Here is a 57671-nt window from a genome sequence, read left to right on the forward strand (position 1 = left end):
GCCGGCGAACTGTTCACTTCGCTCACCGGCGTCAAGATGCTCCACGTGCCCTACAAGGGCAGCGGCCCGGCCATGACGGACCTGCTGGGCGGCCAGGTTGACTATATGTTCGACAGCATCACCTCGGCCAAGCCGCATATCGACTCCGGCAAGCTCACGCCCATCGCGGTGACCACCGCCAAGCGCTTGTCGACGCTGCCGAACGTGCCGACCCTGGCCGAAGCCGGCGTCAAGGGCTATGACCTGTCGCCATGGTTCGCCGCCTTCGTCCCGGCCAAGACGCCGCCCGCCGTGGTCGCACGCCTGAACCAGGCCATGGTGGACGCGCTGGCCAAGCCGTCGGTGCGTACCCGCCTGGCCGCCATCGGCGCCGAGCCGATCGGCAGCACGCCCGCGCAATTGGGCAAGCACCTCGCTGCCGAAACCGATAAATGGGGCAAGCTGATCCGCGAACGCGGCATCCGCGCGGACTGAGAACGCCATGACCACTGCATTGCACCAAGGCATCGCGCTGCATTACGAGATCGAGGGGGCGCCCAACGCGCCCGTGCTGGTCATGTCCAACTCGCTGGGCACGGACATGCAGATGTGGGCGCCGCAGATGGATAGCCTGCTGCCGCGCTTTCGCGTGCTGCGCTACGACACCCGTGGCCACGGGGGCTCCGGCCTGCCGTCCCCGGCCGCGGCGCCGTTCGGGTTTGCCGAACTCGGCCAGGACGTGCTGGCCATCATGGATCACGCCGGCATCCAGCGCGCGCATTTTTGCGGGCTGTCGATGGGCGGCATGACCGGCATGTGGCTGGCGGCCAATCACCCCGAGCGTTTCGACCGCTTCGTGCTGGCCAATACCGCCGCCCTCATCGGCCCGGCCAGCGGCTGGGACACGCGCATCCAGACGGTACGCAGCCAGGGCATGGCCGCCATCGTCGATGCGGTGCTGGCGCGCTGGTTCAGCGCTGCCTGGCTGGCCGGCAACGCCGCGCGCATCGCGCCGGTGCGCCAGATGCTGCTGGACGCATCGCCCGAAGGCTACACCGCCAACTGCGCCGCGGTGCGCGACGCCGACCTGCGCGCGCAACTGCAGCGTATCGCCAGCCCGGTGCTGGTGATTGCCGGCACGCATGACCTGGCCACCACGCCGGCGCAAGGCCGCGAAGTGGCGCAAGGAATCGCCGGGGCGCGCTACGTGGAGCTGGACGGCGCCCACTTGTCGAACTGGGAGCAGCCGGAGGGGTTTGCGCAGGCGGTTTGCGGGTTCCTGGCAGGTTGAGGCGGATGGCTCACTCGTACTGCAGAGGTGTCATTGCGATGCGATCCATGATTGCATCGTAACGACATCAATGCTATCAATGCTATCGTTTTTGGATGGCATCGTAGGAGGGCGATCATGGCAAATCTGCTGGTTCGAGGGATTGATGAAGCGCTGGTACAGCGGCTGCGTGAGCAGGCTGCCACACACGGTCGCAGCGCTGAGGCCGAGCACCGTGAAATTCTTGCGCGGGCGTTGCACACGACCAGGCGCAAGCGCTTTGCCGAGGTGTTGGCAAGCATGCCGGATGTCGGCGAGGACAGCGATTTCGAGCGCGTCGATCAGCCGGGCGGGGCCGCGCATGTATTTGATCGGACAATGACACCAATGTCATCAGTGAGATGAGGAAGCGCGGAGCATGCCTTGGACAAACTGATCGCGGCGACGGCGCTGATTCACGACCTCACCGTGGTGACGCGCAACGTTAGCGATTTTGCCGATACCGGGGTGCGTGTTCTGAACCCCTTTGAATGACTGGCAGGCGACGCTACTTCGCCGCCCCGAACCGTATATCCCCATACCAGGCACGCGCGTTCCCGCCCGTGTTGTCGGTATCGGTGAGCAGGCCGTAGGCGGTCAGCTTGCCGGGCTTCTCCTTGAAGGCATGCTCGAAATCCTGCTCCACGTTGCGGCTCAGCGTGAGCCACTTGCCGGCGGCGTCGGCTCCGCCTGACACCACGATCATCTTGACCCGCGAGGTGTGGGGGTTGTCGATGACCGTGCCGACCGGCGCGGTGTTGGACCAGATGTACATCAGCGTGGCATAGGGCAGTTCCTCGCCCGCCAGCGCCTTGGCCAGCTTGATGGCCGTGCGCTCGCCCAGCGATAGCTTGTCCGTATCTCCATCGAACATGAACACCAGGCGCGCCGGCGCGTCTTCCATGGCGGCGACGCTGTTGTCGGCCGCATCGATCGCGTGTTCCACCTTCCAGCGCCAGCTGACCTGCGGGGTGGCCTCCAGGTCCAGGTTGTTGCCCTTGTGCATCAGCGCGGAGGCGGAGGCGGCCGCGTCGGCTTCGAGCACCGTGGCGTGGTCCTGCGCCACCAGGCTGTAGTGGGTCGACGCCTTGCCGTGCGCCACCGGCAGGTTCTTCCACCCGGCCGGCAACGGGCCGCCGGGCGTGCCGGCGGAGAAGGCGGCGCCGGGGGCGGCCGCCGGCGCCGATGCTGCCGATGCCTGCGCTTGGGCCGGCGCAGCGTGCGCGAGCAGCAGGCCGCAGGCTAGCAGGGTGGCCAGCACGTGCGCGCGAGGCGCCAGCGAGCGGGGGGAATGCGTCAAAGCCGGATGGGGGATCATGATCGATTGCCCGATGGTCGCGATGGTCGCCGTCATTGTTCTTATTGTCTCCATTGTAGGAAGCGGCCCGGGCCTTTGAGCGCGCGACATGTTGCCGTTCGCGGCAGCGGCCGCCCCTGCCGGCCAGGGCGCTGCCCGCCGGCTTCAGCCAGCGCTCAGGCCATGCCACCGTTGGCGCGCAGGATCTGGCCGTTGACCCAGCCGGCATCGGCGCCGGCGAGCAAGGCGACGACGCAGGCGATGTCTTCCGGCTGGCCCAGGCGTTGCAGCGGGGGCATCTTGGCGAAGGCCTGGATCTGCGCTTCGGTCTTGCCGTCGAGGAACAGCGAGGTAGCGATCGGGCCGGGAGCCACGGCATTGACCGTGATGTTGCGGCCGCGCAGTTCCTTGGCGAACACGTGCGTGAACGCCTCCACCGCTGCCTTGGTGGCGTTGTAGACGGCATAGCCGGGCATGTTCAGCGCCAGCGTGGTGCTGGAGACATTGACGATGCGCCCGCCGTCGGCAAGCCGCGCGGCGGCTTCGCGCAGGGTGTTGAAGGCGCCGCGCACGTTGATGTCGAAGGCCTGGTCATAGAGCGCGTCGCTGGTGTCGGCCAGCGGCACCGTCTTGAGCACGCCAGCGTTGTTGACCAGCACGTTCACCTTGCCCAGTTGCTGCTCGGTGATCTCGAACAGGCGGCGCACATCGTCGGCCTTGGACACATCGGCCTGCACTGCGATGGCCGACCCGCCAGCGGCCTTCAGCTCGGCCACGAGAGCATCGGCCTGGGCCGCGCCGGCCGCGTAGTTGATGGCGACGGCGAAACCATCCTGCGCCAGGCGCCTGGCAACGGCGGCACCGATGCCGCGGGATGCGCCCGTGACGATGGCGACTTGGGTGGGGTTGGCGTTGTTCATGATCCGTTTCTTTTCAGGTAATGGGTTGGTAGGTTGGTGAAACGGATCATGGATCATTCCCATGCAAAGATAATTAGTGGTATTTTGATAACATTGCTCCGTTTGCATTAACAATAGGGCGCCCCAGGGTCTTTCATTGCCCACTGCGGCCCCGTTCAGCGACGCATGGACCGATTCCAGGAAATGCAGGCCTTCGTGCGCATCGCCGAGCGCCAGAGCTTCACCCAGGCCGCCGAGGATCTCCAGATCCCGCGCGCCACCATCACCAACCTGATCAAGCGCATGGAACAGCGGCTCGGCGCCAGGCTGCTGGAGCGCACCACGCGCACGGTGCGTCTCACGCACGACGGCGAAGCGCACTACCGGCGCTGCGTGCGCCTGATAGCCGACCTGGAAGAAGCGGAGGGGTCATTCCGGGATACCGCGCCCAAGGGCCTGCTGCGCGTGAACCTGCAGGGGACACTGGCCCGGCATTTCGTGGTGCCGGCGCTGCCGGATTTTCTGGCGCGCTATCCCGAGCTGGAAATCCATATTGGCGAGGACGACCGGCTGGTCGACCTGGTGCGCGAGGGAATCGATTGCGTGCTGCGCGCGGGCAACCTGCAGGATTCGTCGATGGTGGGTCGCCGGGTTGCGCTGCTGGAGCAGGTGACCGTGGCCAGCCCCGCGTACCTGGCCCGCCATGGCGAACCGGCGGATCTTGATGCACTGTCGGCGCACCGCGCGGTCAACTACATCTCCAGCAGCACCGGCAAGCCGGTGCCGCTGGAGTTCACGGTTGCTGGCCGCGTGACGGCCGTGCAACTGGCGGCTGCCATTTCGGTCACCGGCGCCGATCTCTACACCGGCGCCGCGGTGGCCGGGCTGGGGCTGGTCCAGGTGCCGCGCTATCGGGTGGCGGGAGCGTTGCGCCAGGGCCGCTTGCAGGTCGTGCTGGCGGACCTGCCGCCGCCGCCGATGCCGGTGTCGGTGCTGTATTCGCAGAACCGCCAGCTATCGTCGCGGGTGCGTGTGTTCGTGCAGTGGTTGCGCGATGTGTTCGAGGCAGGCGCCGATGGGAACCAAGGCTTGATTCCTATCGGCGCCTGAGGCGTGCCGGCCGGTTATTTCCGCACGTTGGACGGCAGCACCGAGTTCCGGCTGGACTGCTTGGCGGATTGCCCTGACTGCGCCGACTGCCCCGACTGCCGCTTGCTGCTGGCCGACGACTTCGGCGCCGCGGCGCCGGCAACCCCGACGCCGGCGCAAAGCAGGATGGCGAGCAGTGCCGCCGGTGCATTCTTTCGCATGTTCATGATGGACTCCCGTTGCGTGGCCGGTCCGCCTGGGGCGTGCCGGCCACTGGTTGGTTCAGGTTCAATTTCCGGCTCAGATGCCTTCGGGCGGCGTCAGCGAGGCCGCGTCCGGGCCGCCCTTGCGCCCGCGATGGCGGTTGACCCAGGAGAACACCACCGGCAGCACCAGCAGCGTCAGCAGCGTGGTGGTCACCATGCCGCCCACGATCACCAGCGCCAGCGGCCGTTGCGCCTCCGAGCCGATGCCGTGCGACAGCGCCGCCGGCAACAGCCCCAGGCCAGCCAGCATGGCCGTCATCACCACCGGGCGCAGGCGCAGCGCCGCGCCCTCGACCACGGCTGCATGCAGATCGTCGGACTGCGCCAGCCGGTTGACGTAGGAGATCAGGATCACCCCGTCCTGGATCGCGATGCCGAACAGCGACAGGAAGCCGATGCCCGCCGAGATCGACAGGGTCTCTCCCGCGATATGCAGCGCCAGCAAGCCGCCGATGGCCGCGAACGGCACGTTCAGCACCACCATCAGCGCATCCTTGAAGTTGCCGAAGGTGCTGTACAGCAGCAGGAAGATCACCAGGATGGTCAGCGGCACGATCACCGCCAGCTTCTTCTGCGCGATCTTCATCTGGTTGAACTGGCCATCCCAGAAGATGCTGTAGCCTGCCGGCAGCGTCACCGCCTTGCCCACCTTGTCCTGCGCCTCGGCCACCGCGCTGCCAAGATCTCGTCCGCGCACGCCGAACTTGATGGCGATATAGCGCTTTCCGGTCTCGCGGTAGACAAAGAACGGCCCGTCGGTGGCTTCCACCTTGGCCACCATCGACAGCGGAATGCGTTGGCCGTCCGGTGTATCCACCAGCAAGCGGTTGATGACATCCGGGTTGTTGCGCGCCTGGTCGTTGAGCCGCACCGACAGGCCGAAGGTCTTCTCGCCTTCCAGGATGTTGGTGACCGCATCGCCGCCGATTGCAAACTGCACGGCGGACTGGATGTCGCTCACATTCATGCCGAAGCGCGCGCTCTTCTCGCGGTCCACCGTGATGTTCAGCGTGGGCTGGCCGAGTTCCTTGAAGATGCCGACGTCAGCCAGGCCCGGCACCTTCTTCAGGATGGACTCGACCTCCTTGGCCTTGTCCTGCAGCGTCACCAGGTCGGAGCCGTAGATCTTCACCGAGTTCTCGCCCTTGACCCCGGACAGCGCCTCGTTCACGTTGTCCTGGATGTACTGCGAGAAGTTGTACTCGATGCCCGGGATACGATCCAGGTGCCTGGACAGGCGTTCCACCACCTGCTGCTTGGTCGCGCCTTTGGGCCAGTCGGCCGGGGGCTTGAAGTACAGCGCGTATTCCTGGTTGAACACGCCGGTGGAGTCGGTGCCGTCGTCCGGTCGGCCAATCTGCACCGACACGGTTTTCACCTCGGGCTGCTGGCGGAAGAAGCCGCGCAGGTCGCGTGCGACGGAGGCCGAGTAGTCGAGATCCACGGTGTTGGGCAGCGTGATGCGCAGCCACAGGTTGTTCTCTTCCAGCGTGGGCAGGAACTCGGTGCCGAGGTAGCGCGAGCTGTACAGCGTGCCGGCCAGGCCGATGAATGCGGCCAGGAACACCAGGCCGGGCTTTTTCAGCAGCTTGCGCAGCAGCGGCTTGTAGGCGCTCAGGATGATGGCAATGAATTTCGGCGAGTGCGGCCGCAGCGAGCCGCGGAACACAAAGGATGTCACCGCCGGCACGAAGGTCAGCGCCAGCACGATCGAGGCCAGCAGCGCGAAGCCCATGGTGAAGGCCATCGGCTTGAAGATGATGCCTTCCACCCCGCCCATGAAGAACAGCGGCGAGTAGGCCACGATGATGATGCCGGTGGAGAAGATCATGGCGCGCTGGACCTCGCTGGTGGCCCTGACGATGCCATCCTCCACGTTGGTCTCGCCCTCCTCCAGGTGGCGCATGATGTTCTCCATCACGATCACCGCCGCATCCACGATCAGCCCGAAGTCGATCGCCCCTAGCGAGATCAGGTTGGCCGGCACCTTGAAGTGGGCCATGTTGATGAACGACACGCACAGCGCCAGCGGGATCACCGCCGCCACCACCGCCGCGGCGCGGAAGCTGCCGAGGAAGATGAACAGCACGATCAGCACCAGCGAGATGCCGACGAACAGCGCATGCTCGACGGTACCCATGGTGATGTCGAGCAGGTTCTGCCGGTCATAGAAGGTCTTGACCTCGATGCCTTTCGGCAGCACGTTCTGGTTGATGTCGGCGATCTTGTCGCGCACCCGCGCCAGGACCTCGGTGGCGTTCTCGTCGCGCTTCATCAGCACGATGCCTTCGACGATATCGTCGTGCTGGTCGAACTGCACCATGCCCAGGCGCGGCGTGTTGCCCACCCGCACCTCGGCGATATCGCGCACCCGCACCGGCACGCCGTTGGACACCGACACGGTGACGTTGCGGATGTCGTCGAGCGTTTGCAGCAGGCCCACGCCGCGCACCACGAACTGCTGCTCGCCGGCCTTCATCAGGCCGCCGCCAGTGTTGGCGTTGGCATTCGACACCGCATCCACCACCTGCTTGAGCGAGAGCCCATAGGCCTGCAGCTTCTCCGGCGTCGGTACGATCTGGTATTGCTTGACCTTGCCGCCAAAGGCGGTGATGTCGGCCACGCCCGGGACGTGCTTGATCTCCTTGTAGACGTTGTAGTCCTGGTAGGTCTTCAGCGTGGTCACGTCGATGCCGTCGGCCTCGATCCGGTAGCGCAGGATTTCGCCGGTGGCGTCGCCGTCCGGCGACAGGTTGGGCTGCACGCCCGGCGGCAGGTTGGCTTGTGACAGGTAGGTGACGAAGTTCTGGCGGGCCTTGAAGTTATCCACGCCCTCCTTGAACTTGACGGTCACAACAGACAGCCCGAACAGCGAGACCGAGCGGAAGGACTGCACGTCGGGCACGCTGGCCAGCGCGTTCTCCACCGGAATCGTGATCTGCTGCTCGACCTCCACCGTGCTGCGGCCAGGCCACTGCGTAATGGCCTGCACCGTGACCGGCGCCACGCCCGGGTACGCCTGCAGCGGCAGCTGCAGGAAGCTCAGCACGCCGGCCGCCAGCAGGCCAACGGCCAGGAAGACGATCACCAGGCGCCGCTTGAGGATGCTCTTGATTGGCGAGAAGACCATCTCAGGCCTCCTGCTTGAGCAGCATTTCGTTGAGCAGCATGCCGCCTTGCGTCACCACCCGCACCGACGCGCCGGCCGGCACGCCTTCGGTCACCTGGAAGGTGCCGTCGCTGCGCGGCGTGCCCTGCACAGCCACGCGCTCGATGTGCTTGTCGTCCGGCTGCGTCATCAGGTAGAGCTTGCCCTGGTCCTTGACGATGGCCGATTGCGGCACCACCAGCGCCTGCGCGCTGCCGGTGACGATGCGCGCGGTGGCGTACATCTCCGGCTTGAGCGTGCCGTCCGGGTTGGGCACATCGCAGCGTACCTGCAGCGTGTGCGTATCGGCGTCGACATTGGGCGCGATAAAGCTGACCCGCCCGCGGTAGTGCCGGCCCGGGTAGGCCGGGGTCTCGATCTCGATCACCTGGCCCAGGCGCACGTTCTTGATGTCGTTCTCGTACAGGTTGCCGGTGAACCAGATCGAGCGGGTGTCGATGATGCTCATCAGCGAGTCGCCGACATTGAGGTAAGAGCCGGGGTCCATGTCGCGCTTGACGATGGTGCCGCCGATCGGCGCGCGGATGGTCAGCGTGTCGGAGGCCACGCCGCGCTCGCGGATGCGGGCGATGTCCTCGGTGGTCGCGCCCAGCACGCGCAGCTTGTTCTCGGACGATTGCATGGTCAGGCGGGCATCGTCCACCAGTTCCTTCAGGTCGCTGTTGCTGAGCGTCTTGAAAGCATTGTGCGAGAGCAGGAATTCGTTCTGCGCGGAGATGTACTCGGGCGAGTACAGCTCGGCCAGCGGCTGGCCGGCATGCACCACGGCCCCCTCGAACACCAGGATGCGCTCGACGCGGCCGGCCACGCGGGCCGAGGCCAGCTTGGCCTGCTGCACGTTGTAGGCCAGCTTGCCGGGCGTGGGCGTATCGACCGTCACCGCTTGCGTGCTGAACACCGCGGACTTGACCGCGTTCGGGTCGAAGCCGCCTTCAGGCAGCGTCAGCAGCGACGGCACGCGGCGCGGCTTCGCCGCCTCGGGCTTGGCGTAGGGCGCGGCCATGCCGGCCTTGCCGGCTTGTTCCGCCTGTTGTGCCTGTTGTGCGTGTTCAGCCTGTTGGGACTGGGCCCAGTACTTCCCGCCCCAGATACCGCCGGCCAGGACCACCACAAAGCCAGCGCCGATCATCAGATTCTTGTTCATAGGTTCAAGGCCTTGCGGCCATCAGAATTTGTCCCGGCCCACCGCGGCGGCGAGCGTGTAGTAAGCCTGGCGCGCCTCGGACTCGGCCTGCGTCACCGCCAGTTCCGCGTTCTTGAGCGCGGAGCTGGCGGTCAGCAGGTCGGTGAAGGCGGCATTGTTGTTGGCATAGTTGGTGAAGGCCATCTTGTAAGCGGTCATGGCCTCCGGCAGTTGCCGCTGGCGCAGGAACTCGGCCTGGTTCACCGACTGGCGCAGGTTGTTGTGCGCGGTATCCACCGCCAGCAGCGTCTGCTGGCGCACCGACTGGTCATTGGCGTCGGACGCCACCTTGTTGGCCACGGCTTCATCCACGCCGTACTTCTCCTTGGTGAAGAAGAACAGCGGGATGATCACGTCGAACTCGATGCCGTAGCTGGCCGGCTTGAAGCCCAGCGGCGGGTTGTTGCCATTGAATGTGCCGATGATCTGGAAGTCAGGCAGGTAGGCCTTGCGGGCCAGGCGCACGCCCTTCTCGGCCGCTTCCACCAGGAAGCGCGAGGCCCGCACATTGGGATGCTCGCGCAGGGCCATGTCTTCCAGCTCGGGCAGCGGTGTGGGCGGCAGGCGCACCGCGCTGGCATCGGGGCGCAGCTCCAGCGGGAACTCGGGATTCTTGCCGATCAGCGTGTTGATGGTCTTGAGCGCGTTGTCATACTGGCGCTCCAGGCCAAACGTGTCGTTCTGCGCGCTGCTCTGCGCCACCTGGGCATTGAGGTAGTCCACATAGCCCGCCGCGTTGTTGGCGTAGCGGATGCGCGCCACCTGCTTGACCTGCTCCAGCCGCTTGAGATTGAGGCGCAGCACATCGAGCTGCGCCTTCTGCGCCAGCGCCTGGAAGTAGGTCGTGCTCAACTGCGCGTAGAGCTGCAAGTACAGCGCGTCGCGTTGCGCGTCGATCGATTCGGCTTGCGTGTTGGCGATATCGGCGGCCAGCGCCTTCTTGCCGGGGAACGGGATCGACTGCGTGAGCGTGTAGCTGAAGCTCTCGGCGCGCGCCAGCGCCAGCGGGCTGTTCTTGGGCAGGTTGCCCCAGATAAAGCCCACCTGCGGGTTGTTCGGCGCGGCGATCTGCGGCACGGTGGCCTTGGCCGCCATATAGAGCGAGCGGGCCTGGATCAGTTGCGGGTTGCTGGCGCGCAACTCCTCCGACAGCTCCCACAATGAGAACCCGGGGCCAACGAGGCCCTTTGTCTTCTCTTCGGCACTCAGCGTGGCCGCTGGCGTGGCGCTCACCCCAGCGCCGCGCGGCGCTGCCTGATCCCACCCGCTGGCCGGCGCTTTGCCCGCAGCAGGCGCTTTCTGCACAGGCGGAACAAGCGGGACCGGATCGGTATCTCCGCTCAGTTGAACACCCCATGCGACCCGAGCCGAAAAGACCAGGATGACGGCTGCTCCAACTTTTCTGTTAGTTGGTTTTTTAATCATAAACACTCCCATCGCTACTTGTAGCAGTTATGACAGGACAAACTTTCAATTGCCCTTCCAGAACATTGCAAATGGCTTTCGGAAATTTAGGGGATTACCCGCGTGGGGAATTGGAGATTGGAGCCCAGCGTCGACAATTCCACAGGGCGATAGCAGAATCGCTATCTTAACCATCAGGATCGCCATGTCACGCCGCAAGCCGGTCGGCGCGCGCTGCCCCATAAAATGGGCGAAATGCAGGAAGTGGCCGGGACTATCTATTCCATGGGACGCTTTGTGTTCGGCGTGAGAAATAAATAGATGGCCGTATTTAAATGAAATAGGATAACCACATCGAAATCAATATGGATTGATCGATGTTATTGCTGGTTAAATCAGGTCCAGGGCCGTGAAAAAAAGATCCTGCCTTTCCCTTGTCTGGTCTATTCCGCGCTAGTGCGCCGTCTGTTCGCATAGCGGGCACACCCGGATCAACAAGGGTGCGTTTTCCATTTCGGCGAGCGCATCGCTATCGTCGGAGGCGACGGTGCACTTGCATTTGCGCGCCGCGCTTGCGGGCTCGCCGCGGGCGTTCGCCGGCAGTACGGCGTAACGAACGCCGAGCTGCACGCGCCGCTCCCAGTCGCCTTGCGGATCCAGCGTCAGCAGCCACAAGCGGGTCTGGATCGACCAATGCCTGACGGTTTCACTTTTGATCCCCAGGCGCCGCGCCGCTTCGGCGACCGACATCTGCTGGGAGGCCAGGTTGAAGAAGGCTTCCGCCTTGTCCTCCAGCCTGAGCCGCGCCATGGGCGTGCCGGTGAGCCGGCTGAAGCGCTGGCGGCAACCGGCGCAATGAAAGAGCGGCAGGCTGCTGCCATCGGTACCGTCATAGGTCGACTTGCCGGCCCGGCAGCGCGGGCATTGCGGCGGCCGCTGGCTGGCGCTGTGCAGCCTGCGCCATGCGGACAGCAGGAACGCTGTCAGGTCGGCATCGCAGACGCCCGCCGCGCCGCTCGCCCGCACATGGATCAGCGTCGTGGCACGGCGCAGGTCGTCCGCATGGGGATACACGTTCGCGCGGCTGGCGGTGGGGTCTACCTCGGCTCGAGTGGGTCGTGGCTGCTGAAATCTGCTCATATCGTCGGCGCGGGTAGATCCGGCCGTGACGCCGTGGACCCCGGGGCTTGCGCCCTGGTCGTAAAATCCCGCTAACCCGTGCTCCGGGAGCGATGAAATTGCGCCGATTCTATGTGGATTGGCCGCCGCCGAGTACTGTGATTGATCACAGTAGGACTCTAGGGCTTGATGATGCCGGCGGACGCGGCCTTGACGACCGCTTCGATGCGGGTGGCGACGCCAAGTTTCTGGCGGGCGTTGTCAATGTGGAAGTCGACCGTGCGCTTGGACAGGCCCAGGATGGTCGCGATCTCGCCCGAGGTCTTGCCGCGCGCCGACCAAGCCAGCGCTTCCACCTCGCGCTCGCTGAGCTGCACGGCCGGCAGGCCCGGGCGTGTGCGCGCAACCCGCGCGAGGCGAGCCTCGACAATGCTGGACAGTATGTCGAAATCGACCGGTTTGGTCACATAGTCGTCGGCCCCGAGCCTGCGCCCCCTGAGTTCGGCCTCGCGCTGCGCCAGCGCCGTGAGGAACACGAAGGGCATGTCGGCAAAGCGTGGCGCCAGCGAGGTGATCTTCTCCAGCAGTTCGAAGCCGGTCATCACTGGCATACTCACGTCGCAAAGGACGAGGTCCGGTGTGTCGCGCAGAATGGCGGCAAAACCTTGCTGGCCGTCGTGTGCGATGCTCACGGCAAAGCCCCGCTCGATCAACTCTTCGGCGATCAGCGCGGCCGTTTCGGCATCGTCCTCGATGCAGAGGATCTTCCGGCGGGCATCGGTCATGGTGGTCCTTGGTGGCGGCGGCGAGCCGCGTCTTGCGGCCCGCCGAGGTACAGCGTAGCGAAATTCAGGATAAAAGTCTTATGAATCACTCGATTCGTCCGGCGCCCGCCAGCCGGCGAGTGCGTCGCGGCCTGGGGCGGCGCCTGGTCGGGCTGCCGGATTCAGTGCCCATGCTCAGGCCGATTCGCGTCCGGCTGTCGCTTGTGTTCGTGCTGTTCCTGCTGCTGGTGGTGGGGGTGGGCCTGTTCGGCATCAACCGGCTCAGCAACTTTCACAGCGTGTCGGCGCAGATCAGCGGCCGCTGGCTGCTGAGCAACCGCATCCTGGGCGACCTCAACAATTATATTTCGGACTACCGCGCGTTCGAGGGCGACGCGCTGATCGCGACGACGCGCGCCGACCTGCGCGCGGCCGAGGGGCAGATCAGCAGGCTGGACGATGTGATCAAGGAGGTCGAGGCCCGCTATGGCAAGATCGAGCACGATCCGGCCGAGCTGGCGCTCTACGAACAGTTCATGGCGCAGTGGTCGGCTTACCGGCAACTGGTCGATCGCGTGGTCTCGCTGGCCCACCAGAAGGACACGACGCAGGCCGTGGCGCTTTATCGCGGCGAGTCGCGCCGCGCCTTCGAGCAGGCCAACGGCACGCTGGGCGTGCTGACCGAGCGCAACGTCGTCGGCGCCGCGCAGGCAACCGAGCGCGAGGCGGATGCCTATCACGAGGCCCGGCAACTGATTGCCGGCGCCATCCTGGTGTCGGGCTTCCTCGTGATCGCGGCGGTGATCTATCTGGTCAGGGCCGTGTCGAATCCCATCGCGGGGCTGGTCGAGCGCATGCACCGCATCATGGACAACGATCCTCACGTGGAGATCCCCGGCGCCGGGCGCAAGGATGAGATCGGTGAAATCGCCCGCGCCGTGGTGCGCTTTCGCGACAACACGATCGAACTGGAGCGCAGCAAGGCGGCGCTGGCCGCCCAGACCACGATGCTGCTGGACACGCTGGAAAACGAGCGGCGACTGGCGGTGCTCCAGCGCAATTTCGTCTCGATGGCCTCGCACGAGTTTCGCACGCCGCTCAATGTGATCGACGGCCATGCGCAGCGGCTCATGCGCATGAAGGAGGCGCCCACCGCCGAAGTCCTCGGTGAGCGCTGCGGGCGGATCCGCGTTGCCGTGCGGCGCATGACCAACCTGATCGACCACCTGCTCGATACCTCGCAACTGCTGGACGGCGGGCGCCTTGCCACGCTGCAAGGCGTCGACTTTTCACTGACCCTGCTGATGCACGAAGTCTGCGAGATGCACCGCGAGAGTTCCCCCACGGCCGTCATCGAGGAGATCGTCGAGCCTGGCGTGAATGAGATCTTCCATGGCGACGCCAAGCTGCTGTTCCAGGCCTTCAGCAACCTGGTTGGCAACGCGATCAAGTATTCGCCCGCAGGCACCCCGGTCACCGTGCATGTTTCCGGCGGCGCCGACATGATCCGCGTGTCCGTGTCCGATCGTGGCCTGGGCATCCCGGACAAGGACCGCGAGCACATCTTCGAGCGCTTTGTGCGCGGCGGCAATGTCGCCGGCACGGCAGGCGCGGGCGTTGGCCTGTACCTGGTCAAGCTGGCAGTCGATCTGCACCAGGGCGAGGTCCTGGTTACCAGCAAGGAAGGGCAGGGGTCGAGCTTCGTGGTCCGGCTGCCGCGCGTGGCGGCAGCGGGCTGAAGGCTTGGGCTGGCGTGGAGTGAGTCGCTTAGCCTGTTTCGCCGGCACAGGCGCTATCGCTGCGCGCAGGCGCCGGGCGGCGCATTCAATCGCAACTCGCGCCGGGTGCCGCATCAAGGGCAGGTATTCCAGGCCTGGAATAAAAAAAGGCTTGCTGCTATTTCGATAGCAGCAAGCCCTTACATATACTGACTGGCGGAGTGGACGGGACTCGAACCCGCGACCCCCGGCGTGACAGGCCGGTATTCTAACCAACTGAACTACCACTCCGCAGTGGCTGTGGAACCCGCTTGTCGCGGTTTCCGACGCTCGTGTTGAGGCTGCGCTTGGTGGCGTTGCTCTCGAAACTGGCGTCCCCAAGGGGATTCGAACCCCTGTACTCACCGTGAAAGGGTGATGTCCTAGGCCTCTAGACGATGGGGACTTAGACTTGCTCGCTACGTCATTTGCATTTCGTGTCGCGAGGGGCGCGATTATAGCGCCCTTTTTTTGCGATGGGAAGCCCCTGTTTATTCTCCCTCGCAAATCGTCAAACGGCGCGCATCGCCTAGCCATATTTGCCAGGACAGGGACAGGGGCAGGGCCGCGATGCTGTCCATGCGGGATCGCCTGCGTTTCGCGTTGACTCTCACGTCATTGGCGCCGCCGCTCGCGCATGGGGCCGTCGGCGTCGATGCTGCCGCCCGCGCTAAGCGGCCCATCGACGTTGACCGGCCCGTTGACCAGCATGTTGCCTTCCACCACCAAGGGTCCGTGCACGGTGAGCGGGCCGTGAAACACCTTTTGCCGCCCTGCGCCAGGCGGCTGTCCATAAACCGGTGGGCGATTGGCAAACCAGGCTGCGGTCAGCGGGCCGTGCGCAAGGACACTGCCGTCCACGGTCAGCGTGCCATGAACGGTGAGGGGGCCTTCCACCACCAGCGAGCCGCCGATGGTGAGCGGCCCGGATTCCACCGGCTGGCCATGTGCCGCCGCGGCTAGCCACAGGGATGCCGCCAGGATTGCGCGGGCCTGCCGGGCAGTTTGCGATCTCATGACCCGCTCCCAAGGTGCGCGGCGCGTTTGCCGCAAGCAGCTTCCAACTTAGTGCGCGCGGTGGATACGTGCAAGCCGAACCCGGGCTCCGAGCGCTGTTCTTTTGCGGTGCGATCTGCCACCATTGCGCCCCTTCATTTCATGGCCCCGGATGGGCGCATCAACGTAATGGCTTCCAGCAAAGCACACCATGCCACCGGATGGGCGGCAGGCCTCGCCGCCGCCGCGGTAGTCGCCAAGTCCGGTGCCGGCGGCCCGTATCACATGGCCGCGGTGCTTGCCTTTTTTGCGGGCGTGGCCGGCGGCGGCGCGCCTGACTGGCTGGAGGTCGCCTGGTGGTCCGGATCCCGCCGGCTGTGGATCACACACCGTACCTGGACGCACTGGGGCATCGCCTGGCTGGCGCTGCTGGTGTTCGCGCACCGCGCCCTGGGCGCGCATGCGCTGGCCGCGCCGGCGTTCGGGTTTGCCTGTGGCGGGCTGATGCACTTGCTGGCCGATTGGCCCAACCCACTCGGCGTGCCCTGGATTCTCGGGCGGCATTCGCTGAACTGGTGGAAGAGCGGACGCTGCGACCTGCTGGTGGTCGCGGCTTCGTGGATGGGTGCACTGGCGTTGTCGCGGCACGTGTGGTTCCACGGCACGCATGGGCTGGACTTGTTGCAGTACCTGCGGGCCTGGCACCTGCGGGTCTGAGCGCCTGAGCGAGCGCACAAAAAAAGAGGCGGCCACAAGGGGCCGCCGATCGGGAATGTCGAGGGAGGCAATTCCCTCGCAGATGGCTAACGGCGCGCCAAAGTGCAACATGAACCCCACCGACGTGGGGTGATGACTTCGGCATATCGAGAGGTGGCTGGCGGCCGGCTTCAAGCCTCCAGGCAGGTCGCCGCCGTGCCCGGCTGGCTCGCGCCCGCGTCATGCCGGCTTTGCCGGCGCACTGCCGCCACCAGTTCGTCATGCGCGGCGTCGAGCCATGCGGTGCGATGGCGCACGGGGTCACGCGGGGAGAGTGCATCGACGCTGACCTCGCGCAGGAAGTACTTCACCATGCTGCCCGCGCGCGCGGGCACTGGCATCATGCCCAGCAGTTGCCGGCGCTGCAGCAGGCCACGGTCAGCGGCATGGCCCAGCGCGGACCACGCGGTACGCCCCAGCGCCAGGTAGAGCGCCTGGTCATCCATCTGCCCGAGCGCGCCGAGGAACAGGTTCTCGAACACCCTGCGCAGCATCGGCACCGCCATCAGTTCTTTCAGGTCGCCATCGAAGGCCAGGCCGCGCCGCGTGGTGGCATAGGGCAGCAAGGCCAGCGGCTGCAGCCGCTCGAAGCCTTCGTCCCACAGCGCCGCGGCGCCGGGCAGGCCGACCAGTTGCGCGATGCCGAAGTGATCCAGCATGCGAATCAGGTTGGGCCGCACGAGTGGGCCGCCGAGTTCCACGCGCCGTTTGTTCTCGCGCTGGATGGTGCGCCCGGGCGCATGCCGCTGCAGCAGGCTCTCGGTCAGCTCCGCCGCCAGCTGCACGTGGATGTGCCCGGGCGTCGTACTCACCAATACCAGCCGCGCGCGCTCATGGCTGTGCTCGAACGGCACGTAGCACATCGCGTAGATGCCATCGCGATCCACCAGCACCGGTTTGTCGATCACGGCTGTCGCCGCTGCGCGCCGGATGCGCGCGCAGTACTCTTCCAGGTAATTCGCCAAAATGTCCCCGCCTCACCACGATTTCTCTCTGGTACATCCGCCCTGTAGCCGGGCTTACCTTTGCTAGCATGGTAGACGCAGGCCGCACGGCAGGCAAAGCGGGCGGTGCCGCTTCCTGCCTGTAGCAACACAGGGTGTGTGGGCCAGCGAACCAATCGCGCCGGTACACCATCCCAATGAAGGATGGACGCAACCGGGTTACCCAGGCACTCATGGCGACGCTGGATCAATGGTTTGAGGGGTGGCGCGGCGATCAGTGCGCGGCATCGTGCTGGCCAACGGCAGGCCGCACAGCGGCGCGTGGCCGTGCCGAGGCGATCAGCAGCGCGGCAGTCGCAACAAAGGCGGGCAGCGAGAGCAGGCCGAATATCTTGCCAAAGCTCCATCCCAATCCCAGGATCTGCGCGCCCAGCAGCGCGCCGGCGATGCCGCCAAAGCGTCCAATGCCCAGCATCCAGGCCACGCCCGTGGCCCGGCATTGCGTGGGATAGAAGCCGGCGGCCAGCGTAGGCATGGAGGATTGCGCGCCGTTCATGCAGGTGCCGGCGGCAAACACCAGCACGCCGAGCAGGAACACATCCCCGGCGCCGTGGCCCACCGCATAGACCAGCGCGCCAGTCAGCGCGTAGGTGCCGGCCACGATGCGCCACGGATGGCCGCGGTCCATCAGCCAGCCCACGGTCAGCGTACCGATGCCACCGCCCAGCGGGAACAGGGCGGTGATGAGCGCGGCCTTCTCGATCGGGTAGCCCGCGTCGGCGAACAGCGTCGGCAGCCAGCTTGTCAGCAGGTAGAAGATCAGCAGTCCCATGAAGTACGTGGTCCACAGCAACACGGTGCCGCTGCGGAACTGCGGCATCAGGATGGTGCGCAGCGAGGAAGCGCCGGTGGGCGCGGCCTCTTGCACATGAAAGCGCTCGTCTGCGCGCAGTACGCCCGGGTGGACCTTGGACAACGCGGCGGCGATGCGCGCGTCCGGGGCCTTGCGCGCCACCAGGAAACGCACGGACTCCGGCAGGAAAAGGATCAGCAGCACGGCCAGCAGCAGCGGCGCCACGCCGCCCACCAGCAGCACCGAATGCCAGCCATAGTGCGGAATCAGCCAGGCTGCGGCAAAGCCGCCGGCCGAGGAGCCCAGCGTAAAGCCGCAGAACATGGCGTTGACCGCCAGCGAGCGGCGCCGCGTGGGCGCGTACTCCGACATCAGCGTGACCGCGTTCGGCATGGCTGCGCCCAGGCCGAGGCCAGTCAGGAAACGCAGCACCGTGAGCGCTTCGAGCGAGCTCGCGAAGGCCGAGGCCACGCTCCAGCCGCCGAAGCACAGCACCGAGCCGACCAGCACGCCCTTGCGGCCAAAGCGGTCGGCCAGCGGCCCTGCCACCAGCGCGCCGGCAGCCAGGCCGAACAAGGCCGCGCTCATCACCGGCCCGAGATGGGCGCGGCTGACGCCCCATTCCTTGGCCAGCATTGGCGCGATAAAGCCGATCGCCGCGGTGTCGAAGCCATCGGCCGCGACAATCAGGAAGCAAAGGATCAGGATGATCCACTGGAAGCGCGAGAACGGCTGGCTGTCGATGAACTGCTGGACGTCGATGCTGGTGCCGGGACGGCGCGCACGGTCAGGGGATGCGGCCGGCTGGCCGCTGTTTGGGGGCGTCATGGTGCGGGTCTCCTGCTATGCCGCTCGTTGGCGGCGAATGCTCTGGTTTTCCTGGTGTTTCAAGGCTTGCCGCGTGGCCGCGCGCGTATTCAGCGCATTCAATACGGCAGGCCGACGTAGTTCTCCGCCAGCGACATCTGGGCGGCGCGCGAGCCAGCGAGGTAATCCAGTTCGGCCTGCTGGATGCGCAGCGCGAAGTCATCGGCATCGGGGAAGCGATGCAGGAGCGATGTCATCCACCACGAGAAGCGCTCCGCCTTCCAGACCCGGCGCAGGCATTTCTGCGAGTACGCGTCCAGCTCGCTGGCATCGTCGCGCAGGTAGCGCGCGATCAGGCCGTCGGCCAGGTAGAGGACATCGCTGGCGGCCAGGTTCAGGCCCTTGGCGCCGGTTGGCGGCACGATATGCGCGGCGTCGCCCGCCAGGAACAGGTTGCCGAAGCGCATCGGCTCGCACACAAAGCTGCGCAGCGGCGCGATGCTTTTTTCGATGCTCGCGCCCGTCACCAGCGCCTCGGCGGCGCTAGTATCGAGCCGGCTGCGCAGTTCGTCCCAGAAGCGTTGATCGGACCAGTCCTCGACCCGTTCGTCGGCGCTCACCTGCACGTAATAGCGGCTGCGCGTGAGCGAGCGCATGCTGCACAGCGCGAAGCCGCGCTCGTGGCTGGCGTAAATGAGTTCATTGGCCACCGGCGGTGTGTCGGCGAGCACGCCGAGCCAGCCAAAGGGATAGACCCGCTCGAAGATGCGCCTGGACGGCTCGGGCACGCTGCGCCGCGTGACGCCATGAAAGCCGTCGCAGCCAGCGATGAAATCGCAGCGCAGTTCGTACTGCTGGCCGCCCTTGCGATACCGCACCATGGGCGTGGCCGTATCGAAGTCGTGCACGCTGACGTCTTGCGCGTCGTAGATGGTGACGGCATTGCCGGCTTGCCGGGCGGCCATCAGGTCGCGCGTGACCTCAGTCTGGCCGTAGACCGTGACCGAGCGGCCGATCAGCGCGTGGAAGTCGATGCGGTGGCGCTCGCCGCCATAGGACAGTTCGATGCCATGGTGAACCAGGCCGTCGTGCTGCAGGCGCTGCGCCACGCCAGCGCGCTCCAGCGCATCGGCGGTCACGCTTTCAAGGATGCCGGCGCGGATACGGCCGAGGATGTAGTCGGGGCTGCGTTGCTCGACGATAACCGCATCGATGCCCGCCTTGGCGAGCAGTTGCCCTAGCAGCAAGCCGGCGGGGCCGGCGCCGATGATGGCGACTTGTGTGCGCATCGTGTGTCTCCTGGTGCGGGGTGGGGGCTGTTATTGAACGTAACCATTGAACGTAACAATAGCGGCGCCAGGGACGGGAGGGAATAGACGGAACGAACCATCAACAGGACAAAACGAACATCCATATCCGGTGCGGAATGTGCAGGAATATCCCGGTGATGTTGGGGGAAACCCTAGGTTTTTGACTGGATTTTTGCTGGATTTGCGATATTTTCCAGCGTGCGCGGCGACGCGTCCGAGCGCGCCGTCCGCGCGCGACAGCCTTCACATTCCATACATGCCGAAGCGCTTCAACGGCCCGCGCGCTGTTCCTTGCGGCACGCCTTGCAGATGTGTTCAAGCCCGTCCTGGCGGCGCGTGTCCCGCGCGAAGAACTCGCCGTCGGCCGGCCAGTGCTCTGCGCAATGGCGGCACAGCTTGAGCGGGCCGATATCCGACATCAGTACGTCGCCAGCGGTGACGTTGGCCTGCGCGGCGCGAGCGTGGCGCGCGGGGCTTGTGCGCGGTGATGGCGTGTCTTGCATGGCGCTTGCGGTGAAGGTGCCGTGGTTCTCGCGCGGCTGGGCGGCGTGATCGTACATGGTCTCTCCTTGCCTGGAAAATGGCGGAAATGGGCCAGTGATGGTCGGGGCGCGCGGCCGTATCCGGCTGCGCCGATGAAATACCCCGTTACGAAATGGCGCGTGGTTGATGCTCCGATGGCTTGGGCAATCGATGGCCGAGCGGTGCGATGCCCGCCCGTGCGCCAGCGTGGCTTACTGGGACAACATGCCCGAGCAGGCCATCAGCAGCCAACCGATGGCGGCACAGCCGCCCAGCCAGCCGAGCAGCACCAGCACGATGGTGGACCACTTCATCGGGGCCGCCGCGCGTGCGCGGCAGGAAGTCGGGTTGCGTGAGAAAGGGAGCGGCTCATGCGTACTTTCCTTGGAGTGGCAAGACAAGGCTTGCTCAAGGGGGGCAGCTTAGCGATCCTGTGACGTCAATGTATGTCCGGGTTGTAAGAAAATGTGCACGAGCAAATGTGCTGCGGCCCGGCATCGCCTGCGAACGCCTTTGCCGTCTGGCGCCACGACTGGAGCGCGCGAGGCAAGCGCCCGGGAAGGTGCCTTCCCGGGCAGCCGGGGGCGTTCGCGCGGGCAATCGGGAGCCTGCCTATAATGCCGGATCCGACACCCATCGCGCCGCGCGCGGCGCCAAGGCCAGCCATGACGATCCTGCTCGATACCTCCATCCCGCACACACTGGATACCCTGGTTGAGCGCGTTGCGGCGATGCCCGGCGTACAGGTGCAAGCCTGGGTCTTCGACGACGTCGCCACGCGCCGCGCGGCCGAACAGCGGCTTGCCGCCGCCGGCGTGCAGGCGGCGATCCACAGCGCTTACAAGCCACTGCTGCATTTCTTCCTCGACGCGTTGGCGCTGGAACACGATGGCGGCCGCCTCGCCGCCGCGGGCGAGATTTCCGTGCGCCTGCCCGCGGCCACAACGGCGGGACAGTCGCAGCGCTTCCGGCTTGAAGCCTATCCGCTTGCCGGCATGCTGCCGCAAGGCAGCCTTCGCCTGAGCGAAGGCGACGACGAACGCCACTACGTCGTCGGGCTGGATGGCATTGCCCACCGCGTGTTCGTGCCGCTCGCGGCCTCCGGCGCGCCGTGCGGGTGGCTGCGTCTGTCGCGCGATGGCGCCGTGCTGGAGGACGGCCCGCTCGCCACCGAGTACGAACTGGCATTCGCCGCCGCCATGGATGCGATCCGCGGCCATGCCTGGGGCCGGCAGGGACCCTGTTTCGATGTGCTTCGCATCGCCATCGACACGGGTGGCATCGAGCGCCGGCTGTCCTATCAGGACGAATGCATCAGCACGCGCGAGGCCCTGCACGAGGACCTGTATTTCTCCATTCTGGAGTTCTTCCAGGATCGCGCCGGCTTGCCGCGTGGCGATCGCACCTTGCAGCCCGGCCAGATCGTGCCCGAGGTCCGCCACGCGCAGGGGGCCACGCGGGTGCGGGTGGCATTGCTGCCGCACCCGCATGTCGCGGCAGTGACGCCGGCTGACGCGGCTGCGGCCCCGCTGTCCCCGAGTGCGCTTGCCGGGCTCTCGCAGCCCCTGACGCCAGAGGCGGTAGCCATCGAGATGCAGGCGTTGGGCGGCAAGCGCTTCAGCGTGCTTTCCACGCAGGGGCGCATGGTCCACGGCACCCACATCGAAGGTTCGCTGCCCGGGCTGGTGATTTCCGGTGGCCAGCATGCCAACGAAACGTCCGGCGTGGTGGGGGCGCTGCGCGCGGCGCATGCGCTCAAGCAGCGGCCGCATGCGCACTTTGCCCTGATCGCCTTGGAGAACCCGGACGGCGCGGCCTTGCATGTGCAGTTGCGCGAGGACAATCCGCGCCATATGTCGCATGCCGCGCGTTACACCGCGCTGGGCGATGACCTGGAGGCACGTACGGCGCCGCCCTTCGTGGAAAAAGCGGCCCGGCTGGAAGCCATCGAGCGCACTGGCGCCGGGTTGCACATGAGCCTGCACGGCTACCCCGCCCACGAATGGACGCGGCCACTCACCGGCTACGTGCCGCCGGGCTTCGAGACCTGGACCATTCCCAAGGGCTTTTTCCTGATCCTGCGCCACCACGCCGGGCGCAATGGCATGGCGTTCATGCAGGCGCTGACTGCGCAACTGGCGGCTTCGCCGGATCTGGCTGCGTTCAACGCCCGCCAGCTGGCGACCTGGGGCAACCACGCCGGTGAGGTGCCGTTCCCGGTGCTAAACGGCATTCCCTGCATGATCTTCGAGGATTCCCGGTCAACGGTGCCGTTCACGCTGGTCACCGAATTTCCGGACCAGACGGTTTATGGCGATGCGTTTCGCCTGGCGCACACCACCCAGATGCGGGCAGTGCTGGCGGCGGCGGAGCTGTATTGGGCGGGTTTGCTGGGTTGAGGGAGCGCGCCGCGCGCCTTTAGTGGATCGTGCGTGTCACCTTGGCGTGCGGCACCTCTGCCGCCGCCGTGTTTTCGGGCGTTGCGCCTTCATCCTGCTCGATCATGGTGGCCGCGAGGCTGAGCGCAGCCTGCATCTCTTCGTGCGACAGACCGGAAGATAGCGCAAGCCGCACCGCCAGGGACGCCAGTCGGGCGACTTCATAACTCGGGATGCTCATCTCAGCTCCTTGTCCTCGTGTCAATGCCTGTGTCAACGTCATGGCAAGCCCTGCCGCGCCGGGCGGCGGGGCCGCTGGCGCGCCATCCAGGCGGATTCGGCCGCCGACGCATGCTTGCGCCGGCGCCTGTCAATCTCCAGTATGGTCCACGGCGAGCTTCGCCGCCCGAAGAGAATCCAGCAATGCTGCGTGGCCTCAGGCGGGCAGGAAGCCTTCCACGGTGAGATAGCGCTCGCCGGTGTCGTAGTTGAAGCCCAGCACGGTGGCGCCGGCCGGCAGATCCGGCAGTTTTTGTGCGATCGCGGCCAGGGTGGCACCCGACGAAATGCCGACCAGCATGCCCTCCTCGCGCGCGGCGCGGCGCGCCATTTCGCGTGCCGGCTCGGCGTCGACCTGGATCACGCCATCGAGCAGGGCGGTATCCAGGTTGCGAGGGATGAAGCCGGCGCCTATGCCCTGGATCGGGTGTGGCGCGGGCGCGCCGCCGGAAATGACCGGCGAGGCGACCGGCTCGACGGCGTAGACCTTCAGCGCGGGCCACTTCTGCTTGAGCACGCGGGCGCAGCCGGTGATATGCCCGCCCGTGCCCACGCCGGTGACCAGGGCGTCGATGCCCTGCGGGAAGTCCGCCAGGATTTCGAGCGCGGTGGTGTTGACGTGGGCCTCGATATTGGCGGGATTCTCGAACTGCTGCGGCATCCAGGCGCCCGGCGTGGCCGCCACCAGTTCTTCGGCGCGGGCAATGGCGCCCTTCATGCCCTTTTCGCGCGGGGTCAGGTCAAAGGTGGCGCCATAGGCCAGCATCAGGCGGCGGCGTTCCACCGACATGCTGTCCGGCATCACCAGCACCAGCTTGTAGCCCTTGACCGCCGCCACCATGGCCAGGCCGATCCCGGTATTGCCCGAGGTGGGCTCGATGATGGTGCCGCCCGGCTTGAGCACGCCGGATTGCTCGGCCGCCTCGACCATCGACAGCGCGATGCGGTCCTTGATGGAGCCTCCCGGGTTGGCGCGCTCGGACTTGATCCAGACCTGATGGGTATCGCCAAAGAGCCGCTGAACCCGGATATGGGGCGTATTGCCAATGGTCTGCAGGATGTTGTCGGCCTTCATTCAGTATCTCCAGGGATGGTTTCGAACCGGACTGGCAAACGGGTCCGGACAAGCATGCACTGGAGGATTCTAGCGGGCGGCGCGTCGACGATGCGATTTCCCCGTCATATTGGCGTACGCCAACGCTTAGTGGCAGGCCTTGGCGCGTGCGGGCAGGCAGCGCGCCGGCAGCGCTTCCAGCTCGGAGGCGAGCACGACCCGGCCCCGGCCACGCCGCTTGGCTTCATACAAGGCGCGGTCCGCGCTGCCAAACAGTTTGTCCCAGGTGGCGGCCCCACCGTCCTCGCGCTCGCGGATCTGCGCAACGCCGATGCTGGCGCTGGCGAATCCACCAAGCTCGTTTGGCAATGCGATGGCGCGGATGCCACGCAGGATGCGGTTGGCCAGCAGGAGGGCATCGGCTTCGGTGGTATGCGGGCAAAGCACGCAGAACTCCTCACCACCGTAGCGGCCCGCGAGGTCCGCGCTGCGGTGCGCTTCCTGCAGGACGCGGCCGATCTGCTGCAGGACGCGGTCGCCGGCGCGGTGGCCACTGCTATCGTTGATGTACTTGAAGCGGTCGATGTCGATCACCAGGCAGCTCAGCGGATGGCCGTGGCGGTTGAATTCCGCGGCCAGCACCATCGCCGCGCCATCCATGGCACCGCGGTTCAGCAGCCCCGTCAATGCATCGAGGCGTGCCTGCTTCTCCTGTTTGGCCAGCATGGCTTCCATGGTCATCAAGGTGAAGCCCGCCAGGCCCGCGAGGATCGCAACAAGGGCGGGCAGCAGGCGCAGCTGGAGCAAGGCCTCGGCACTCAGGGCCGGCACCGGGGCGCCGGCTTCCAGCACCGCATACAGCCCGCAGCATTGCGCCAGCAGTTGCACGCTGCAAGCGGCAAGCACCAGCGGGCGGCTGCGGCGGGTCAGCGCGAGCCGGCGCTGCAGCAGGCAGGCCAGGGTGAAGCCGGCGGTGATGGCTGCCACCACGTAGCCGGTGACTTCGGCCAGGCGGCTGCCGCTGCCTAGCACAGCGGCGGCCAGCACGGCAGAGATGGCAAGCACGCCGGCAGTGAGCGGCGCGGGTGCCGAAGGGCGGTCACCGGTCAGCGATACGCCGCGATGGGTCAGCAACTGGGCGGCCACGCTCAGGGCGGGCGCCGCCAGCAGGAACCAGGCGGGCCCGCCGCGCGCGTCGATCACCAACAGGCCCGCGGCGCAGGCCAGCACCTGGCCGGCGACCCATGCGCGGCCCACGGCGCTATGGCGCAAAGCCAGCATCAGGGCCGCGAGGATGATTTGCGTGGCGGTGAACAGGACAAGCAGTGCCATCACGGCAGTGCCCTCATCTGACTGCATGAGATTCCCATCGAGTTCGGCGCAGCATCGCCGCGCGGGAGTTTGCCTTCGAAGGTGGGTTCGCACGTATTGCGTATTGCGTACTGCGTGGAGCCCGTGCGTGAGCCAGCGCGTGACTTGCGACATTCCCGAATGCGGCGTCCGGCCGGTGCTTGTCCGGGTCCGTTCCTGCCGAGGTGAAGATGTTTTTTGTTTGAGAAAATTCTACACAGCGCCGCGCTGGAAGTGCCCCGTATTCGCGGCGCGTGACAATTGTTGACATTGGACTCAAAGCGCGTGATCTACCATTCGCTTTGCTCGCAGCGCGGGTCGCCGCGGACCGTTGTATTCCGGCCCCAGCCATTGCGCGATTCCTTGTTTTCGTATCCTCAGAGCACGACAGTGTCGAGTTTGCGCCACGTACTGTGATACTTTGTCGATTCGGAAAACTACAAAAATGCGGAAAGTGCCGAGACAACAATCAGCTTGCCAGGCACCGAAGCCCCTGGCGCCGCCAGGTCCGGCGGGTGCCATCGGCGCCTTCGCCGCGTTCGAAACCCGGGCGTTGGCGCTAACCAGCTTCTGTGACACGGGCATGCATTGGCACTAGTGCATGTTTCCTAGTCCTAAATGCTTATAGGCACGATGACGCGCATGCTTCAGAATTCTCGCCAATAGTGCTTAAATGCGCACTTTGAGCTTGGCCTGCGGGGGACTGCCTGAGAGATCGGGCGGCGCAGGTGGAAGTGGATGGAATCAGCCATACCGGGAATGCATCGTCTGGCGCCATCAAGCGCGACCAGCATGTTGGAGGCAAGCCAAGCGAGCTCTTCCGGGATTATAAAAATATGAAAAAAAATTGGGGTCAGCAAGTGAATTTGTTGCGATTGGACGGTGTCGCGCGCCGCGTGGCAGGCCTGCGTCAGGCAAACCGGGGCGTGCCGATGACAAGAGCATGGCTTGGCGCACTGCTGGCCGTGTTTGCAGCCTGGCTATGCCCGGCGCAGGCGCAGGCACTGGCCACCACCGGCTCGCGCGCACCGAACATCGCCTTCCACTACGGCAGCAAGCCGCCGGTGGACGCTCTGCAGGCGTTTGATGTCGCCGTGGTCGAGCCCGACAGCGGCTTCGATCCGCGCACCGCAGCCACGCCCAATACGCAATGGTTCTCCTACGTCAGCATTGGCGAGGTCGCACCGTCGCGCGCCTACCTGAAAGACATTCCCAAGGCCTGGCTGATCGGCAACAACGACGCCTGGGGCGCTCGCGTGGTCGACCAGGCCGCCGAGGGCTGGCCCGCCTTCTTCGTGGAAAAGGTCATCGCCCCGCTGTGGCAGCGCGGCTATCGCGGCTTCTTCCTCGACACGCTCGACTCCTACCAGCTCAAAGCCAGGACGGACGCCGAGCGCGCCCGCCAGGAGGCCGGCATGGTGGCGGTGATCCGGGCCATCAAGGCACGCTATCCCGAGGCCAAGCTGATCTTCAACCGCGGCTTCGAGATCCTGCCGCAGGTCAACCAACTGGCGTACGCGGTCGCGTTTGAATCGCTGTACCGCGGCTGGGACCAGGGCGGCAAGCGTTACACCGAAATAAGCGAGGCCGATCGCAACTGGCTGCTCGGCCAGGCCCGAACGATCCGCGAGCAGTACCACTTGCCGGTGATCTCGATCGATTACTGCCCGGCCGCCGAGCGCAAGTGCGCGCGCGATACCGCCGCGCAGATCCGCGCGCTGGACATCATCCCTTACGTGGCCGACCCTGGCCTGCAGACGGTTGGGATCGGCAACATCGAGGTGATGCCGCGCCGGGTGCTGGTGGTGCAGGACCGCGAGCCGGGCATCTCGATCGACGACTCGGCCGGCGTGCGCTTCGTCTCCATGCCGCTGAACTACCTGGGCTATCGCGTGGACTTCGCCGAAGCCAGCCAGCCGCTGCCGGAGATCGGCCCGGACCGCTACGCTGGCGTGGTGATCTGGATGGCTGGCAACGTGCGCGACCAGCCCGGGCGTTTCTTCAGCTGGGTGCAGCGCAATATCGACCAGGGCGTGCCGGTGGTGTTCCTGAACGATTTCGGCGCGCGCATGAACGGAGCGCTGGCATCGAGCCTGCAGCTCAAATCGGTCAAGGGCAAGATCGGCGTCAAGGCGGACGTGGTGTCAAAGGACCCGATGATGGGCTTCGAGATGCCTGTGGCGCCGGACCGCACGCAGGCAGCGCCGGTCCAGGTGGGCGATGGCCCGGGCTTTCGCTCCCTGCTGCGCCTGAATTCGGGCACGCTGACCTATGACGCTGCCGCGATCACTCCCTGGGGCGGCTACGTACTCGGGCCTTACGCCGTGCGGCAAAGCGCCAACGACCAGGACCGCTGGGTGGTGCAGCCGTTGTCCTTCCTGCGCGAAGCGCTGCGCCTGCCGGCCATGCCGGTGCCGGATGTCACGACCGAAAACGGACGTCGCCTGCTGACCGTGCACGTGGACGGCGACGGCTTTGCCTCCCGTGCCGAGATTCCCGGCGGCGGTTTTTCCGGTGAAGTCCTGTTTCGCGAGATCTGGGACCGCTATCGCCTGCCGATGACGATGTCGATCATCCAGGGCGAAGTCGCCAGCGACGGCATGTATCCCAAGCTGACCGCGCAGCTCGAGCCGATTGCCCGCAAGATCTTCGCGCAGCCCTATGTCGAGGTGGCGAGCCACACCTTCTCGCATCCTTTCGAGTGGGGCCGCACGGTGCCCGGCGGCACGCACTCGGAGAATGCCACCGAAGGCGACGACGACTTCCACCTGGCGATTCCCGGCTACACGATGGACCTGAAGCGCGAGATCGGCGGCTCGATCGACTATATCAACCGCACCCTGGCGCCCCCCGGCAAGCCGGTCAGCATGCTGCTGTGGTCGGGCGACTGCCAGCCGCCTGCCGAGGCCATCAAGCTGACCGACCAGGCCGGCGTGCTCAACATGAACGGCGGCGATACGCTGATCACGCGCAGCAACCCGACCTGGACCGCGATTTCGCCGATCGGCGTGAACAAGGCCGACGGCACCTTCCAGATATTCGCGCCGAACCAGAACGAGAACGTCTACACCAACCTCTGGCATGGCCCGTACTACGGCTTCGAGCGCGTGATCGAAACCTTCGAGCTGACCGACCGGCCGTATCGCTTCAAGTCGGTCAACATCTACTATCACAACTATTCCGGCACCAAGGCCGCCTCGCTCAAGGCACTGCGCAAGGTCTATGACTACGTGCTGAGCCAGCCGCTGATGCCGGTGCATGCCACCGACTACGTGCGCAAGGTGATCGACTGGCAAGGCATGGCGGTGGCCCGCGAGCTGGGTGGCGACGCCACGCAGCCGGCCTCCTGGATCGTGCGCGGCGACGCCAGCCTGCGCAACGTGCGCTGGACCGGCGCAGACCTGCCCGACGTGGCCGGCTCGCAAGGCGTCACCGGCACCTCGCCGGCACCCGGCGGCGGTGTCTACGTGCACCTGGCCGATGGCGCCTCGCGCATCGTGATGCGCGCCCCGAACGCAGCTAGCGCCGCGGCTGCCTCCGGCCCCGAGATCGCCGAGGCCAGCGGCTTCGTGCGCAACTGGCAGCGCACCGGCCAGGGCAGCGCACAGCGCATCCGTTTTGATTTCAGCGGCTACTTCAAGCCATTCTTCCGCCTCGCCGGCGCGGACCGTTGCCGGATCGCCATCGATGGCAAGCCGGTGCAGGGCGTGCAGGAGCGCGGCACGCTGCGTTTCGACACCACTCCCGTTCCCAATCCCGACAATGCCAAGCAAAGCGTCGAAATCACCTGCGCCGCCTGAGCGCGAGCGGCTCCTGCCGCCAGCGTTCGTGCTGACCTTCACCGCCATGGTGGGGATCGGCCTGGCGCTGATGTTCCCGCGCGAAACCTTGCGCGAACGCCTGCTGGGAGAAGGCCGGGCAGTGGACGGCCTCAGCATGGCCTACCTGGAAGCCTGGTGGCGCGCCACGCCCGGCGACAGCGGCTTCGCGGCGGTGCTGGCCGAGCAATATGCGCGCACGGGCCGGCTGGATGAGGCCGAGGCCATGCTGTCCCGGCTGGAGGCGCGCTATGCGGCCAGTTCTGCGGCTGGTTCCGCGGCCAGCCCGCAAGGGCCGGTGCGCAACGCCAACGCCGCCGACGCCGAGCTGTCCGGCCAGATCCTGCGTACCCGCATCGAGATCGCGCAGCAGCGCGCGTTTGCGGCGTTGCCGAACACCCCGGAGCGCGAGCACTACGTCGAAAAGCTCGGCGGGCTGCTCGACCAGGCGTTGACCATGAAGTGGAACCGCACCGATCTGGAAGAGCTGGCCACCACCGCGCGCTCGATCAACGCGCTCAAGCCGGCACAGGTGTTCTACCAGGCGCTGGCCAAGAGCGACCCTGCCCGCGCGGCGCTTTGGAATGCGCAGGCTGCGTCGGCGGCGCTCGCGGGCGGCGACTACCAGCAGGCGGCCGACGCGCTGTTTGCCGCGCAGTCCCGCGCCACCGATCCGGCCGAACAGCGCCGCCTCTACCTGGCCGCGCTCAAGACGCTGCAGTCCGGCAACGCGCTTGACAAAGCGCTGGCCCAGGCCGAGCAGCATGGCGGCAAGCTGCTGGAGAACGCTGAAGTCCTGCGTTACCTGACCAAGCTGGCGCTGGCCGCCAACCGCCCCGAGCAGGCCGCGCGCTATGTGCAGCGGCTGCTGCGCCTGCCGCCGAGCTTGCAGCCCGTGCCCGAAGGCGCCTCGCTGCAACGCGCCGAAGTGCGCCGCGTGGCGGCCACCGAGCCATGGGCCGCGCGGGGCGTGATCTTCCTTGACGGCCCGCGTGGCCTGGCCTTGCGCCGCGCCATGGGCGACGCTGCGATGCCCCGCCTGCGCCGCGTGGCGGATACCTCAGGCGCTGGCACATCCGCTTCTGCGGCGGCGGGCCAAGCCCGCGCCGCCTCCGCAGCTTCGGCAGCACCAGCGCCGGTGGCCGCCCCTGCCGGCGCCCCCACCGCGGCCGAGCGCGCCTTCAATGCCGACGACTACGAACTCGCGTTCCAGGTATTCCTGGCCGCCGGCAAGCTCGACGACGCGCAGCGCGTAGCCGAGACCGCCGTGCGGCGCCAGCCCGGCGCGGCGCGCTGGCGCGAGCGCCTGGCCCAGGTCGCCGAGTGGAATCGCCAGCCCACGGTAGCGCTCAAGAGCTGGCTGGAATATGCCCAGGCCAGCAATGACGAGACCGCCTGGAAGGCCGTGCTGCGCCTGGCGCCCGGCCTGAACGACGATCGCGCCTACCTGGCCGCGCTGCGCCACCGCGCCGGCACGGGCGATCTCGCCACCGTCGACCAGGTGGTCGCCACCTACGAACGGCTGGGCGAGCCCGAGGAAGGCCTGGCCTTCCTGCAAAGCCTGAGCCACGGCCCGAACGCGCGCCCGATCATGGAGCGCCAGGCGGAGCTGGCCGAGCGCGCCGGCAAGGATGCCCGTGCCTTCGCGCTTTACACCGAGCTGCAGCAGCGCTTTGGCCCGCGCCCGCAGTACGCGCTCAAGCAAGCCAACCTCCTCTATGTGCGCGGCAAGCTGGTTGAAGCCCTTGAGGCCATGGTGCCGTCCATGCGCACCGCGCGTTCCACCGACATCGAATTCTGGCGCACGCTGACCGAGCTGGCGCGCTTGAACCAGCGCAGCGACCTGCTCGAGCAAGGCTACCGGCAACTGATGCTGGCCATGGCCGAGACGCATGACAACCACTGCATGGCCATGCCTCCCGGCGCAGGCCGCAACGACTGCCTGGCCGAAGTGCGCGATACCGAGGAATCGGACTTCTCGAACCTGATGGACTTCTACGATAGCTCGCCTATCGATGCCGGGCGCATTGCGCAAGCGAGCTGGCACAAGGGCGGCAAGCTGGTGTCGCTCGAGCTTGCCATCAATTACTACACCCGCGCCCGTGCTTACGGCCGCGTTGCCACGTTGCTGCAGGGCATGACCCCTGCCCAGTTGAAGCAGGCCGAGCAATCCAGCCGCTTCCTGGCCATGCGCGCCGAGTACCAGCGCGCCCGTGGCGAGCGCGAACTGGCCCTGGCCGACCTGCGCCGCGCCGCCAGCATGCCCGACGCCGGTAGCGAGACGCTGGCCGCGCTGATGTGGGCGCTGGTCGATCTCGGCTCGGATACCGAAGTGCGCGCCATGATGCTGCGCCTGAAGGGCGAGGCCGAGGGCAACCCGGATTTGTGGGGTGCCTTCGCCGCCGGCAGCATGCGCTTCCAGGACGGCCGCACCGCGCTGCATTACCTGCGCAAGATGGCCGACGGCAAGAGCGCCGATCCGCTCTGGCTGGGCCTTGCCGCCGATGCCTACGACGCCATCGGCCAGACCAGCACCGGGTGGCGCCTGCGTCGGCAGGCCTGGGTCGACCTGCACAAGGACCAGTCCGCGGCCGGGCGCCGCGCCTCGGATCCCCGCAGCATGGATCCGGCCGCCGAGGAGGAGGACGCCCAGGGCGGCCCCGCCCCGGCTGAGCTGCGGCGCCAGACGGTGGCGCTCGGGCAGATCTTTGCCTCGGGCGATGTGTCCCAGCGCCTGGTGATCGAGATGCTGCGCGGCGACCGCACCGTGATGGCTGGCACCAATGCCGCGAACTGGACCGGTCCTGCCAATCCGGTGTCGCGGCTGGGGGAGATTCCCGGCCTGCCGGCGCTCGATCCCAAGACACCGCCGGGCGTGGCGCAACGCGAAGCGCGCCAGCAGGCCGTGGTCTCGTCCGCCGCCAAGGAAGTGGCGCTGGCCTGGGCCCTGTCGAACGAATCCAACGAACTGGCGCGTGCCTGGCTGGCCCGCCAATATGCCCGCCAGTTGCTGCGCCCGGCGTATGCCGAGATCACGCTGGCGCTGGCCAACCAGGACCTGGCCGCACTCGACCGTGTGCTGGAGCGCCAGGCTGGCCGCATTCCGGTGGACAACCAGATCGAAGCCAACGTGCAGCTCGACCGGCTCGGCGCCGCGCAGACGCTGGCCTACGAAACCCAGGAGACCACCCGCACCGACGACAGCCTGCAGGAAACCCTGCAGGACGCGCTGCTGTTCAACGCGCAAGCCATCGAGCCACGCGTGACGTACCAGCGCCAGAGCCCGCTGAGCTACTTCGACTACAGCCTGGCTGGCGGCGTGCGCCTGTGGGATGGCTACGACCTCAACCTGCGCGGCGCCTGGCGCACCCAGCACAGCGTGGACCAGACCCAGCTCACCGGCGTGCCCTCGTCCGACAAGCGAGGCGAGCTGTCGCTCGGCTACCGCGACCAGCACCTGCGCTGGCGCCTCGGCGTGGGCCGGCGCGACGGCCTGGATAGCGTGACCACCGCGCGCTTTACCGGTGAGTGGCGCGAGACCAGCCGCTTGAGCTTCACCACGCTGGCCGGCCTTAACCAGAGCGCCGACGAATCGGCGGCGCTGCGGGTCGGCGGCGTCAAGGATGTGCTCGGCCTGGGCGCGACCTACAACTTCAGCCTGCGCGAATTTGCCGGCGCTCGCATCGAGTACGACCGTTTCCGCGGCCAGGACGGCTCGCAGCTGGGCCACGGCCTGGTGTACGACCTGGAGCTGGGCTACCGCATCCGCACCGCGTACCCGGACTACACGGTGCGCCTGGTCGGCACCCATGCCACCTACAACGCGCGCGGCGGCACGCTCAGCAACAAGCTGGCCACGCTGGTGCCTGCCGATGACGAGGCCACGCCGGGCTTCTACATGCCCCAGGGCTTTACCCAGGCCGGCGTGACGTTCGGCTTCGGCACCGAGCTGATCGACGACTACACGCACAAGTGGCGGCCGTTTGCCGAAATCGGCCTGCTGCACGACACCCGCGCCGGGCAGAACTTCCGGGCGCAACTGGGCGTGGCCGGCAAGGTGTTCGGCAACGACCACCTGTCCATGTACGTGCAGCACGAAACCGCGGCGCGCAATGGCGGCACGCCGCTGACCGAAGTGGGCGTTCGGTACAGATGGCTTTTTTAATCCGGGCGGGCACGCGAGCGTGCCGGTTCACTGTATGCAATCGAGAAGGGGAGAGAGTCATGAAAACAACTAGCACGAAGCAGAACCGCGCAGCACGACTGCTGGGCTGGTGCGGTGCGCTGGGCGCAGCGCTGTGGCTGGCCGGATGCGCGGTGACCGATATTGGTCGCGCCCCCGCGCTGCCGGCCGGTGAGTCGGTGGCGATTTTGCCGATCGTCAACTACACCGAGACGCCGCAGGCAGGCTTGCGCGCCGAGGCGATCGCGGAAAGCCTGCTGAAGACAGGCGGCATTGCCAACGTCAAGCGCTATCCCGCCAACCTGAACCCGGAAACGCTGTTCGAGCCGGCCGAGCGCGAGTCGGTGGGCAAGGCGCTTGAGTGGGCACGTACCCAGAAGATGCGCTACGCCCTCACCGGCGCGGTGCAGGAATGGCGCTACAAGGTGGGCGTGGATGGCGAGCCCGCCGTGGGCATCTCGCTGAAACTGCTGGACGTGAGCACGGGCGAAGCCGTCTGGTCCGCCACCGGCAGCGACAGTGGCTGGAGCCGCGAGTCGCTGTCGGGCACCGCGCAAAAGTTGCTGCGCCGCCTGCTGGCGCCGCTGCGCCAGGGTTGAACCGCGGGAGAGCATGATCGTGGCCAATACAGCCGACAAGATACGGGAAGGACAGGGCATTGGCGCGGGCGGCCGCTATTTGCGGTTGCTCGCGCCCGCCACGAGCGGACCGGTCTCTGCGGTCGAGCTGGTGGTGACGATGGCGCTGGCGATGGGGCTGGGATACCTGCTCCTGCCCAACAACCCCCTGCTGCTGGGACTGGGCTTTCCCTGGGCATGGCTGCTGCCGGTCATCCTGGCGCTGCGCTACGGCACGCTGATTGGCGTGGGCAGCGTGCTGATGATGCTGGGCGGCTGGTTCTTCTTCCACCAGATCGGTGCCCAGCCGGGTGCGTTCCCGCGCCTGTTCTTCCTGGGTGGGCTGCTCATGGTGCTGGTTGCCGGGCAGTTCGGCGATGTCTGGGGCACAAGGCTGGCGCGCGCGCGCGCCGTCAACCGCTACCTCGAAGAGCGCCTTGCGGCCCTGACCAAGAACCACTACCTGCTGCGCGTGTCCCATGCGCGGCTGGAGAACGACCTGCTGGCCAAGCCCACCACGCTGCGCGACACGCTGTCGCAGATGCGCGCGGTGACGCTGGAAGATGCGGCACAGGGTGGCGTGCTGGTTGGCGCGCGCCCCATGCTGCAAGTGGTGGCGCAGGCGTGCCAGCTTGAAGCCGCCGCGCTCTACGCGGTCGATGGCGAGACGGTATCCGCCACGGCGTCGGCGCAGATCGGCCCGGCATTCGAGTTCGATCCCGACGATGTGCTGGTGCGCCACTGCCTGGAGACGCGCCAGCTGGCGCACCTGCAGGCCGATGGGTTGTCGCGCCAGTCGCCGGACCATCCGCAGACCCGCTACGTGGCGGTGGCACCGGTGCTGTCCGGGGCCGACAAGCTGGTGGGCCTGCTGGTGGTCGAGCGCATGCCGTTCCTGTCGCTCAGCTACGAGAACCTCCAGTTGCTGATGGTGCTGATGGGCTATTACGCCGATGGCATCGAGCACGCCGCGTCCACGCGCGCCATCGCGGCCGCGATTCCCGGCTGCCCGTATGAATTCGCGCTGGACTACGCCCGCCTGTCGCGCCTGCGCCGCGACACTGGCATCGACAGCACGATCGTGGCGCTGGTGTTCGATCTCGACGAATCGCGCGACGCACTGTTCAACCAGGTCATCCGCAGCCGCCGCGCGCTCGACGTGGCCTGGCCGCTGACCAGCGCGCACCAGCGCGCCCTGCTCACCTTGATGCCGCTGTCGGGCAACGAGGCGGCGTCGGCCTACCTGGTGCGCATTGAAGACATGCTGCGGGCCCAGTTCGGCACCGATTTCGAAGCGGCGCGCATCGGCGTGCATACGCTGGCCGTGCCCGCCAGCGCGCCGGTCGAGCCGCTGATCCGCCTGCTGCATCGTTGCCATGTGGATGTTCAGCCAGCGCCGGTACCGGTGCCGGTGGCACTAGGCGAGGTTGGCCGTGGGTAAGCTCGGCATCGGCGGCATCGCCGCGCAAATCGCCGCCCTGGCGCTGCTGGCTCGCGCCGGTACCAGCACCGCGTTGCTGCTGACTTTCCTGTTGATGCAGGGGCTCGCCGCGGCGATGATCGCGATGGTGCTGTGGCGCTTGCTGCCCCGGCGTTTTCGCGTGCCGTTCGCGTGGAGCTATGGCTACCTCTTTGTATTCTGCTTCCTGGTGCCGCTGGCCGGCGGCATGATCTGCGTCGGCAGCCTGCTGATCGCGCGCTTCTTCCCGGGACGCCGTCCCACGGCCGGTATTGGCCTGGTCGGGCTGCCGGTGTTCGTCACCCACCTGATCTCGCGCGTGACCCACGGCGGCGGCGCGCGCTTGCGCGCCCAGTTGGGCAACACGCGCGCGCCGTTGCCCGAGCGCATGACCGCGCTGGTGGCCATGCAGTCGATGCCGGCGCGCGCCTCGGGCCCGGTGCTGCGCGACCTGCTGGCCGACAGTGCTGATGACGTGCGCCTGCTGGCCTACGGCATGCTGGACGGCGCGGAGAAGCAACTGACGCAGAAAATCCTTGCCGAGCTGCCGCGACTGGAAGCTGCGCAGGACGATCGCGAGCGCGGCGAGATCAACAAGCGCCTGGCCGACCTGTACTGGGAGCTGATCTACCAGAACCTGGTGCAAGGCGACGTCTATCGCTACACCGCGGACCAGGTGGAGCGCCACGCGCGCGCCGCGCTGGAGTTCGATTCCGACCAGGCTGGCTTGTGGTACATGCGTGGCCGCCTGGCCCTGACCCGCGAGGAGCCCGCGCAAGCGCGCGGGTGGCTGCAGCGGGCCGAGGCGCTTGGCTTTGCGCGCGAGCGCACGCTGCCGCTGCTGGCCGAAGCCGCCTATCTGGAGCGCGACTACGCCGCCGTGCGCGCCATCTTGCTGTCATTCGACAGCCCATCGCCGCTGCCACTGGTACGGCCCCTGCTGCGTTACTGGCAATCATGAGCGATACCCCCTTGCCCCGCGCCGACTCGGCCGATGTGGCCCTGCTGCTGGAGGGCACCTTTCCGTATGTGAGCGGCGGGGTGTCGAGCTGGGTCAACCAGATGATCCGGGCGTTTCCGGACGTCCGCTTCGCCATCGTCTTCATCGGCAGCCGCCGCGAGGATTACGGCGACATGGTCTACGCGCTGCCCGACAACGTCGTGCACCTGGAAACGCATTTTCTCTACGATTTCCCGCCGCCTCCGTTGGTGCATGGCAGCGACGGCGACCCCGTCACCTTCGCCGCCTCGGCGCAGTTGCACGAGGCGCTGCGCCAGCCAGGCCGAGAGCAGGAAGCCGGCGAGCTGATCCGCGAGCTGATGCCCGAGCTGACCGATGGCGGCAGCCTGTCGGAAGATGCGTTCCTCTACAGCCGCAACGCGTGGCGGACCATCACCGAGCAGTATCGCCAGTACTGCACGGACCCGTCCTTCACCGACTACTTCTGGACCGTGCGCATCATGCACAAGCCCCTGTGGCAGCTCGCGCGCATTGCCGAAGGGCTGATCCCGGCCAAGGTCTACCACACGGTGTCCACCGGCTATGCCGGCTTCCTCGGCGCCATGCTGCACTACCGCACGGGACGCCCCTTGCTGGTGTCCGAGCACGGCATCTATACCAAGGAACGCAAGATCGACCTGTTCCAGAGCCAGTGGATACGCGACAACCGCAACGTGTTCGAGCGCGACATCTCGCAGATCAGCTATTTCCGCGAGCTGTGGGTGCGCTTCTTTGAAACGCTGGGCCGCGTCTGCTACGACGCCGGCGACACCATCGTCGCGCTCTACGAAGGCAACCGCCTGCGCCAGGTCACGGATGGTGCCCGCGCCGAGCGGACCCGCAATATTCCCAATGGCATCAATCTGCCGCGGCTGGCCGCGCTGCGTGCGCAGCGCGCACCCGGCGTGCCCCCGGTGCTGTGCCTGATCGGCCGCGTGGTGCCGATCAAGGATATCAAGACGTTTATCCGCGCCATGCTGACCGTGGTGCGGCAATATCCCGATGCCCAGGGCTGGATCGCCGGCCCGGAAGACGAAGATCCGGAATACGCGCGCGAATGCCGCAGCCTGGCCGAAAGCCTGGGCCTCGCCGACAAGGTGAAGTTCCTGGGCTTCCAGCGCATTGATGAACTGCTGCCCAAGGTGGGCGTGCTGGTGCTCAGCTCCATCAGCGAGGCGTTGCCGCTGGTAGTGCTGGAAGGCTTTGCCGCCGGTGTGCCATGCGTGACCACCGATGTTGGCTCATGCCGGCAACTGATCTTCGGCCTGCCCGGCGAGGATGCGGCGCTAGGCGCGGCGGGCGACGTGGTGCGCATCGCCGACCCGGCCGCGCTGGCCGGCAAGGCGATCGGCCTGCTGGGTTCGCCCGACGCATGGCATGCCGCGCAGCAGGCCGGCATCCGGCGCGTGGAGCGGTATTACACGCAGGAGATGATGGTGGGTAGCTACCGTGAGCTGTACACGCGCCTGATGGCGCAGCCACGGGTGGAATCGTCTGCCGGCGGATCCCCCGCCAAGGCGGCGCAGGCCGCTGGCTGTCCCATGAAGGGAGGTCGCTGAGATGGCGGGGATTGGATTCGAACTTCGCAAGATGCTGCGGCGGGACAACCTGTCGGGCATGCTCGGCGCGTACGCCTATGCGGGCATCATCAGCTCCGGGCCGTGGGTCCTGTCGATCGTCGGCATCTTGCTGATCGGCGTGCTCAGCCTGCCGTTCGTGGTGCCGGGCAGCCTGGTGACGCAGTTCCAGGTCTCGGTGACCTACCTGATTGCGGTCAGCCTGATCCTGACCGGGCCGATGCAGCTGGCTTTTACCCGCTTTACGTCGGACCGCCTGTTCGAGAAGCGCGATAGCCTGGTGCTGTCGAACTATCACGCGGTGGCCATGCTGGTCACGGTGCTGTCGGGCGCCATCGGCATCGGCTGCGCGCTGTTTGCGTTCCCGGAGCAGTCGGTGCTGTACCGGTTGCTGATGACCGCGGGCTTCGTGGTCATGAGCAACATCTGGATCGCGGTGATTTTCCTCACGGGCATGAAGCAGTACAAGGCCATCGTCTGGACCTTCCTGCTGGGCTATACGCTGACCGTGGTGGCGGCGCTGGCGTTGCGCAGCTATGGCGTGGAGGGCCTGCTGCTGGGGTTTGTCGCCGGCCAGCTGAGCTTGCTGAGCGCCATGGTGGTGCTGATCTACCGCAACTACACCAGCCAGCGGTTCATGTCGTTCGAGGTGTTCCAGCGGCGCTATGCCTACCCGAGCCTGATGCTGATCGGGCTGCTTTACAACCTTGGCATCTGGCTCGACAAGTTCATGTTCTGGTACTCGCCGTCCACGGGGCAGCAAGTCATCGGGCCGCTGCACGCGTCGATCATCTACGACATCCCGGTGTTCCTGGCCTACCTGGCAATCATCCCCGGCATGGCGGTGTTCCTGGTGCGCATCGAGACCGATTTCGTCGAGTATTACGACGCCTTCTACAACGCGGTGCGCGGCGGCAGCTCGCTCGAGCATATCGAGGATATGCGCAACACCATGGTGCAGACGATCCGGCTGGGACTGTACGAGATCGTCAAGGTGCAGGCCATTGCGGCGCTGGTGCTGTTTGTCGTGGGCAGGTTCGTGCTGGCGGCGCTCGGCATCTCGGAGCTCTACCTGCCGCTACTGTATGTGGACGTGATCGGCGCCAGCCTGCAGGTGGTGCTGCTCGGGGTGCTCAATATCTACTTCTACCTCGACCGCCGGCGGGAAGTGCTGCTGCTCAGCGGCTTGTTTGTGATCCTCAACCTGGCGTTCACCGCCGTGACCCTGCAACTGGGACCGGCCTGGTATGGCTACGGCTTCGCGGTATCATTGTTGATCGTGGTGGCCCTGGCGATCTACCTGCTCGACCGCAAGCTGGACCGCCTCGAGTACGAAACCTACATGCTGCAGTAACGGCGCGCGCGCCGGCTTTCTTGCCGGCGCGCTGCAATACCCTCCCGCGCCGTCCTTGGCGCGGCGACGCCGGATTCTGTACCATTCCCCTTTTGCGTACCTGGCGCCCGGCCTGCCCGGGTATTTCGCGTTGCCTTTGCGGCGGCGCAGGAAGCGCGCGGTGGCATCTGGAAGAGAAGACGTGGCAAGCATGAGGTAAGTATGAGAATCGCTTCGGTGGAAGACGACAAGAGCCAGTCCGAGCTGATCCAGCAGATCCTGGTCTCGGCCGGCCATGAGTGCGAGTGCTTCGCCAGTGGCAGCACGTTCCTGCGGGCCCTGCGCGAGCAAGCGTTCGACCTGCTGGTGGTGGACTGGCAACTGCCCGATACCAGCGGCCTTGAGGTGGTGACCTGGGTGCGCCAGAACTCCGGGCGCAATCCCCCCATCCTGTTCCTGACCAGCCGCTCGCAGGAAGAGGACATCGTCGCCGGGCTGGGCGCGGGCGCCGACGACTACATGATCAAGCCGATCCGCCGCGCCGAGCTGGTGGCGCGCGTATCCGCGTTGCTGCGCCGCACGTATCCGCAGGCGCAGCAGGACAGCGCGCTGATCCGGGTGGGCAACTACGCTGTCGATCCGCAGGCGCGCACCGTGACCTGCGGCGGGAGCCGGGTGGACGTGTCGCCGCGCGAGTTCGACCTGGCGTTGTTCCTGTTCCGCAACCTGGGGCGCCTGGTGTCGCGCGAGGTGGTCGAGCAAGCCGTGTGGGGCCGCGCGATCGGTGTCGGCTCGCGCACGCTCGATACCCATATCTCGCGGCTGCGGATCAAGCTGGCATTGCGGCCCGAGAACGGTGTGCGCCTGACTTCCGTGTATGCCCACGGTTACCGCTTCGAAGCCGCGGGCGACGGGGATAACCAGGGCCTGCAGGATTCACAGCATTCGCAGGATCAACAGGGTATGCAGGACAAGCAGGAAGACTGAGTTTATGAAGCGGTTCGATATGGCAGCAGGCAGGAATGCAGGCATGGCAGGGCACTCGCGCGCGGCATGCACGATGGGCGCGCTCGGCATGGCCGGATTGGTTGGCGTGCTTGGTGCCGTATGGTCCGCCTGCGCCGCGGCGCAGGCTGCAGGCGCCGAGGGCGCCAACTTTATCTACCAGGTGCGTCCGGGCGACACGCTGATTGGCGTGGCGGACCGCTTCATGGTCAACCCCGCCGGCTGGCGCGAGCTGCAGGCATTGAACAAGGTGGCCGATCCTTACCGGCTGCCGCCCGGCATGCGCCTGCGCATCCCGCTGGCGCGCATCCCGGTGACCGACGGCACCGCCCGCGTGGTCTTCGTAACGGGGCCGGCGAGCGCCGATGGCCGCACGTTGCAGGCTGGCATGGCGTTGCGCGAAGGCGCCCGCATCGAGACCGGCGCCGGCGGCACCGTCACCCTGGAACTGGGTGACGGCTCACGCGTGACGTTGCCGCCGGCGACAGCCGTGGAAGTCGAGCGGCTGCGCGCGTTCGCCCGCACGGGCCTGACCGACGCCGTGATCGGTATCGGCCAGGGCGAGGTGGAGTCCCGCGTGGCGCCGCGCGGCACCGGCGTGGGGCGGTTCGAGATCCGTACCCCGTCGCTGGTGACCGGCGTGCGCGGCACGCGCTTTCGCGTGGGCACCGAGGACGGCGCCAGCCAGAGCGCCGTGCTCGAAGGCCAGGTGCAGGCCCGCGCGCGCGGCGGCCAGCAAGCGGTAGTGAATGCCGGCTACGGCGTCAGCGCATCGGCCGCGGGCACCCTGGCGCGGCCCGCCGCGCTGCTGCCGGCGCCGGCGCTGATGCCGCTGCCCCAGCCGCTGCTGGCAAGCCATGCCACCGTGCGCTGGGGGCCGGTTGCGCGCGCCGCCAGCTACCGCGTGGTGGTCTCGCGCGATGCCGCCCAGACGGAGTTGCTGTCCTCCCAGGCCGTGGAGGGCACGCAGGCAGCGCTCCAGGACCTGCCCGAGGGTGAGCTCTACGTGGGCGTGAGCGCGCTCGATGCCCGGCACCTTGGCGGCGCGGGCGCGGTGATGCCGTTCGTGGTGCGCCTGAATCCGCCCGCGCCTTTTACGCTGGCGCCCGAGCGCGATGGCGCCGCCTACGGCGAGACGCCGATGTTTACCTGGGCCGAAGTCGCCAACGCGGCGCAATATGAATTCGAAGTGGCGGCCAATGCGGACTTCACGCAAGGCCTCCTGCAGGCGCGCGGCACGGTGCCTTCGGCCAGCCAGGCGCTTGCGCCCGGCCGCTGGTGGTGGCGTGTGCGCTCGGTCGATGCAGGCGGGCAGCCTGGCCCCTGGAGCGAGCCGGTGGGGTTCGCGCTGGAGCCGTCGCCGCCGCAGCCGCGCCTGGAAGACGATGGCGGCGACGCCTTGCGGCTCGCATGGCCGGCCGCCAGCGGAGCCAGCGCTAATGGCGCGGCGCAAGCCTACCGCGTGCAGATGGCATCCGACGCCCCCTTTACGCAGATCGTCGCCGACGTCAGCACCGAGACCAATGCGGCCCGCCTGCCGCGGCCCGGCAGCGGCACGTATTTTGTGCGGGTGGCTCGCCAGGATCCGGGCCGCGCGCCGCATTTCTCAGCGCCCCAGCGTATCGAGGTGGTGCAGTACGTGCGCGATTCGCAGGGCCAGCCCGTGAGCGCCGGCTCACGCTGGCTCAATCGTGCCAACTAGCCTGGCGCAACTCGCCGCGCGCGCACTGGGCCGGGTGCCCGCACGCATGATGGCTGGCTACCAGCGCCGCACGCTGGTTGAATGGAGCCTGTTGACGGCCGCCGTGCTGGCGCTGGTGGCGGCGTGCGCCGTGCTGGGTTGGAGCGAACGCGCCGACAAGGCGGTCTACGACCTGTCGGTCGCGGCCCAGCATCACGCGCCCGGCGACGAGATCGTGATCGTCGCCATCGACGACCCCAGCATCTCCGCCATTGGCCGCTGGCCCTGGCGCCGCTGGGTGCTGGCCGACCTGATCGACCGCATTGCCGCCGACGCGCCTCGCGTGATCGGGGTCGACGTGATTCTCTCCGAGCCGGACGCCTTGCATCCCGAGGACGACCGCGCGCTGGCAGGCAGCATGGCGCGCGCCGGCAACGTCGTGCTGCCCGCGCTGGCCGAAGCGGGGCGTGACGGCTTGCTGGTGCGCTATCCGCTGACGGGCCTGGGCAGCGAGGTGGGGCACATCAATATCGCGGTGGATCTCGACGGCATTGCCCGCCAGGTGTTCCTGCAGGAAGGGCTGCCGGGCCGCCAGCTCAATCATTTCTCGGCCGCGATGGTCGGCTTCGGCAAGCCGCCGCGGCCGGTGTCCGCCTACCGTCACGACGGCCCCGAGGATGACCGCGGCGCCGATGGCTGGACCCGGGACTACCGGCTGCGCATTCCGTTTGCCGGGCCGCCGGGGACGTTCCGGCAGGTCTCGGTACTCGATGTGCTGGGTGGCACGTTGCCGCGCGACTTCTTCCGCGGCAAGTCCGTGCTGGTAGGCGCCACGGCGAGCGGGCTGGGCGACGTGTTCCCCACGCCGGTATCGCGCAACGGCCACGGCATGAGCGGCGTGGAAATCATCGCCAACGCCATGCAGACGCTGCAGCGCGACACGGCCATCGTCACCCTGCCGGCGCCCTGGTTCTGGCTGTGCACGTTGTTGCCGGTGTTGCTGGCGAGCCTGGCCTCGCTGACGCTGACGCCGCGCAACGCGCTGCTGGTCACGGTGGTGCTGCTGGCCGGCACGCTGGCCGCCAGCCTGCTGCTGGTCGTATTAGGCCACTTCTGGTTCGCGCCGGCCAGCGCCGTGCTGGGTTGCAGCCTGCTCTACCCGCTGTGGAGCTGGCGGCGCCAGGAAGCGGCGCTGCAGTTCCTCACCGACGAGCTCGCACAGCTCGAGCAAGAGCCTGGCCTGCTGGCCATGCCCGCCGGCGAGGGCGAGGTGGGCAGCAAATCGGGCGGCAAATCGGACCGCAAATCGGGCCGCAACCTCGATACCCGCATGCGTGCGGTCTACCGCATGACCACGCGTCTGCGGGACATGCGGCAATTCCTGGCGGACGGGCTCGAAGGCCTGCCCGAAGCCACCGTGATCTGCGATCGCGGTGGCCGTGTGCTGCTTGCCAACCGGCGTGGCCTGCTGCTGGCGCCGCGCACGCTCGGGCCGCTGGGCGACATGAACGCACCGCGCCCCGGCATTCGCGAACTGATCAACGAAGTGTTCGTCCAGCCCAAGGCCGGGCTGGACTACTGGGACCAGTTATGCAGCGTCTATGTCGAGGCCGACGCCGCGCACCCGGTGCAGGCGCCGCCCGGGGTGGAGCTGGAAGCGCGCGACGAACACCCGATGCTGCTGCGCGGCGCGCCGCTGCGCAGCGACACCGGCGGTGTCGCCGGCCTGATCGTGAGCGTCATCGATATCACCCAGGTGCGCATGGCCGAGCGGCGCCGCGAGGAGTCCCTGCGCTTCATCTCGCACGACATGCGGTCCCCGCAGTCCTCCATCCTTGCCCTGATCGACCTGCAGAACGAGCCTGGCCGGGCGCTGCCCGAGGCAGCCCTGCTGGCCCGCATCGGCGAGCACGCCAACCGAACGCTGGAACTCGCGGACGACTTTATCCGGCTGGCCCGTGCGGAAGCGACGCACCTCAACTTCATCGAGGTCGACCTGGCCGGCGTGGTGCTGGACGCCACCGACGAGCTATGGGCGCTCGCCAGCGCCGCACGGATCGAACTGAAGGTGGAAGTCGACGTGGAAGAGGAGCAGTCGCAGCTCCTGGCCGAGCCGGTGCTGCTGGTGCGGGCGATTGCCAACCTGGTGAGCAATGCCATCAAGTTCAGTCCGCCCCAAACGACCGTGACGGTGCGCCTGTATCGCGTGCCGCAGGGGCTGGCGATCGATGTGGCAGACCAGGGCCGGGGCATCGCCGAGCAAGACCAGGGCCGCCTGTTCCAGCCCTTCGCGCGGCTGCGCGACACCGAGCAGGATGCGCCCGCCGGCAGCGGGTTGGGGCTGGTGTTCGTCAAGACCGTGGTGGAGCGTCATGGCGGAGAGATCAAGCTGACCAGCGCCGCGGGTGCCGGCGCCACCTTCACGATCTTCCTGCCCTGCTGATCCGCTCGCAGGCGCTCAGCGCGATGCGCGCGTGACCGCTGGTAGCCCAGCCTGGCCTGCGGTGGTGACGGTGGCCGTGGCGCGGCTGTCCATCTGGCGGATCTTGCGCGCCGCGCGCTGCTCGTTGCCGTCCTGCAGCGTCACGCACAGCACGGTGACGAGCGCGAACGCCACCATGCAAAGCGCAACGTAGCCCAGCAACCTGTACCGTTCGGATCGCGATCCCATATCTCAGCCTGCCATGAATAGCGCAGCATTCTATGGCGAGGCCGCGTCGGCTACTGTCAACAAATGCAAGGACGCTCACCCAGGCGCCGCCGGACCTGCTGCGCCGCGCATCGACGCTGGCCTGGCCTGGCGATACAATCATCGCGCAGTGCCTGCACAAGAGCCCTGGCGCGCCGGGCCACGCCCACCCGCCGCCGATGGTGTCAATCGCCCCAACAGGCCGCCACCGATGCACAGCAACACCGAGTCCCTCGACACAGGCGCCAGCGGGCGCCCGGTACGCCACCTGGTTGCCACCGAGGCCGCCATGGCGGCAGCGGGCCTGGACGGCTGGCAGCAGCGCTACCAGCAACTCACGCCCGGGCATTTTCTTGCGCAAGTGCAGCAGGCTACCTATGGCGACGTCCACGTCTTCCGTGAACGCACCAACCAGGCGTTGCTGGAGGAGGGCGAAGCACGGCGCGGCTATCTTTCCATCGCCTTGCCCCACCGCGAGTGTGCCGATGGCTGGTTCTCCGGCTACCGGATGAGCGGCGACACCGTGCTGCGCGCCGGCAACGGCCAGCCGCTGGCCATGCGCACCCCGCCATCGCTGGACCTGCTCGGCGTGACGTTGCCGCTGCCCGCGCTGCAACGCGTGATGGAGCGCGAGGGGGTTCCGGAGCTGATCGCGCGCTTGCAGCCGGCCACGGAGGTGCGGCGCGCCGCGTCCGAGGATTTCCGGGCGGCGATGCTGGCGGTGCTGGCTGCGTCAGCCATGCAGAGCGAAGTATTCAACCAGCGCTTTGTCGAGAGCGCCATGCGCGATGCGTTGCTGATGGCGGTGGTGTCCACCCTGACGCATGGCATCGGGGATGTCCTGCTGCCTACGCCGCCTGCGCGGCGGCGGCTGGTCGCACAGGCGTATGAGATGGTGCGCGCCGCGCCCGAGGCGCCCTGGAGTGTTCTGGTTCTGTGTGAACGGCTTGGGGTTTCAAGGCGCACGCTGCAATACAGCTTCAATGAAGTCACCGGGTTGGCGCCGCTGGAGTTTGTTCGAGCTTTGCGGATGAATGGGGTGAGGCAGGCATTGGGTGGACGGCAGGCGCCGGAGCCGGTGGGCGTGGTGGCGGCACGGTGGGGGTTTAATCATCTGCCGCGGTTCGCTGCGCAGTATCGGGCGTTTTTTGGGGAGTTGCCATCGGAGACCGCAGGCAGGGGGAGGTGAGTCGTTGACAGGGTTGAGGGAACCGTATCAGGAACCGGAACCGGGCTGGGCCGGAACCGCACGATGCCATCGGCCGTGGTGCGATTGCCTCTGACGGCTGTCATGCTGGTGGCTAGGATTCCATGACAGGCCGCCATGGCTCGATCACTCACTCGCTCGATCAATCACTCACGGTCACGCTCGGCTTTCAGCAGCTTGAGGCGCGTCTGCCCATCGGGCGTGAAGTGGGTGCCGAATCGCACCAGCCCGGCCTGATGCAGCTGACAGCTCATGGTAAAGCTGAGCAACATGCCCGGTTCGGTTTCTTCGATCGCGATGTCGATGGATTTCAGCCTCGGCTCATAGCGCAGCAGCGTCGTTTCTATTTCGCGCTTGAGCGTGTGCGCCGACGCGGGCAGATGCCGGTAGATCCTGGACAGGTCGCCAAGCCCATAATCCGGCAGATGCGCCAGGCTGCCGCGACGGCTGTTGAGGATGCGCTGGATATTGTCCCGCACGGACAGGAACGTCTGCGTCGCCGCATCGAAATCGTGTACGGCCACGCCATTCGCAAAGAATCCCGTCACCGCTTCAAAGAGGCCCGGCCCGCCCCGTGTCACGCGCCGGCCCCGGCTGTCGTTGCCGGCTCCTCGAACTCCAGGCCGATACCGTCGCCCTCGGAGAAGGACAGGTGAATCGACGCCGGCACCTGCTGGCCTGACATGCGCACCAGCAGCTCACGCGACAGTACCGGCAGGATCTGCTGATCGAGCAGCGTGTCGATATTGCGGGCGCCTGAGTCGGGCAGCAGGCAGGCTCGCACCAGTTCGTCCACCAGCGTGTCGCCGCACCGCAGCGGCACGCCAAAGCGGCGCGCGATGCGCTCAGCCACCTTGCCGAGCTTCATCCGCACGATCATTGCCATGGCGTGGGCCGACAGCGGGCGGTAGACAATGGTCTGGAAGCGTGCCAGCAGTGCCGGCTGGAAGTGGTCGATCAGCATCGGGCGGATCGCCTCCATCAGCGTGCCGGTGGCGAGCTCGGCGCCAGCTGTGACGGCGGCGTCCGTGGCCGCCAGAATCTGCTCGCTGCCAAGGTTCGAGGTCATCAGGATGACGGTATTGCGGAAGTCGATCACCCGGCCTTCGCCGTCGCGCATGAAGCCGCGATCGAAGACCTGGTAGAACAAGTTCAGTACGTCGCGGTGCGCCTTCTCGACCTCGTCAAGCAGGATGACGCTGTAGGGCCGCTGACGGACCGCTTCGGTCAGGACGCCACCTTCCCCGTAGCCGACATACCCCGGCGGCGAACCCTTCAGTTGCGAGACGGTGTGGGCTTCCTGGTATTCGGACAGGTTGATGGTGACAAGCGAACGCTCGCCGCCGAACATCAGGTCGGCCAACGCGCGCGCCGTTTCGGTCTTGCCCACGCCCGAAGGCCCCACCAGCAGGAACACCCCCAGCGGCGCCTCCTCGGATTTGAGTCCCGCCTTGGCGGCCCGCAAGCTCTTGCTGAGCGCGGCCAGCGCCTCGTCCTGGCCGACCACGATATGCCCTAAACGCGCCTCCAGCGCCAGCAACGTGGCCAGCTCGCTGGACAGCAGGCTGTCGACTGGAACCCCTGTCCAGTCGGCGATCACCTGTGCAATGGCGGTCTCGTCCACTTCCGCGTGGATCAGCGCGGCCTGACCGTGCCTGGTCAGCATCTCGTGGGCGGCCTGGATCGATGGCGTCAGATCTTGCCGTGCCGACTCGTCGGCGGCGGATTGCCATCGCGCGCGCAACGCGATCAATGTCTCGGCAGCCCCCTTCTGTTCGGCAAAGGCGCGTTCAAACTGTTCGAGCTCAATGGCGAGCGCAGCCAGCCGGGCATCGATGGCCCCCTGGTCGTGCAGCAGGGCAGTCCGCTCGACCTCCAGCGCCGCGCGTTGCGCCTCGCGCGAGGAGATGGCGACCGGCGTGGCCTCCAGGCTCATGCGCACGCGGGCAGCGGCGGTGTCGAGCAGATCGACGGCCTTGTCCGGCAGCTGGCGTCCGCTCAGATAGCGGCGCGACAGCCGCACGGCGGCGGCGACGGCGGCATCGGTGATGTGTACGCCATGGTGCTGTGCATACCGCTCCTTCAGGCCGCGCAGCATCAGGCAGGCGCCGTCGTCGTCGGGCTCGTCGACCTTCACCATCTGGAAGCGCCGCTCCAGCGCGGCGTCCCGTTCGAAGTACTGCTTGTATTCGGACCACGTCGTCGCCGCGATCGTGCGCAGTTCGCCGCGCGCCAGGGCGGGCTTGAGCAGGTTGGCGGCATCGGCGCCGCCCGCGGTGTTGCCCGCACCGATCAGCGTGTGGGCCTCATCAATGAAAAGCAGCACCGGCGTTGGCGATTGCTGCACGGCCTCGATCACGTTCTTGAGGCGTTGCTCGAATTCGCCCTTGACGCCGGCACCGGCCTGCAGAAGGCCCAGGTCCAGCGTCAGCACGCTGACGTTCTGTATGACCGCCGGGACATTCCCTTGCGCGATGTTGAGCGCAAGGCCTTCGACCAGCGCCGTCTTGCCCACGCCAGGCTCGCCAACCAGGATCGGGTTGTTCTTGCGCCGCCGCGCCAGGATGTCGACCATCTGGCGAATCTCGACGTCGCGGCCAAAGACGGGATCGATCTTGCCGTCGCGGGCCTTCTGGGTAACGTCGGTCGTGAAGCGGGCCAGCGCCGATGCATCGGCCTGACCGGGCATCGACCGGGTTGGTGCGGGCGCGGCGGGAGTGACTGGCACTGACGACAGCGGGGCGCAATCCGGCCTGGCCGGCTCGCCGGCGCCGCGAGCGGCTGCCTCGGTCGAGATCTTGTCGAGTTCGTGCATCAACCGCTCGATCTGGACGGCGGAGACGCTCAACAGCGGCCAGGCGCCGGGCGCCCGCAGCAGGTGTGGCGTTTCGGTCAGCGCGGCCAGCAGGTGAGCGGAGCGGATTGACGTGGATTCTCCCGGCGTCGCGGCTTCCAGCGATGCGCGCATCCATGCGGCCTCCAGCCACTGGCCGAGGCGTTGCGACAGGCCAGGCTTGCCCCGCAGGTCATGCGGCAGGCGGTCGATGGCGGCGAGCAGCCCGTTCCAGATGCCGTCCACATCGAGTTCATAGCGCCGCAGGATTGCCAGCAGATCGCCGTCGCCCAGTTCCAGCAGCTTGATCAGCCAGTGTTCGACCTCGATGTCCCGGTGGGCGCGTGTTTCGCAGAGGCTGGCGGCGTCGGCCAGGGCACGGGCGCAATGGTCGTTGAGACGACGCAGGAACGCAGAGAGGTCGCGGGCGGTCATGGAGGAGAAGGAGGACGCGGGGTGAAGGGGGGAGTGCGCGGTCCCTATCCCGGGTCCGCGCGAGATGGCAGGCCGGCGGCGCACGCCGGCCGCGCGCGTGTTACGAGCGCTCGTTCCAGCTGTCGGCGTGGATGATGTTGCCATCCTTGTACGACCAGGTAATCTTTTCGTAGCGCAACTCGATGTCTTCGAGGTGGTTGTGCTTCTCGAAGGCCGGGTTCTTGATGTCCAGCATCTTCGGCGTGACGCCGACCACCTTCACGTTCTCGAGCTTGGTGTTGAAGTACTCCTTTTCCTTGCCGGCGTCGTCGATCTTGTACCACTTGATCTCGACCGACTTCAGGGTCTGGCCACTCGTAACCGCCTTGTACAGGTACGGTGTCGAGGCATCGGTTTCCTTGGTGAACACCACCGGCTTGTGCACGCGCGTGCCGGTCAGCTTGCCGGTATTGGAATCCGTCGGAATACTGACGGCGTGATCGAAGGCGACCACCTCCACGCTGCCTTCGCGGCCATTGACCGTGACCGAGCCCTTGATATCGGCGCCGCCATCGTCCTTGATCCACATGTATGCGGGAATTGCCATTTCTTCTTTCTCCTTCTACTGGAATGAACAGGCCGGATGGCCCAAAGTTGTCCGGTTGTCACGGTCACCGTCGCGACAATCGGGGACGAGCGTGATCTCGACACGCCGGTTGGCGGCACGCCCCGCGTCGGTATCGTTGGCGGCTTTGGGACGGGTATCGCCATAGCCTTGAATCGCGAACCGGGTCGGCGGCAAGCCGGCCGCGTCGGCCAGCCAGTCACGCACTGACGCCGCGCGGGCCTCGGAGAGCTTGAGGTTGCTGCGAGGATTGCCGGCGGCGTCGGTGTGCCCGGCCACCAGCACGCGCTTGTGCGGGTGGGCCTTGATCATCTCCAGCGCGCCGATCAGCACGCGATTCGAGCCGGGATTGAGCACCGCGCTGCCGCTCTTGAAGAGCGACAGGCTGTCCAGTTCGATGGTTGAGGGCGGCGGCGGCGGCGGTTGATACGCGGCGATCAGGGCATGGAGCGGCGTCAGCAAGCCGGCGCCGCGATAGAAACCCAGGCCAAGGCGCAGTGGCACGCCGACGCGCGCGTATCGAGCGAGTTCGTCGCGATCGCGCTTGATGGCCTGCAGCGCATCGACACGGGCGGCGTCATGCTCCGGTCCAATGGCGCGATAGCGCGCCATATCGTCCGCGACGCGCGCGACCAGCGCGCGGTTCTGCCAGGCGGAAGCCGCCGCGGCGGCGCAGAAGGCCAGCGCGAGCCAGGCAAAGGCGTGGGCAATGGCGCGTGGAAGCGCTCGCCGCACGGGCTGCAGGGCGATGCCCCGGATCAGGGCATCCGGCAGCGGGTAGCGCGCACGGTGGCCGGCCTTGGCGGTGCGGGTAAGCGCGGTCGCCTGCTCGATGAAGCGGGCATACAACGAATCCACGACGGGGACGCCCTCGGTGGCGGTCACGCCGAATGCCGCCACGTGCACCCGACGGCTGCCGCGTTGGTTATCCAGCAGCGCAGGGAGCAAGGCGCCGCAGGCCCAGCGCGCCAGGGCATCGAGCCGCGCGGCGCGGTGCATGCGGGCCTCGCGATCCGCTGGCAGCGCGGCCCGCCCGTACTGCAGGACGAGCGCGGCAATCTGGGCAGGCAGCGTATCGCCTTGCAGTATCTCGGTGCCGGAGACGCCAAACCACGGACCATCTTCCGGGGCGCCGTCGCCTCGGGTCGCGTCTTCCGCGTACACGGCGACGCAGACCGGCAGGCCGTAGCCAACCCCACGGCTGGCCTCGCCAATGGCCGAGCGCCAACGCCGAAGCCCGGCGTTCAGCGCGGCCGCGTCGCGGGCCTGGTCGGCGCCAATCAGGTAGGCGACGGCATCCGGTCCCTGCCCCGCGCGCCAGCGCTTGAGCGCGTCAGCCACGTGTGCCAGCCGGGCCGGGTCGTCCACGCGCACCCAGATCGCGGCGTCCGTGACTCGGACCAGATCCTCGCCGAATGCCAGCGGCGGGGCGCCCGAGGCGTCCCCGATGGCCAACACCAGCGGCGTATTGCGCCGGATACCATGGAGCAGCCCATGCATCGATGCATCGATGGCTTGCAGTACCGGTTGCGAAGCGCTCTGCCGTGCACGCACCCGCCGCGTGGCAACGATGATCGCGAGCAGCGCCAGCCCGATCGTGAAGGCCGCGAGCAGCAGGTTCCATGTCGCCGGCCATGGCGAACTCAGCGCCAGCCAGGCCAGCGCGAGCGCTGCGATCCAGCCGAAGAGTGTGCGGTAGGGGTAGCCGGTCACGAATACCCTTTTCAGCCGGCGAGCGGCACGATCGCTGCGGCTAGCCACCGGTCCAGCGCGAGGTAGACGAGGCCCGCGCCGACGCAGGAGATCGTGATCCAGGCGAGCGGCGACAGATGAGCGCACCATCGATGCGCCTTGCCGTCCGTCACCAGCACCGGGCCGTCCGGCTTGCGCCATCCGGCACGATCCATCCGTTCATCGATGGCCTGCATCAGCGCGAGGCGTTCGCTGGCGCCATCCAGCGCAAACCTGCCCTGGAAGCCCAGACCCAATGCCGCGTAGAAGACGATGAGCAGCGGCAGCACCGGCTTGGCCTCGCCCAGGCGCCGCTCGATGCGAGCGATCAGCGCTTGCCCGGCATCGTGGCTGCGGAACTCCCGCACCTGCAGGGGCTCGCGTTCCCACGCGCCGCGATCGTCGTCGGGCAGCCTGCACAGCGCGACTTCGTCCAGCAAAGCGCATTGGGCATAGACGGCGTCCTCGACGACGTCGGCCGGCAGGCCGGCAGCCGAGAGCTCCTCACGCAGGCGAGACACCTGCCCGAGGCACAATGACTGGAAGGCTTTGAAGCCCATGGGTTTCGTATCGTCTGTGAGTTCAGTGACGGTCAGGGCCGTATCGCGCAAGGCGAGCGGCAGCATCGAGGTGGAGAAGGTTGTCATGCCGGCAGTACTGCGAAGAGTTCAAGTGATACGTCCGGCAGCGAACCGGGAACGTAGAACTGACAGGCTCGCGCCGCCAGCATGCGCTTGAAGGCGGGGTGCGCGCTGTCGAGCGCGAAATACTGGTTCTCGATGCGCACGGGGATAGCCGCGGGCAGGCGCGACATCGGCCGCAGCGGGACGCCGGGCAGCGCGGAATTGACGATCTGCTCGACTTCGTCCGGCGCACCTGCCTTACACAGACGCGGCAACTGTTCGAGCAGCGCGTGGGCGGGGACGCTCGCCCGGACGGACAGGTAGTACTCGGCGCCTTCGACCAGGCGCTCGTCGAGGATCTTGCCGACCCACACGGTGGGCCGCAAGCGCTCCAGCGTAACCGGGACCACCCGTGACGGGATCACCGTGTCGAGGAGGGTACGAATCAGCGACTCCAGTTCCGCGAACACGGGTTCCGGCGCGAGGTGGTCGTAAGGCGGGATGGCGCGCAGGGTCTCCGTGGTGGAAAACGTCAGCAGCGACCCGGCCAGACGCGCGAGGATGCCATAGAGCCGCTCCGGGTGCTGCTGTGGCTCGGCGCACAGGCGAGCCAGCTCCGGCCAGGTACTGTTGACGCTGTGCAGCAGCCAGAACAACGCCACATCGGCAACCGCGAAATCCGCAATCTGGTCGGACCGCTCGCGACGGCGCACGGACAGGCTCGCGCTTTTGGCGCTCAGAATCTCGGAGAGCCGCTTCATGCGCTCGGTGAGCCGCTCGCTTGCCGACAGGAAGAGGCAGGGCGGCACAAAGGCCGGATCGTGCTCGAAGCGGCCCTGGGGCGTGCGCACCAGCTGAGCGACCGGGCAGGTCACATAATCCACGTGCGATTCGAAATCGAACAGCAGCGCCACCGCGTGCCGCTCAACGCTGATCTCTTCCTTGCCTGCCCCATGCAGGTCGGCGACTTCCAGATACTCGCGCGCGAATCGGCGCGGCCGGTCGGGCCGCTCTCCAGCCTCGACGCAGTTGCCGCCTTGCGCGTCCATCAGCGGCAGGCCGATCTGCACGACCACGGTGTCGATGTGCGCCGGTACGTCGCGCAGGTCGCGTGTGGCGGGTGTGCGGTCCGCCGTCTCGGTGTCGATCACCGTGCCGTCCGGCAGGCGCAGGGCCAGGGAACTCACCACCAGACGATGAATGGACAAAGCCTGCAGGTCAAAGGCGACGCGAACAGTACCCCATGGATCGGAGCTGGCAAGGCGCGCGACGCACTCGTCGGCATACCGGTCCCACAGTGCCTGTTGCTGGAAATGCTGCGGGGTCATGAAAATGCCCTGCGTCCACAGCGGTCTGGTTATCTTCATCGTGATCGGCCGTTGCGCGGAAAGGCCCTTTCCGCATGGGAGCGCCGCACGGTGGCTGTCGAGCCAGCGTGCAGCGGCGCTACGTCATGGCAGCGCTAATCGAGACTGATCGTGGCCGATCAGTTCTTCGCTTTCGGCATCTGCGACACGAGCGACAGGTTGATGTCCATGCCTTCAATCTGGAAGTGCGGCACGATGAACAGCTTGATGCGGAAGAAGCCCGGGTTGTCCTCGATATCCTCGACGATCACCTTGGCCTCCCGCAGCGGATGGGACGCCTGCAACTCATCGCCCGGATCGGTCATCTCGGTCACAAGCGTCTTGACCCAGGTGTTCAGCTCCAGCTCCAGCAGGCGGCGGTCCTTGGTGGTGCCGATGTTCTCGCGCTGAATCAGCTTCAGGTAGTGGGCTATTCGCGAGAGCAGGAAGATGTACGGCAGGCGCGCATTGACGCGGCTGTTGGCCGTGGCTTCCTTGGTGTCGTAGAGCGCCGGCTTCTGGGCCGAATGGGCGGAGAAGAAGCACGCGAAGTCATGGTTCTTGTAGTAGGACAGCGGGATGAAACCCAGATTGGCGAACTCGAACTCGCGCGTTTCCGGGATCAGCACCTCGGTCGGGATCTTGGCCTGGTTGCCCGTGCCCAGGTCATACAGGTGGATCGGCAGGTACTCGACCAGGCCGCCGGCCTGCGGGCCGCGAATCTGTACGCACCAGCCGTTCTTGATGAAGCTCTGCACCATGTTCGCGGCGAACGCGAACGACGCATTGGCCCACAGATAGCGGGTGTGATCCGGGCCCTTGACCGCCTCGGTGTAATTGAAGGCGCGCACCGGCACGGTTTCCGGCCCATAGGGCAGCCGCGCCAGGAAATTCGGCAGCGTCAGGCCGATATAGCGGGCATCGTCCGACTCGCGGAAGCTCTTCCACTTCAAGTACTCGGCGCGATCGAAGTAGCTGCCGATGTCGCGGATGCTGGCCACCTCCTCCATCGATTCCTTGCCAAAGAAGGCCGGCGAGACAGAGCCGATGAACGGCATATGCGCCGCGGCGGAGACCTTGGAGATATTGCGCAGCAGGGCGATATCCTGCGGGCCGCGGCCGAACGCGTAGTTCGAGATGATCGAGCCGATCGGCTCGCCCCCCGGCGTGTCGTATTCCTGGATGTAGGTGTGCAGGTACAGGCCGCTCTGGATGATCTCGGGGGTATCCTCGAAATCCTGGCGCAACGCGTCTTTCGAGGCGTCCAGCACCTCGATCCTGACGTTCTTGCGGAAGTCGGTGCGATCGACAAGGAACTTGAGCCCGCGCCAGGCCGATTCGATCTGCTGGAACGTCTCGTTGTGCATGATCGCGTCCAGCTGGCGGCTGATCTGCTGGTCAAGGTGCTCGATATGGAAATCAAGCAAGCTCTTGTCAAGACGGTCCACCTGCTGCGACGAGTCCTGGATCATCTTCAGGAACACGTTCATCGCCTGGGCGACGCGTTCATCCAGCGACGATTCGGCGAGCGCGTCGGCGCTCTGGAAAGACTCCACCGGGCGCGTGGCCTTGACCGGTGTCAGGTTGATCTTCTCGCACAGGGACTCGTAGACGCTCTTGCCGGGTGCATCCAGGACCGCGGTGTCCGCTTCGCTATTGGCGCGCGCGGCGATTTCATGCTTTGCCATGGGATTCATTCCTCAAGGAAGACGTTTATTGGACGGACGGTGAGGCCGGCGCGGCTTCGCCGATCTTCTGCAGATCGGCGCGCAGGCGCTCGGACAAGGCCGGGTCCTTGAGGATCTTCTCCAGTTCGCGGCGGAACATCGCGTTGTCGAGCAGGTTCGACTTCAGGTCGCGCAGCAGATTGCGGGCTGCCATCAGCGCGCGCAACTCGGGCACCTTCCCGGCGACGACTTCCGGCTTGAAGTCGTCCATCGAGCGGAAGTCCAGGTCAACCGGCAGCTCGGTGCCGTCGCCGACCAGGGTGTTCTCGACGGCGATCCTTGCCTTCGGGTTGAAGTCGGCGAGGACCGAATTGAAGTTGTTCTTGTTGATGGACACCTTCTCACGCTCGGCGAGCGCCCGCGTGTCCTGACCGTTGCTGTAGTCGCCCATCACCAGCAGCTTGAGCGGCAGTTCGACCTTCTTCTGCGCGCCGCCGGTGTGCAGGTCGAGCTTGATATTGACCCGTGCCTTAGGCACTTCGTTCTGGAAACTCTCAGCCATCGTTTGTTCCTTTCTTGTCTCTGATTTGAACGCTCTTCAGTTCTTGCGGCAACGATCAGTTAGGCAGCCAGTCGGCATTAGTAGCATGGAGCCCTATGCGAGATAAATAGGACAAGTACGAATTTTCTCAAAAAGTGGCATTTTTTTAGAAATCGTAAAAATAACATTTATGGCGATGTGAGATCCGTTTAGAGTCCTGCGTCAGGGTCGATCAAGCTGACAACGGAGAAGACATGGGCGCTATCGACGAATTCGATGCATACGATGCCTACGGCGCAAGGATACCCAGGCACCAGGCCTACCATCTGGACGTCCCTCGCGCGGCCAGCGCGGCGGAACTGTCGATGGTGTCGTTCGAAGCGGTCGAGCGCTTGGGAGAGCTCTACACCGTCACCATCCGGCTAACCCACCCGCTGGAACTCGACCGGGCCGAATACCTCAACCGGGATGCCACCTTCGTGATTGACCCCGGCGACGGCAGCGAACCGCGCCGATTCGCGGGGTGGATCTCGGCGTTCTCGCGCACGAAGCGCACGCGCGATTTCTTCGCCTACGAGATCGTGCTCCGGCCACTGGCCGCGCGGCTCGAGCTCGTGCGGACCACGCGCATCTACCAGAACAAGACAGCCCCCGAGATCATCGAGGCCATCCTGCGCCGGCACGATCTCCGGGGCCACCAGTTTCTCCTCAAGCTGCGCCGCAAGTACACCCAGCACAAGTTCCGCTTCCAGTACCAGCTATCCGACTGGGAATATGTCCAGTTGCTGATGCGCCAGGAGGGGCTGTACTGCTACTTCGTCCCGGGAAAGTTCGGCGAGATGATCGTCTTCGGCGACGACATCGACCACTACGTCTACCAGCCAGAGCTGCGCGTGCCCTATCGCGAGACCGCCGGGCTGGAAGCCGGCATCGAGGCGGTATCCGACATCCAGGTGCACGCCAAGACCGTGCCCGAATCGGTCCTGGTCGCCGACTACAACCCGGAGCAGGCGTGGGAACCCATCAAGGGCGAGGCCAACGTCGCGCGCAAGGACAAGACAACCTACGGCCAGCAGTATATCTACGGCACGCATCTTCTGGACACGGCCGAGGCGAAGTGGGAGGCGCAGCTGCGCCACGAGGCCCTGCTGGCCGGCCAGCTGATCTATGCGGGCGAGAGCAACGTGCTCAGACTGCACTCCGGCGGCATCCTGCGCATGGATGAGCCATTGGCCGAAGCCCCCAACGGGCAGGTCATCACCGAAGTCATCCACACCGGGGGGCGCGACGCGGCTTACCGCAACACCTACAAGGCCATCCCGTCGGACCGGCGCTTTCGCCTGCCGCTGGACGAGGAAAACTGGCCGAAGATAACGGGCACGCTGAGCGCGCGCATCACCTCGCCCAACCAATACAAGCACGCGTACCTGACCAAAGCGGGCCACTACATCGTCCGCTTCGATTTTGATTTTGAGCCCTGGCCCAAGGGCATGGAAAGTGCGGCCATCCCCCTGGCAAAGCCGTTTGCCGGCGGCCTGCAAACCGGGTTCCACTTCCCGCTCATCGACGGCACCGAAGTCGCCATTGCCTTTCGCGACGGCAATCCGAACAAGCCCTATATCGCGCACGCGCTGCATAACAGCCGGCAGGAGGACCTGATCACCACGCAGGACCGGTGGCTGTCACGCAATCTCATCGAGACGCAGAGCCGCAGCAAATTCCAGATTGAAGACTGGAAGGACGAGGAACACGTCCATATTTCCACCGAGCATTCGGGCAAAAGCCAGCTGACCCTGGGGCATATGGTCACGGCCAAGCGCCAGAAGCGCGGTGAAGGC

The 57671-nt window shown here is 66.6% G+C and carries 44 protein-coding genes, 2 tRNA genes and 1 pseudogene (2 of these 47 cut by a window edge); 20 read left to right on the top strand and 27 right to left on the bottom strand.

Going from position 1 to position 57671, the window contains the following annotated elements:
• From RR42_RS21845 to RR42_RS38710, 4 genes and pseudogenes are all read left to right on the top strand, one after another.
• Positions 1-474, top strand: partial view of a tripartite tricarboxylate transporter substrate binding protein gene (locus RR42_RS21845; protein ID WP_043352965.1) — the 3' portion only. 513 nt of this gene lie to the left of the window's left edge; 474 of the gene's 987 nt are visible here — the last part of the coding sequence; the start codon falls outside the window, past its left edge; its stop codon occupies positions 472-474.
• Between the two features lie 7 nt (positions 475-481).
• Complete coding sequence (pcaD, locus tag RR42_RS21850; protein ID WP_043352967.1) at positions 482-1270, top strand: 3-oxoadipate enol-lactonase; 789 nt, start codon at positions 482-484, stop codon at positions 1268-1270.
• Positions 1271-1387: 117 nt separating this feature from the next.
• Entirely contained in the window at positions 1388-1654 is a 267-nt protein-coding gene (locus RR42_RS38705; protein WP_082055039.1) for a FitA-like ribbon-helix-helix domain-containing protein, read from the top strand.
• 12 nt (positions 1655-1666) lie between these two features.
• Positions 1667-1783 (top strand): annotated as a pseudogene (locus RR42_RS38710) (VapC toxin family PIN domain ribonuclease); the annotation flags it as partial.
• 13 nt (positions 1784-1796) lie between these two features.
• On the opposite strand, the gene RR42_RS21860 reads toward RR42_RS38710, so the two are convergent.
• Positions 1797-2642 (bottom strand): DUF3047 domain-containing protein, encoded by an 846-nt coding sequence (locus RR42_RS21860; protein ID WP_236702146.1) that lies wholly within the window; start codon positions 2640-2642, stop codon positions 1797-1799.
• A 119-nt stretch (positions 2643-2761) separates the two neighbouring features.
• Positions 2762-3505, bottom strand: coding sequence for an SDR family oxidoreductase (locus tag RR42_RS21865; protein ID WP_043352970.1), 744 nt, complete (start codon positions 3503-3505; stop codon positions 2762-2764).
• A 165-nt stretch (positions 3506-3670) separates the two neighbouring features.
• Between RR42_RS21865 and RR42_RS21870 the strand changes: the two genes are divergently transcribed.
• A complete protein-coding gene (locus RR42_RS21870; protein ID WP_052494850.1) occupies positions 3671-4594 on the top strand; it encodes a LysR family transcriptional regulator in 924 nt (307 codons plus the stop codon).
• Between the two features lie 14 nt (positions 4595-4608).
• Here RR42_RS21870 and RR42_RS21875 read toward each other — a convergent pair whose 3' ends face one another.
• From RR42_RS21875 to RR42_RS21900, 6 genes are all read right to left on the bottom strand, one after another.
• Complete coding sequence (locus RR42_RS21875) at positions 4609-4800, bottom strand: hypothetical protein (protein ID WP_043352972.1); 192 nt, start codon at positions 4798-4800, stop codon at positions 4609-4611.
• Positions 4801-4873: 73 nt separating this feature from the next.
• Positions 4874-7969 carry an efflux RND transporter permease subunit gene (locus RR42_RS21880; RefSeq protein ID WP_043352974.1) on the bottom strand — a complete coding sequence of 1032 codons (3096 nt, stop codon included), beginning with the start codon at positions 7967-7969 and terminating at the stop codon, positions 4874-4876.
• 1 nt (position 7970) lies between these two features.
• On the bottom strand, positions 7971-9152 hold the full coding sequence (locus RR42_RS21885) for an efflux RND transporter periplasmic adaptor subunit (protein WP_052494851.1): 1182 nt from the start codon (positions 9150-9152) through the stop codon (positions 7971-7973).
• 21 nt (positions 9153-9173) lie between these two features.
• Positions 9174-10424 (bottom strand): TolC family protein, encoded by a 1251-nt coding sequence (locus tag RR42_RS21890; RefSeq protein ID WP_236702147.1) that lies wholly within the window; start codon positions 10422-10424, stop codon positions 9174-9176.
• Positions 10425-11048: 624 nt separating this feature from the next.
• Positions 11049-11735: a DUF746 domain-containing protein gene (locus RR42_RS21895; protein WP_043352976.1), complete on the bottom strand. Its 687-nt coding sequence runs from the start codon at positions 11733-11735 to the stop codon at positions 11049-11051.
• 158 nt (positions 11736-11893) lie between these two features.
• A complete protein-coding gene (locus RR42_RS21900; RefSeq protein ID WP_043352977.1) occupies positions 11894-12499 on the bottom strand; it encodes a response regulator transcription factor in 606 nt (201 codons plus the stop codon).
• Between the two features lie 80 nt (positions 12500-12579).
• Between RR42_RS21900 and RR42_RS21905 the strand changes: the two genes are divergently transcribed.
• Positions 12580-14217 carry a sensor histidine kinase gene (locus RR42_RS21905; RefSeq protein ID WP_082055040.1) on the top strand — a complete coding sequence of 546 codons (1638 nt, stop codon included), beginning with the start codon at positions 12580-12582 and terminating at the stop codon, positions 14215-14217.
• 193 nt (positions 14218-14410) lie between these two features.
• Here the strand turns inward: RR42_RS21905 and RR42_RS21910 are convergent.
• The 3 genes from RR42_RS21910 to RR42_RS21920 form a co-directional block, all read right to left on the bottom strand.
• Positions 14411-14487 (bottom strand) — tRNA-Asp (locus tag RR42_RS21910).
• 78 nt (positions 14488-14565) lie between these two features.
• A tRNA-Glu gene (locus RR42_RS21915) sits at positions 14566-14641 on the bottom strand.
• A gap of 209 nt (positions 14642-14850) precedes the next feature.
• A complete protein-coding gene (locus RR42_RS21920; protein WP_043352981.1) occupies positions 14851-15252 on the bottom strand; it encodes a hypothetical protein in 402 nt (133 codons plus the stop codon).
• 168 nt (positions 15253-15420) lie between these two features.
• On the opposite strand from RR42_RS21920, the gene RR42_RS21925 reads away from it, so the two are divergent.
• Positions 15421-15948 carry a metal-dependent hydrolase gene (locus RR42_RS21925; protein WP_043352982.1) on the top strand — a complete coding sequence of 176 codons (528 nt, stop codon included), beginning with the start codon at positions 15421-15423 and terminating at the stop codon, positions 15946-15948.
• 170 nt (positions 15949-16118) lie between these two features.
• On the opposite strand, the gene RR42_RS21930 is transcribed toward RR42_RS21925, so the two are convergent.
• The 4 genes from RR42_RS21930 to RR42_RS21945 form a co-directional block, all read right to left on the bottom strand.
• Positions 16119-16952, bottom strand: coding sequence for a hypothetical protein (locus RR42_RS21930; protein WP_043352985.1), 834 nt, complete (start codon positions 16950-16952; stop codon positions 16119-16121).
• A gap of 253 nt (positions 16953-17205) precedes the next feature.
• Entirely contained in the window at positions 17206-18612 is a 1407-nt protein-coding gene (locus RR42_RS21935) for an MFS transporter (RefSeq protein ID WP_052494852.1), read from the bottom strand.
• Between the two features lie 98 nt (positions 18613-18710).
• A complete protein-coding gene (gene pobA / locus RR42_RS21940; protein ID WP_043352988.1) occupies positions 18711-19880 on the bottom strand; it encodes a 4-hydroxybenzoate 3-monooxygenase in 1170 nt (389 codons plus the stop codon).
• A gap of 290 nt (positions 19881-20170) precedes the next feature.
• Positions 20171-20461, bottom strand: coding sequence for a hypothetical protein (locus tag RR42_RS21945; protein WP_043352991.1), 291 nt, complete (start codon positions 20459-20461; stop codon positions 20171-20173).
• A gap of 627 nt (positions 20462-21088) precedes the next feature.
• On the opposite strand from RR42_RS21945, the gene RR42_RS21950 reads away from it, so the two are divergent.
• Positions 21089-22822 carry a hypothetical protein gene (locus RR42_RS21950; protein ID WP_043352993.1) on the top strand — a complete coding sequence of 578 codons (1734 nt, stop codon included), beginning with the start codon at positions 21089-21091 and terminating at the stop codon, positions 22820-22822.
• A gap of 19 nt (positions 22823-22841) precedes the next feature.
• Here the strand turns inward: RR42_RS21950 and RR42_RS21955 are convergent, their stop codons facing one another.
• From RR42_RS21955 to RR42_RS21965, 3 genes are all read right to left on the bottom strand, one after another.
• The gene (locus RR42_RS21955) at positions 22842-23042 is read right to left on the bottom strand and encodes a hypothetical protein (RefSeq protein WP_043352996.1); all 201 of its coding nucleotides are present in this window, start codon (positions 23040-23042) and stop codon (positions 22842-22844) included.
• Positions 23043-23237: 195 nt separating this feature from the next.
• Complete coding sequence (cysK, locus tag RR42_RS21960; RefSeq protein ID WP_043352998.1) at positions 23238-24155, bottom strand: cysteine synthase A; 918 nt, start codon at positions 24153-24155, stop codon at positions 23238-23240.
• A 126-nt stretch (positions 24156-24281) separates the two neighbouring features.
• Positions 24282-25493, bottom strand: coding sequence for a sensor domain-containing diguanylate cyclase (locus tag RR42_RS21965; protein ID WP_043353001.1), 1212 nt, complete (start codon positions 25491-25493; stop codon positions 24282-24284).
• Positions 25494-26416: 923 nt separating this feature from the next.
• Here RR42_RS21965 and RR42_RS21970 point away from each other — a divergent pair.
• From RR42_RS21970 to RR42_RS22015, 10 genes are all read left to right on the top strand, one after another.
• On the top strand, positions 26417-29284 hold the full coding sequence (locus RR42_RS21970) for a bifunctional glycoside hydrolase 114/ polysaccharide deacetylase family protein (protein WP_043357582.1): 2868 nt from the start codon (positions 26417-26419) through the stop codon (positions 29282-29284).
• Positions 29247-33467, top strand: coding sequence for a tetratricopeptide repeat protein (locus RR42_RS21975; protein WP_043353003.1), 4221 nt, complete (start codon positions 29247-29249; stop codon positions 33465-33467). Before RR42_RS21970 ends, RR42_RS21975 begins: the two co-directional genes overlap by 38 nt.
• A gap of 59 nt (positions 33468-33526) precedes the next feature.
• A complete protein-coding gene (locus RR42_RS21980; protein ID WP_043353005.1) occupies positions 33527-34084 on the top strand; it encodes a transporter in 558 nt (185 codons plus the stop codon).
• Positions 34085-34097: 13 nt separating this feature from the next.
• Positions 34098-35543 carry a PelD GGDEF domain-containing protein gene (locus RR42_RS21985; protein ID WP_043353008.1) on the top strand — a complete coding sequence of 482 codons (1446 nt, stop codon included), beginning with the start codon at positions 34098-34100 and terminating at the stop codon, positions 35541-35543.
• Entirely contained in the window at positions 35536-36522 is a 987-nt protein-coding gene (locus RR42_RS21990; protein ID WP_043357583.1) for a tetratricopeptide repeat protein, read from the top strand. Before RR42_RS21985 ends, RR42_RS21990 begins: the two co-directional genes overlap by 8 nt.
• Positions 36519-38120: a GT4 family glycosyltransferase PelF gene (pelF, locus tag RR42_RS21995; RefSeq protein ID WP_043353011.1), complete on the top strand. Its 1602-nt coding sequence runs from the start codon at positions 36519-36521 to the stop codon at positions 38118-38120. Before RR42_RS21990 ends, pelF begins: the two co-directional genes overlap by 4 nt.
• A gap of 1 nt (position 38121) precedes the next feature.
• Positions 38122-39492, top strand: coding sequence for an exopolysaccharide Pel transporter PelG (gene pelG, locus RR42_RS22000; protein ID WP_043353013.1), 1371 nt, complete (start codon positions 38122-38124; stop codon positions 39490-39492).
• Between the two features lie 201 nt (positions 39493-39693).
• Complete coding sequence (locus tag RR42_RS22005; protein WP_236702148.1) at positions 39694-40458, top strand: response regulator transcription factor; 765 nt, start codon at positions 39694-39696, stop codon at positions 40456-40458.
• A gap of 43 nt (positions 40459-40501) precedes the next feature.
• Positions 40502-42178, top strand: a complete 1677-nt coding sequence (locus RR42_RS22010) for a FecR domain-containing protein (RefSeq protein ID WP_236702149.1) — start codon at positions 40502-40504, stop codon at positions 42176-42178.
• Between the two features lie 46 nt (positions 42179-42224).
• A complete protein-coding gene (locus RR42_RS22015) occupies positions 42225-44600 on the top strand; it encodes a CHASE2 domain-containing protein (RefSeq protein ID WP_052494853.1) in 2376 nt (791 codons plus the stop codon).
• Between the two features lie 15 nt (positions 44601-44615).
• Here the strand turns inward: RR42_RS22015 and RR42_RS22020 are convergent, their stop codons facing one another.
• Positions 44616-44828 (bottom strand): hypothetical protein, encoded by a 213-nt coding sequence (locus RR42_RS22020; RefSeq protein ID WP_236702151.1) that lies wholly within the window; start codon positions 44826-44828, stop codon positions 44616-44618.
• 229 nt (positions 44829-45057) lie between these two features.
• On the opposite strand from RR42_RS22020, the gene RR42_RS22025 reads away from it, so the two are divergent.
• Positions 45058-46035, top strand: a complete 978-nt coding sequence (locus tag RR42_RS22025) for a helix-turn-helix domain-containing protein (protein WP_043353017.1) — start codon at positions 45058-45060, stop codon at positions 46033-46035.
• A gap of 164 nt (positions 46036-46199) precedes the next feature.
• Here the strand turns inward: RR42_RS22025 and tssE are convergent, their stop codons facing one another.
• The 8 genes from tssE to tssB form a co-directional block, all read right to left on the bottom strand.
• Positions 46200-46634, bottom strand: coding sequence for a type VI secretion system baseplate subunit TssE (gene tssE, locus RR42_RS22030; protein ID WP_043353019.1), 435 nt, complete (start codon positions 46632-46634; stop codon positions 46200-46202).
• Positions 46631-49321 (bottom strand): type VI secretion system ATPase TssH, encoded by a 2691-nt coding sequence (gene tssH, locus RR42_RS22035; protein ID WP_043353022.1) that lies wholly within the window; start codon positions 49319-49321, stop codon positions 46631-46633. The genes tssE and tssH overlap by 4 nt, the downstream gene beginning before the upstream one ends.
• A gap of 100 nt (positions 49322-49421) precedes the next feature.
• Entirely contained in the window at positions 49422-49907 is a 486-nt protein-coding gene (locus tag RR42_RS22040; protein WP_043353024.1) for an Hcp family type VI secretion system effector, read from the bottom strand.
• A 15-nt stretch (positions 49908-49922) separates the two neighbouring features.
• Positions 49923-51638 carry an OmpA family protein gene (locus RR42_RS22045; protein WP_043353027.1) on the bottom strand — a complete coding sequence of 572 codons (1716 nt, stop codon included), beginning with the start codon at positions 51636-51638 and terminating at the stop codon, positions 49923-49925.
• 11 nt (positions 51639-51649) lie between these two features.
• Positions 51650-52303, bottom strand: a complete 654-nt coding sequence (locus RR42_RS22050) for a DotU family type IV/VI secretion system protein (RefSeq protein WP_043353030.1) — start codon at positions 52301-52303, stop codon at positions 51650-51652.
• Positions 52300-53646: a type VI secretion system baseplate subunit TssK gene (tssK, locus tag RR42_RS22055; RefSeq protein WP_082055041.1), complete on the bottom strand. Its 1347-nt coding sequence runs from the start codon at positions 53644-53646 to the stop codon at positions 52300-52302. The genes RR42_RS22050 and tssK overlap by 4 nt, the downstream gene beginning before the upstream one ends.
• Positions 53647-53765: 119 nt before the next feature.
• A complete protein-coding gene (gene tssC, locus RR42_RS22060; RefSeq protein WP_043353033.1) occupies positions 53766-55313 on the bottom strand; it encodes a type VI secretion system contractile sheath large subunit in 1548 nt (515 codons plus the stop codon).
• A 25-nt stretch (positions 55314-55338) separates the two neighbouring features.
• Positions 55339-55854: a type VI secretion system contractile sheath small subunit gene (tssB, locus tag RR42_RS22065; RefSeq protein ID WP_043353035.1), complete on the bottom strand. Its 516-nt coding sequence runs from the start codon at positions 55852-55854 to the stop codon at positions 55339-55341.
• Between the two features lie 233 nt (positions 55855-56087).
• On the opposite strand from tssB, the gene RR42_RS22070 reads away from it, so the two are divergent.
• Positions 56088-57671 carry the 5' portion of a type VI secretion system Vgr family protein gene (locus RR42_RS22070; protein ID WP_043353037.1) on the top strand. Its footprint extends 897 nt past the window's final position, so 1584 of the gene's 2481 nt are visible here — the first part of the coding sequence; it begins with the start codon at positions 56088-56090; its stop codon lies beyond the right edge, outside the window.

The organism is Cupriavidus basilensis, from assembly GCF_000832305.1.
GTDB classification, from domain to species: Bacteria; Pseudomonadota; Gammaproteobacteria; order Burkholderiales; family Burkholderiaceae; genus Cupriavidus; species Cupriavidus basilensis_F.

Coding starts and splice junctions, on each gene's coding strand:
- RR42_RS21900 (WP_043352977.1), bottom strand. CDS start 12,499: ATGACCGATGCCCGCCGGAAGATCCTCTGCATCGAGGACGATGCCGAA.
- RR42_RS22005 (WP_236702148.1), top strand. CDS start 39,694: ATGAGAATCGCTTCGGTGGAAGACGACAAGAGCCAGTCCGAGCTGATC.
- RR42_RS21880 (WP_043352974.1), bottom strand. CDS start 7,969: ATGGTCTTCTCGCCAATCAAGAGCATCCTCAAGCGGCGCCTGGTGATC.
- RR42_RS21945 (WP_043352991.1), bottom strand. CDS start 20,461: ATGTACGATCACGCCGCCCAGCCGCGCGAGAACCACGGCACCTTCACC.
- RR42_RS21905 (WP_082055040.1), top strand. CDS start 12,580: ATGAATCACTCGATTCGTCCGGCGCCCGCCAGCCGGCGAGTGCGTCGC.
- RR42_RS21870 (WP_052494850.1), top strand. CDS start 3,671: ATGGACCGATTCCAGGAAATGCAGGCCTTCGTGCGCATCGCCGAGCGC.
- pcaD (WP_043352967.1), top strand. CDS start 482: ATGACCACTGCATTGCACCAAGGCATCGCGCTGCATTACGAGATCGAG.
- RR42_RS21955 (WP_043352996.1), bottom strand. CDS start 23,042: ATGAGCATCCCGAGTTATGAAGTCGCCCGACTGGCGTCCCTGGCGGTG.
- pobA (WP_043352988.1), bottom strand. CDS start 19,880: ATGCGCACACAAGTCGCCATCATCGGCGCCGGCCCCGCCGGCTTGCTG.
- RR42_RS21980 (WP_043353005.1), top strand. CDS start 33,527: ATGAAAACAACTAGCACGAAGCAGAACCGCGCAGCACGACTGCTGGGC.
- tssH (WP_043353022.1), bottom strand. CDS start 49,321: ATGACCGCCCGCGACCTCTCTGCGTTCCTGCGTCGTCTCAACGACCAT.
- tssK (WP_082055041.1), bottom strand. CDS start 53,646: ATGAAGATAACCAGACCGCTGTGGACGCAGGGCATTTTCATGACCCCG.
- pelG (WP_043353013.1), top strand. CDS start 38,122: ATGGCGGGGATTGGATTCGAACTTCGCAAGATGCTGCGGCGGGACAAC.
- RR42_RS21935 (WP_052494852.1), bottom strand. CDS start 18,612: ATGACGCCCCCAAACAGCGGCCAGCCGGCCGCATCCCCTGACCGTGCG.
- RR42_RS21895 (WP_043352976.1), bottom strand. CDS start 11,735: ATGAGCAGATTTCAGCAGCCACGACCCACTCGAGCCGAGGTAGACCCC.
- RR42_RS21925 (WP_043352982.1), top strand. CDS start 15,421: ATGGCTTCCAGCAAAGCACACCATGCCACCGGATGGGCGGCAGGCCTC.
- tssB (WP_043353035.1), bottom strand. CDS start 55,854: ATGGCTGAGAGTTTCCAGAACGAAGTGCCTAAGGCACGGGTCAATATC.
- RR42_RS22020 (WP_236702151.1), bottom strand. CDS start 44,828: ATGGGATCGCGATCCGAACGGTACAGGTTGCTGGGCTACGTTGCGCTT.
- RR42_RS21885 (WP_052494851.1), bottom strand. CDS start 9,152: ATGAACAAGAATCTGATGATCGGCGCTGGCTTTGTGGTGGTCCTGGCC.
- RR42_RS21950 (WP_043352993.1), top strand. CDS start 21,089: ATGACGATCCTGCTCGATACCTCCATCCCGCACACACTGGATACCCTG.
- RR42_RS21875 (WP_043352972.1), bottom strand. CDS start 4,800: ATGAACATGCGAAAGAATGCACCGGCGGCACTGCTCGCCATCCTGCTT.
- RR42_RS22040 (WP_043353024.1), bottom strand. CDS start 49,907: ATGGCAATTCCCGCATACATGTGGATCAAGGACGATGGCGGCGCCGAT.
- RR42_RS21970 (WP_043357582.1), top strand. CDS start 26,417: ATGACAAGAGCATGGCTTGGCGCACTGCTGGCCGTGTTTGCAGCCTGG.
- RR42_RS22050 (WP_043353030.1), bottom strand. CDS start 52,303: ATGACAACCTTCTCCACCTCGATGCTGCCGCTCGCCTTGCGCGATACG.
- RR42_RS38705 (WP_082055039.1), top strand. CDS start 1,388: ATGGCAAATCTGCTGGTTCGAGGGATTGATGAAGCGCTGGTACAGCGG.
- RR42_RS22010 (WP_236702149.1), top strand. CDS start 40,502: ATGGCAGGGCACTCGCGCGCGGCATGCACGATGGGCGCGCTCGGCATG.
- RR42_RS21860 (WP_236702146.1), bottom strand. CDS start 2,642: ATGACGGCGACCATCGCGACCATCGGGCAATCGATCATGATCCCCCAT.
- RR42_RS21985 (WP_043353008.1), top strand. CDS start 34,098: ATGATCGTGGCCAATACAGCCGACAAGATACGGGAAGGACAGGGCATT.
- RR42_RS21920 (WP_043352981.1), bottom strand. CDS start 15,252: ATGAGATCGCAAACTGCCCGGCAGGCCCGCGCAATCCTGGCGGCATCC.
- RR42_RS21975 (WP_043353003.1), top strand. CDS start 29,247: ATGCCAAGCAAAGCGTCGAAATCACCTGCGCCGCCTGAGCGCGAGCGG.
- pelF (WP_043353011.1), top strand. CDS start 36,519: ATGAGCGATACCCCCTTGCCCCGCGCCGACTCGGCCGATGTGGCCCTG.
- RR42_RS21865 (WP_043352970.1), bottom strand. CDS start 3,505: ATGAACAACGCCAACCCCACCCAAGTCGCCATCGTCACGGGCGCATCC.
- RR42_RS22015 (WP_052494853.1), top strand. CDS start 42,225: ATGATGGCTGGCTACCAGCGCCGCACGCTGGTTGAATGGAGCCTGTTG.
- RR42_RS21965 (WP_043353001.1), bottom strand. CDS start 25,493: ATGCAGTCAGATGAGGGCACTGCCGTGATGGCACTGCTTGTCCTGTTC.
- cysK (WP_043352998.1), bottom strand. CDS start 24,155: ATGAAGGCCGACAACATCCTGCAGACCATTGGCAATACGCCCCATATC.
- tssC (WP_043353033.1), bottom strand. CDS start 55,313: ATGGCAAAGCATGAAATCGCCGCGCGCGCCAATAGCGAAGCGGACACC.
- RR42_RS22025 (WP_043353017.1), top strand. CDS start 45,058: ATGCACAGCAACACCGAGTCCCTCGACACAGGCGCCAGCGGGCGCCCG.